This is a genomic window from Glutamicibacter sp. JC586, from assembly GCF_009805585.1.
Lineage (GTDB): Bacteria > Actinomycetota > Actinomycetes > Actinomycetales > Micrococcaceae > Glutamicibacter.
This window is the reverse complement of sequence record NZ_VHIN01000010.1, coordinates 228,928-286,598: the sequence shown is the minus strand read 5'-3', so window position 1 is coordinate 286,598 and position 57,671 is coordinate 228,928. Positions and strand designations below refer to the sequence as shown.

General features: G+C 55.8%; 51 protein-coding genes and 1 riboswitch (2 of these 52 only partly in view). Of the genes, 30 read left to right on the top strand and 21 right to left on the bottom strand.

The window, feature by feature from the left end:
* Both FJV47_RS09280 and FJV47_RS09275 read right to left on the bottom strand, forming a co-directional pair.
* On the bottom strand, positions 1-431 hold the start of the coding sequence (locus tag FJV47_RS09280; RefSeq protein ID WP_159612255.1) for a DHA2 family efflux MFS transporter permease subunit. The gene continues 1,015 nt to the left of window position 1, outside the view; 431 of the gene's 1,446 nt are visible here — the first part of the coding sequence; its start codon is at positions 429-431; the stop codon falls past the left edge of the window.
* 61 nt (positions 432-492) lie between these two features.
* Positions 493-1,491, bottom strand: a complete 999-nt coding sequence (locus FJV47_RS09275; RefSeq protein WP_235026401.1) for a PhzF family phenazine biosynthesis protein — start codon at positions 1,489-1,491, stop codon at positions 493-495.
* A gap of 227 nt (positions 1,492-1,718) precedes the next feature.
* Between FJV47_RS09275 and FJV47_RS09270 the strand changes: the two genes are divergently transcribed.
* On the top strand, positions 1,719-2,813 hold the full coding sequence (locus FJV47_RS09270; RefSeq protein ID WP_159612251.1) for a mechanosensitive ion channel family protein: 1,095 nt from the start codon (positions 1,719-1,721) through the stop codon (positions 2,811-2,813).
* 76 nt (positions 2,814-2,889) lie between these two features.
* Here the strand turns inward: FJV47_RS09270 and FJV47_RS09265 are convergent, their stop codons facing one another.
* Both FJV47_RS09265 and FJV47_RS09260 read right to left on the bottom strand, forming a co-directional pair.
* Positions 2,890-3,525: a YqaJ viral recombinase family protein gene (locus FJV47_RS09265; RefSeq protein ID WP_159612249.1), complete on the bottom strand. Its 636-nt coding sequence runs from the start codon at positions 3,523-3,525 to the stop codon at positions 2,890-2,892.
* Positions 3,526-3,598: 73 nt separating this feature from the next.
* Positions 3,599-3,799, bottom strand: a complete 201-nt coding sequence (locus FJV47_RS09260; protein WP_159612247.1) for a thioredoxin — start codon at positions 3,797-3,799, stop codon at positions 3,599-3,601.
* Between the two features lie 189 nt (positions 3,800-3,988).
* Here FJV47_RS09260 and FJV47_RS09255 point away from each other — a divergent pair, with 189 nt between their 5' ends.
* From FJV47_RS09255 to FJV47_RS09245, 3 genes are all read left to right on the top strand, one after another.
* A complete protein-coding gene (locus FJV47_RS09255) occupies positions 3,989-4,726 on the top strand; it encodes an ABC transporter ATP-binding protein (protein WP_159612245.1) in 738 nt (245 codons plus the stop codon).
* Positions 4,723-6,048, top strand: coding sequence for an FtsX-like permease family protein (locus FJV47_RS09250; RefSeq protein ID WP_159612243.1), 1,326 nt, complete (start codon positions 4,723-4,725; stop codon positions 6,046-6,048). Before FJV47_RS09255 ends, FJV47_RS09250 begins: the two co-directional genes overlap by 4 nt.
* 192 nt (positions 6,049-6,240) lie before the next feature.
* Positions 6,241-7,299, top strand: a complete 1,059-nt coding sequence (locus FJV47_RS09245; protein ID WP_159612241.1) for an ABC transporter substrate-binding protein — start codon at positions 6,241-6,243, stop codon at positions 7,297-7,299.
* Between the two features lie 3 nt (positions 7,300-7,302).
* Here FJV47_RS09245 and FJV47_RS09240 read toward each other — a convergent pair whose 3' ends face one another.
* Positions 7,303-8,103, bottom strand: coding sequence for an MBL fold metallo-hydrolase (locus FJV47_RS09240; protein WP_159612239.1), 801 nt, complete (start codon positions 8,101-8,103; stop codon positions 7,303-7,305).
* A 20-nt stretch (positions 8,104-8,123) separates the two neighbouring features.
* Between FJV47_RS09240 and FJV47_RS09235 the strand changes: the two genes are divergently transcribed.
* Genes FJV47_RS09235 through FJV47_RS09225 form a run of 3 tightly spaced genes read left to right on the top strand, consistent with a single transcriptional unit; the run spans position 8,124 to position 12,100 of the window.
* Positions 8,124-9,173: an iron ABC transporter permease gene (locus FJV47_RS09235; protein WP_159612237.1), complete on the top strand. Its 1,050-nt coding sequence runs from the start codon at positions 8,124-8,126 to the stop codon at positions 9,171-9,173.
* A complete protein-coding gene (locus FJV47_RS09230) occupies positions 9,170-10,189 on the top strand; it encodes an iron chelate uptake ABC transporter family permease subunit (RefSeq protein ID WP_159612235.1) in 1,020 nt (339 codons plus the stop codon). The genes FJV47_RS09235 and FJV47_RS09230 overlap by 4 nt, the downstream gene beginning before the upstream one ends.
* 3 nt (positions 10,190-10,192) lie before the next feature.
* Complete coding sequence (locus tag FJV47_RS09225; RefSeq protein WP_159612233.1) at positions 10,193-12,100, top strand: SIP domain-containing protein; 1,908 nt, start codon at positions 10,193-10,195, stop codon at positions 12,098-12,100.
* An 82-nt stretch (positions 12,101-12,182) separates the two neighbouring features.
* Here FJV47_RS09225 and FJV47_RS09220 read toward each other — a convergent pair whose 3' ends face one another.
* On the bottom strand, positions 12,183-12,659 hold the full coding sequence (locus FJV47_RS09220; protein ID WP_159612231.1) for a MarR family winged helix-turn-helix transcriptional regulator: 477 nt from the start codon (positions 12,657-12,659) through the stop codon (positions 12,183-12,185).
* Positions 12,660-12,762: 103 nt separating this feature from the next.
* On the opposite strand from FJV47_RS09220, the gene FJV47_RS09215 reads away from it, so the two are divergent.
* Positions 12,763-14,607, top strand: coding sequence for an ABC transporter ATP-binding protein (locus FJV47_RS09215; RefSeq protein WP_235026400.1), 1,845 nt, complete (start codon positions 12,763-12,765; stop codon positions 14,605-14,607).
* A 9-nt stretch (positions 14,608-14,616) separates the two neighbouring features.
* Here the strand turns inward: FJV47_RS09215 and FJV47_RS09210 are convergent, their stop codons facing one another.
* The gene (locus tag FJV47_RS09210) at positions 14,617-15,105 is read right to left on the bottom strand and encodes a MarR family winged helix-turn-helix transcriptional regulator (RefSeq protein WP_159612229.1); all 489 of its coding nucleotides are present in this window, start codon (positions 15,103-15,105) and stop codon (positions 14,617-14,619) included.
* 229 nt (positions 15,106-15,334) lie between these two features.
* On the opposite strand from FJV47_RS09210, the gene FJV47_RS09205 reads away from it, so the two are divergent.
* Together FJV47_RS09205 and FJV47_RS09200 are read left to right on the top strand one after the other, a co-directional pair.
* Positions 15,335-16,444 carry a glutathione S-transferase C-terminal domain-containing protein gene (locus FJV47_RS09205; RefSeq protein ID WP_159612228.1) on the top strand — a complete coding sequence of 370 codons (1,110 nt, stop codon included), beginning with the start codon at positions 15,335-15,337 and terminating at the stop codon, positions 16,442-16,444.
* Between the two features lie 183 nt (positions 16,445-16,627).
* Positions 16,628-17,560 carry an RNase H family protein gene (locus FJV47_RS09200; protein ID WP_159612226.1) on the top strand — a complete coding sequence of 311 codons (933 nt, stop codon included), beginning with the start codon at positions 16,628-16,630 and terminating at the stop codon, positions 17,558-17,560.
* Positions 17,561-17,638: 78 nt separating this feature from the next.
* On the opposite strand, the gene FJV47_RS09195 is transcribed toward FJV47_RS09200, so the two are convergent.
* Positions 17,639-19,090: an APC family permease gene (locus FJV47_RS09195; RefSeq protein ID WP_159612224.1), complete on the bottom strand. Its 1,452-nt coding sequence runs from the start codon at positions 19,088-19,090 to the stop codon at positions 17,639-17,641.
* A gap of 262 nt (positions 19,091-19,352) precedes the next feature.
* Here FJV47_RS09195 and FJV47_RS09190 point away from each other — a divergent pair, with 262 nt between their 5' ends.
* Together FJV47_RS09190 and FJV47_RS09185 are read left to right on the top strand one after the other, a co-directional pair.
* Entirely contained in the window at positions 19,353-20,513 is a 1,161-nt protein-coding gene (locus tag FJV47_RS09190; RefSeq protein WP_159612222.1) for a serine hydrolase domain-containing protein, read from the top strand.
* 48 nt (positions 20,514-20,561) lie between these two features.
* A complete protein-coding gene (locus FJV47_RS09185; protein ID WP_370515023.1) occupies positions 20,562-21,350 on the top strand; it encodes an SGNH/GDSL hydrolase family protein in 789 nt (262 codons plus the stop codon).
* 101 nt (positions 21,351-21,451) lie between these two features.
* Positions 21,452-21,549: riboswitch (glycine riboswitch) on the top strand.
* Here FJV47_RS09185 and FJV47_RS16460 read toward each other — a convergent pair.
* Positions 21,524-21,796: a hypothetical protein gene (locus FJV47_RS16460; protein ID WP_200832007.1), complete on the bottom strand. Its 273-nt coding sequence runs from the start codon at positions 21,794-21,796 to the stop codon at positions 21,524-21,526. Its footprint overlaps the riboswitch before it by 26 nt.
* On the opposite strand from FJV47_RS16460, the gene gcvP reads away from it, so the two are divergent.
* From gcvP to FJV47_RS09140, 8 genes are all read left to right on the top strand, one after another.
* Entirely contained in the window at positions 21,714-24,560 is a 2,847-nt protein-coding gene (gene gcvP, locus FJV47_RS09175) for an aminomethyl-transferring glycine dehydrogenase (protein WP_200831982.1), read from the top strand. The two genes, FJV47_RS16460 and gcvP, sit on opposite strands and share 83 nt — an antisense overlap.
* Positions 24,561-24,572: 12 nt before the next feature.
* Complete coding sequence (gene gcvT, locus FJV47_RS09170; protein WP_159612218.1) at positions 24,573-25,700, top strand: glycine cleavage system aminomethyltransferase GcvT; 1,128 nt, start codon at positions 24,573-24,575, stop codon at positions 25,698-25,700.
* Between the two features lie 60 nt (positions 25,701-25,760).
* Positions 25,761-26,141, top strand: coding sequence for a glycine cleavage system protein GcvH (gene gcvH, locus FJV47_RS09165; RefSeq protein ID WP_159612216.1), 381 nt, complete (start codon positions 25,761-25,763; stop codon positions 26,139-26,141).
* Positions 26,141-27,463: a serine hydroxymethyltransferase gene (glyA, locus tag FJV47_RS09160; protein WP_159612214.1), complete on the top strand. Its 1,323-nt coding sequence runs from the start codon at positions 26,141-26,143 to the stop codon at positions 27,461-27,463. Before gcvH ends, glyA begins: the two co-directional genes overlap by 1 nt.
* Positions 27,464-27,634: 171 nt before the next feature.
* Positions 27,635-29,044, top strand: a complete 1,410-nt coding sequence (locus tag FJV47_RS09155; RefSeq protein WP_159612212.1) for an L-serine ammonia-lyase — start codon at positions 27,635-27,637, stop codon at positions 29,042-29,044.
* Positions 29,045-29,460: 416 nt separating this feature from the next.
* Positions 29,461-30,819 (top strand): magnesium transporter, encoded by a 1,359-nt coding sequence (mgtE, locus tag FJV47_RS09150; protein WP_159612210.1) that lies wholly within the window; start codon positions 29,461-29,463, stop codon positions 30,817-30,819.
* A gap of 56 nt (positions 30,820-30,875) precedes the next feature.
* Positions 30,876-31,985 (top strand): NADH:flavin oxidoreductase/NADH oxidase, encoded by a 1,110-nt coding sequence (locus FJV47_RS09145; protein ID WP_159612208.1) that lies wholly within the window; start codon positions 30,876-30,878, stop codon positions 31,983-31,985.
* Positions 31,986-32,125: 140 nt separating this feature from the next.
* Entirely contained in the window at positions 32,126-33,253 is a 1,128-nt protein-coding gene (locus tag FJV47_RS09140; RefSeq protein WP_235026399.1) for a hypothetical protein, read from the top strand.
* A gap of 76 nt (positions 33,254-33,329) precedes the next feature.
* On the opposite strand, the gene FJV47_RS09135 is transcribed toward FJV47_RS09140, so the two are convergent.
* A complete protein-coding gene (locus FJV47_RS09135; protein ID WP_159612206.1) occupies positions 33,330-34,580 on the bottom strand; it encodes a CPBP family intramembrane glutamic endopeptidase in 1,251 nt (416 codons plus the stop codon).
* A 135-nt stretch (positions 34,581-34,715) separates the two neighbouring features.
* Between FJV47_RS09135 and FJV47_RS09130 the strand changes: the two genes are divergently transcribed.
* The 3 genes from FJV47_RS09130 to FJV47_RS09120 all read left to right on the top strand — a co-directional run bounded on the left by FJV47_RS09130 (position 34,716) and on the right by FJV47_RS09120 (position 38,161).
* On the top strand, positions 34,716-35,966 hold the full coding sequence (locus FJV47_RS09130; RefSeq protein WP_159612204.1) for a YibE/F family protein: 1,251 nt from the start codon (positions 34,716-34,718) through the stop codon (positions 35,964-35,966).
* Between the two features lie 69 nt (positions 35,967-36,035).
* Positions 36,036-37,022: a metal ABC transporter solute-binding protein, Zn/Mn family gene (locus FJV47_RS09125; RefSeq protein ID WP_159612202.1), complete on the top strand. Its 987-nt coding sequence runs from the start codon at positions 36,036-36,038 to the stop codon at positions 37,020-37,022.
* Between the two features lie 20 nt (positions 37,023-37,042).
* The gene (locus tag FJV47_RS09120; protein WP_159612200.1) at positions 37,043-38,161 is read left to right on the top strand and encodes a CDP-glycerol glycerophosphotransferase family protein; all 1,119 of its coding nucleotides are present in this window, start codon (positions 37,043-37,045) and stop codon (positions 38,159-38,161) included.
* Between the two features lie 7 nt (positions 38,162-38,168).
* Here FJV47_RS09120 and FJV47_RS09115 read toward each other — a convergent pair whose 3' ends face one another.
* The 4 genes from FJV47_RS09115 to FJV47_RS09100 all read right to left on the bottom strand — a co-directional run bounded on the left by FJV47_RS09115 (position 38,169) and on the right by FJV47_RS09100 (position 43,708).
* Complete coding sequence (locus FJV47_RS09115; protein ID WP_159612198.1) at positions 38,169-39,659, bottom strand: gamma-aminobutyraldehyde dehydrogenase; 1,491 nt, start codon at positions 39,657-39,659, stop codon at positions 38,169-38,171.
* A 67-nt stretch (positions 39,660-39,726) separates the two neighbouring features.
* Positions 39,727-41,172 (bottom strand): FAD-binding oxidoreductase, encoded by a 1,446-nt coding sequence (locus FJV47_RS09110; protein WP_159612196.1) that lies wholly within the window; start codon positions 41,170-41,172, stop codon positions 39,727-39,729.
* Positions 41,173-41,385: 213 nt separating this feature from the next.
* On the bottom strand, positions 41,386-41,811 hold the full coding sequence (locus tag FJV47_RS09105; protein WP_159612194.1) for a hypothetical protein: 426 nt from the start codon (positions 41,809-41,811) through the stop codon (positions 41,386-41,388).
* On the bottom strand, positions 41,786-43,708 hold the full coding sequence (locus tag FJV47_RS09100) for a primary-amine oxidase (protein WP_159612192.1): 1,923 nt from the start codon (positions 43,706-43,708) through the stop codon (positions 41,786-41,788). The genes FJV47_RS09105 and FJV47_RS09100 overlap by 26 nt, the downstream gene beginning before the upstream one ends.
* 127 nt (positions 43,709-43,835) lie before the next feature.
* On the opposite strand from FJV47_RS09100, the gene FJV47_RS09095 reads away from it, so the two are divergent.
* From FJV47_RS09095 to FJV47_RS09080, 4 genes are all read left to right on the top strand, one after another.
* The gene (locus tag FJV47_RS09095) at positions 43,836-44,420 is read left to right on the top strand and encodes a TetR/AcrR family transcriptional regulator (RefSeq protein ID WP_159612190.1); all 585 of its coding nucleotides are present in this window, start codon (positions 43,836-43,838) and stop codon (positions 44,418-44,420) included.
* A 111-nt stretch (positions 44,421-44,531) separates the two neighbouring features.
* Positions 44,532-45,452, top strand: coding sequence for a helix-turn-helix domain-containing protein (locus FJV47_RS09090; RefSeq protein ID WP_159612188.1), 921 nt, complete (start codon positions 44,532-44,534; stop codon positions 45,450-45,452).
* 114 nt (positions 45,453-45,566) lie between these two features.
* The gene (locus FJV47_RS09085; protein WP_159612186.1) at positions 45,567-46,997 is read left to right on the top strand and encodes an APC family permease; all 1,431 of its coding nucleotides are present in this window, start codon (positions 45,567-45,569) and stop codon (positions 46,995-46,997) included.
* A 38-nt stretch (positions 46,998-47,035) separates the two neighbouring features.
* The gene (locus FJV47_RS09080) at positions 47,036-48,448 is read left to right on the top strand and encodes an aldehyde dehydrogenase family protein (protein WP_159612184.1); all 1,413 of its coding nucleotides are present in this window, start codon (positions 47,036-47,038) and stop codon (positions 48,446-48,448) included.
* An 81-nt stretch (positions 48,449-48,529) separates the two neighbouring features.
* On the opposite strand, the gene arr is transcribed toward FJV47_RS09080, so the two are convergent.
* A complete protein-coding gene (gene arr / locus FJV47_RS09075; protein ID WP_159612182.1) occupies positions 48,530-48,940 on the bottom strand; it encodes an NAD(+)--rifampin ADP-ribosyltransferase in 411 nt (136 codons plus the stop codon).
* Between the two features lie 140 nt (positions 48,941-49,080).
* Here arr and FJV47_RS09070 point away from each other — a divergent pair, with 140 nt between their 5' ends.
* Positions 49,081-49,893, top strand: a complete 813-nt coding sequence (locus tag FJV47_RS09070; RefSeq protein WP_159612180.1) for a shikimate 5-dehydrogenase — start codon at positions 49,081-49,083, stop codon at positions 49,891-49,893.
* Between the two features lie 99 nt (positions 49,894-49,992).
* Here FJV47_RS09070 and FJV47_RS09065 read toward each other — a convergent pair whose 3' ends face one another.
* The 6 genes from FJV47_RS09065 to FJV47_RS09040 all read right to left on the bottom strand — a co-directional run bounded on the left by FJV47_RS09065 (position 49,993) and on the right by FJV47_RS09040 (position 55,566).
* Complete coding sequence (locus FJV47_RS09065) at positions 49,993-50,157, bottom strand: hypothetical protein (protein ID WP_159612178.1); 165 nt, start codon at positions 50,155-50,157, stop codon at positions 49,993-49,995.
* A gap of 65 nt (positions 50,158-50,222) precedes the next feature.
* Positions 50,223-50,699 (bottom strand): HtaA domain-containing protein, encoded by a 477-nt coding sequence (locus FJV47_RS09060; protein ID WP_159612176.1) that lies wholly within the window; start codon positions 50,697-50,699, stop codon positions 50,223-50,225.
* Positions 50,700-50,799: 100 nt separating this feature from the next.
* Positions 50,800-51,228 (bottom strand): hypothetical protein, encoded by a 429-nt coding sequence (locus tag FJV47_RS09055; RefSeq protein ID WP_159612174.1) that lies wholly within the window; start codon positions 51,226-51,228, stop codon positions 50,800-50,802.
* Positions 51,229-51,265: 37 nt separating this feature from the next.
* Positions 51,266-52,627: an FAD-binding oxidoreductase gene (locus FJV47_RS09050; protein ID WP_235026398.1), complete on the bottom strand. Its 1,362-nt coding sequence runs from the start codon at positions 52,625-52,627 to the stop codon at positions 51,266-51,268.
* Positions 52,628-52,687: 60 nt separating this feature from the next.
* A complete protein-coding gene (locus FJV47_RS09045; protein WP_159612172.1) occupies positions 52,688-54,055 on the bottom strand; it encodes an aspartate aminotransferase family protein in 1,368 nt (455 codons plus the stop codon).
* A gap of 8 nt (positions 54,056-54,063) precedes the next feature.
* Entirely contained in the window at positions 54,064-55,566 is a 1,503-nt protein-coding gene (locus tag FJV47_RS09040) for a CoA-acylating methylmalonate-semialdehyde dehydrogenase (RefSeq protein WP_159612170.1), read from the bottom strand.
* 112 nt (positions 55,567-55,678) lie between these two features.
* On the opposite strand from FJV47_RS09040, the gene FJV47_RS09035 reads away from it, so the two are divergent.
* The gene (locus FJV47_RS09035) at positions 55,679-57,205 is read left to right on the top strand and encodes a PucR family transcriptional regulator (RefSeq protein ID WP_159612168.1); all 1,527 of its coding nucleotides are present in this window, start codon (positions 55,679-55,681) and stop codon (positions 57,203-57,205) included.
* Positions 57,206-57,279: 74 nt separating this feature from the next.
* On the top strand, positions 57,280-57,671 hold the 5' portion of the coding sequence (locus tag FJV47_RS09030) for an HNH endonuclease signature motif containing protein (protein WP_159612166.1). It continues 1,342 nt past the right edge of the window; only the first 392 of its 1,734 coding nucleotides appear in the window; it begins with the start codon at positions 57,280-57,282; its stop codon lies beyond the right edge, outside the window.

The window sequence follows — 57,671 nt, the reverse complement described above, 5'->3', positions numbered from 1 at the left end:
ATAGCAGCACCGCGGTGCTGGTAAGGGAAGAGTCGGGTAATCATGGTCATTGCTTGAGGCGAAATCATTGAAGCGCCCAGGCCCTGTACGGCACGGGCCGCAACCAGTGATGCCAGAGAATCCGAGAGTCCGCACCAGAGGGACGCCAACGAGAAGATGACCATTCCGATGAGGTAAATATTGCGGGGACCAAAGCGGTCGCCAAGGCGTCCGGTGACAAGGAGCGGGACTGCGAAGGTGAGTAGGTAAGCGCTATTGACCCACAAGATACTGGAAATACTCGCATCCAGTGAATGCATAATGGAGGGCATCGCAGTGGACACAATGGTGGTGTCCAGCAGGATCATGAAGAAGCCAATGACCAGCGCCCACAGGGCACGCCAGGCGGCTTTCTTATCAAAGTCTGTTTGAGGATTCGCAGTTTCAGGCACTGACCAAGGTTAATACCTGAAAGCTGACAAAGGAATGCATAGTTTGCCTATGCGGGGTAAATCAGTCGAAACTCACATTGCCTGAAATACGAGTTTCCACGTCACCACTAACCCACACGTCTTGCTCGGTGGCTTCGATATGCAAGATGGCGCCGCGGCCAATGCGCGTGCCTTGACGCACCGTGTAACGTGGCGGGGCGTAACCAGATTGGGTCAGCCAAATACCAAATGCCGCGTTCAACGAGCCAGTGGCAGGATCCTCTGGCACTGCTTCGCCAGAGACAAAGGCACGGACTTCAAAATCTGCCGGAGGCTGCAGGACAACAGAACCGAAGCGCTCTTCGGAGCGTTCAAGATCCGAGGAATCTAATGGACGCAATTCTTCACGCGTACCAGAGACTCGGGGTAGAACGGTCCCACGTGGTTGCCATACCCCGTGGGCCACACTGGAAGCCGTGTAAGGTCCGATGACCCCAACTTCCAAACCTTGCAGGGCTTCGTAATCTGGTTCAATGCCCAGGACAATATCCGCATCTCTTAGGACCAGTCCGGCAGGATGCGGTCCATTGACCAGCCATTGGTGATCAACCACGTCGTCCTCGTGAATCCCCAAGCCGCTGATGGCCCACTGGAGTACGTCTGGTTCAAGGGGACCGGAACGTGTTAGGGGCGGGGCAAGAAAAGCTAATCGCCGAGAATGACTGTCGGTGCTGTCTCGCTCAACTCGTACCGGGATTAGCCCACCTTCACATTGCTGAATGAGGTGTCCGCCGGGGCCTGGAACACCGCCAGCTTCCAACCATGCATGTGCGGCTCCCAAAGTGGGGTGCCCCGCAAAAGGAAGTTCGGTGCTTGGCGTGAAAATACGGATCGCGTAGTCAGCCTCGTCGGTGGTTGGCTCTACGAAGAATACGGTTTCGGCCAGATTCAACCACTGGGCGAAGTGTTGCATCTGTTCATCAGTCAGGCTGTCAGCGTCAAAAACGACTCCTAGCCCATTGCCGTTGAAAGCAGTGGGTGCAAAGACATCGACCTGCTGATAAGCAAATGTTCGGCTCATACTTAGCATGGTGGCACATTTACCCTTGGGTTGATCGGGTGTTACGTTCAAGGACTCACAAAGCGTCAACCTTGGTGGCTATCAAAAGCACGCACTGAATCGTAGATTATTTAGTGTCAGCGCTCAGTGGGTATATGTGATCAAGACCTCCCGTGATCCACGGCGAGACAAGGTTTCGGCAAGATTTTGCACAGCAATTATTTAGTGCCGTGTGACATCCTATAAACATGTCTCCTACTCCCGTTGATCCCATCGACGAAACTGTCGAGGAAGTTGTTAACGTTTCAACCTTTCTCCCTGAATCGATGCAATTCTGGGCTGTTGTACTGGCCGGCGCAGTATTTGCTGCCATCTTGGCCTTTGTCTTCAGCACGATTGCCCGTCGAATTCTTCGGCGAATCGGCGTTGAGGAAGCTGACGTACGTGCAACTCGACTTCCATTCTTTGGCCTGATCACTTCCATCATTGCCAAGTCCGCCTTTGCGCTGTTCTACCGGAACCGCGACTGGTACAACCCTTGGCAATTTGTCATTCTGATCATCCTGGTCTTCTTCTTGACGTGGTTCATCATCAAACTGGTGCGCGTGGTTGAAGCTGGAATGATGGCCCGCTTCGAATCGAAGTTTGGTCCAGGACGGCGACTGGCCAAGGTGCAAACCCAAGTGGGCCTGATGCGCCGAGTGCTCATCGCAGTATTGTGCATTTTGGCAGTCGCCGCCGTGCTGTTGACGATCGAACAAGTCAGAGCCTTAGGTGCAGGACTTTTGGCCTCGGCCGGCCTAGCATCGGTCGTAGTTGGTTTGGCAGTGCAGTCCACACTCGCGAATGTCTTTGCCGGGCTGCAGGTTGCTTTCACCGATTCAATTCGAGTCGATGACACCATCGTGGTTGAAGGCGAACGCGGATCAGTTGAAGAAATCACCTTGTCCTATGTAGTGGTCTTATTGCTGGATGGACGGCGAATGATCCTTCCATCCACGTATTTCACCACCACTCCCTTTGAAAATTGGTCGCGTCGCAGCACCGAAATTTCGGGCAATGTCGCGCTACAGCTCAAGCTGAATGCACCGATAGGCTACCTGCGTCAACGGACCACCGAGCTACTCGAGGCCTCTGATCTATGGGACGGTCGCGAAAATGATTTGTTGGTGACCGATGTGCAGAACGGTTTGCAGACAGTGACCGTCTATGTTTCGGCACGCAATGCAGGGGACTTGTGGGGCTTGCGCAACATGATCCGGGAAAAGCTTCTTTCAGAGCTTTTGGAGAGCTACCCGGAAAGTCTGCCAGACCCTCGGATGGTCCCTGGAAACTCCGTCTAGTGAGCTCGTCAACGAGCTGAATATAAATGATCCTTCACGCCCTGATAGCGTGAAGGATCATTTTTATTGCCCACAGTTAGAGGCGAAGCGCCGCGGGGCCGTAGTCGTTGTAACGCTCCTGGCGTGCTGTGGCCTCACGAAGCGCGGCGATCAAGGACTCAGCTTTGTCGATCAAGTCCTGAATCAGATCATCGTCTCGTTCTACCCAGAGGTACTCGGGCACGTCACGCAACGGTATGAAATCCTGGTGCTCTTCCCACACAAATAATGTGCGTTCGGCACCAATTACGTGTTGTTGCCACAAGATTTGGCGCAGGTAGTTCTTTGGGATTTTCTTAAAAGGTTTATTGGTGGTCTTGATTTCTGCCAAGACCGGAGCGCCCGAAGCATCAAAGCCCAAACCGTCGGGAGTAGCTAGGTGCAGGCGGGAGGCCTGTGAATGGAAGAGCTGGGAGGAGGGGAAAATATTAAAGTTCTCTTGAACCCAGGCGGCGATCACTGGCTCGCGTTTACGACCATGATCTGTGTAGGGATTGCCAGAAAATCCGTTGCCGTAGAGCTTGTCCCAGGCAGCATTCTTAATGGATTTCTCGGTGGAAAGTTTGGCAACATCTGTTGCGGTAATACCTTGCGCTCGTGCCCGTAGCCATTCAATACGATTGGAAGAATCAGCTAAGACGCGTTGGAAGCATTCATGTTCAACGCCGGGCACAGTTATCACCTGATCTATTGTTCCCCATCCCGGCCGGAGATCAGTGCATCTTGGGCTTATGGCCTACGTGAGACTAGTCGCTGGCCCGGGCAATCGCGGTAAGTAGTTGGGGCAACGTGGGAGTGCTGCTGGCTCTAAACTTTTCCGTGTCGTCTTGCATTAGTCGGATCATCGGGGTGCTGGTCACGCCGAGGTCTTCGCCTCGCTTCACCTGTTCGACAACATTAATTTCTTCCACGACAAGGTCCGGAAGTAGCTCCTGAGCCCTAGCCACGGTTTGTCGTGTCCGCACGCAGGGGGCACAGAAAGGTTGGGTATACAGTTCCAATTTCATTGCCTGTCAAAGAACTCCTGTAGTACTGCTCCAGGTGGAAATCGTTCCTACTTCGGGATGACACCACCGAGGAACTACTTCGTCTTGTGCGCTGATGTGCGCCAAGCTCAATATTGAAAACATTGAGTCATGCTTGAAAATTCCTTTGATCATCCACCCGTACTGACTGCTCAAAATCTGCGTCGAAGCTTCGGAACTACTATCGCTCTCAATGGCGTAAATCTTCACATTTACCTTGGAGAGTCACTGGCCATCATGGGTCCTTCCGGATCCGGAAAATCAACATTGCTTCATGCCTTGGCCGGTATTGAGCTTCCTGATTCTGGAAGCATTCGGCTGAATCTTCCCGGACAAACTTCGCTAGAGCTACTCGAACTCAGGGACAAAGCCCGAACCAAACTTCGCAGAGAAGCCTTTGGATTTGTCTTCCAATCCGGCTTGCTGATTCCGGAATTGACCGCCGAAGAGAATGTGGCCATGGCCTTGATGATCAACGGCGTATCTCGTGTGGCGGCCATCGAACAAGCTAGGCAAGCTCTAGTCGCTTTGGGTCTTGCCGGCATGGAGCAACGTCGCATCGGCCAGCTTTCTGGCGGGCAGGTCCAACGTGTAGCCATCGCTAGAGCGCAAGTCACCGGAGCCATGGTGGTGTTTGCTGATGAACCAACAGGCGCGTTGGATTCAAGCACAGGAACCGAAGTGCTCGACGTATTGCTGGGCTGCACCGTCGGCCAGGGTAAATCTCTGGTGATGGTCACCCATGATGCGGCGGTGGCTGCCCGTTGTGACCGGGTGGTGAAGTTGCAAGATGGCAATCTGATCAGCGACAGCCGCGCGGCGAACAACATGGACGGTGGCGTGCGATGAATATGCTTCATCTTTCATGGTTGCTGGCACGACCGGTCAAGAATCGATTGGCTCCCCAGATACTTACTGTCAGCGCCTATGCAATCCTCAGCGCCATCCTGCTCATCGTTCTGGGTGGAGCGCATTCCTTCACCACCTTTGAGGCTGAAGCTCAGGGAACGTATGTTCCGCTAGCGGCGCTCGCCGTGGTGCTACTGGTCATTCCGTTATTGGTCCTCGGCGCATCAGCTGCCAGGCTCTCCGCACGAGCCAACGATCGTGCCTTGTCCTCGCTGCGGCTACTCGGAGCCACCGGCGGACAGGTGAGCATCCTGGCCGTATTGCAAGCTGTGGGCACAGCACTAGTTGGCACCTTGGCAGGGGTGATGCTGTATTTCGCCTGCGCACCCTTAGCTTCCTTGATTCGGTTCCAGGGTGCTCCAATCGGTGCGGCGATTTACCTGCCTGTATGGATCGTGGCCATCGCAGTATTCGCGGTGGTCATCATTGCGGCTATTAGTGCCGTGGCAGGTCTTCGAAAACTAGTGATCACCCCGCTAGCGGTGGCCACCCGTCGCACGGTTCCGGTTCCAAGTTGGAAGCGGGCGCTGATTACCGTGGGCAGCATCGGGGTGCTGTATCTGGTGTTTTCTAACTTGGGGTCGGTCGCTCAAGAGATGGCGGTCTTGATCGTCGTGATTGTCGCTGGTTTGGGATTCGGTCTACTGGTACTGAATCTGGTTGGACCCTATCTGGTCTCCAAGGTGGGGGCGAGCAAACTCAAAAAGGCAAGTAGCCCCCAACAGCTTTTGGCGGCCCGCATGATTCTGGAGAGCCCTACCGAATCATGGCGCCAGGTCTCAGGTGTCGCAATGGCCTCGTTTGTTGCCGTAGTTGGTGGCAGTGGAGCTGCAATGATGAAACTGACGGAATCAGAAGTGGTAGAGAGCTCTTGGTATGACTATTTGCCCGGCGACATTCTCACCGGTGTATTGGTGACCTTGGCTATTACGTTCATCTGCGTCGCAGCTTCCTCGGCCAATAGCCAGAGTGCTGCCACGCTGGATCGTGCCGATTTGTACACGGGATTGAATCGTTTGGGCATGGAATGGTCCACGGTGAACGCCGCGAGAACAAAGTCTTTGATGATTCCTGCCCTGAGCGCCGCGATTGGTTTTGCCGTCGCTTCAACGATCCTGGTCCTACCACTAGCCGGTATGGCAGTGATCACCAGTCCGTTGACGGTGCTGACGATTATTGGGGCTGTGGGTCTTGGGTTGGTGATGATTCGGGTCTCAATTTTGGTGGCTGATCCTGCGAAGCTAGTTTCAGCTGGAGAGTAAAAGCAGTAATCAGACGGGGGAAGTCATGACGGTCAATGGTTATCATCACTTCAGGTGTGATGATTAGGTACGTTTCATGTTGCGTATTGATCAGCAAACCGCGTAATGTGGCATACGGCTCAGATAGGTAACCCTTACCTATCTTGGCAGTTATGTTTCACAGAACCTCGCATAGTCTGGAACCACCGACCCATGAAAATTTCACGTCGCGCCGGGATCTTCGCCGCGTCCACCGCAATCCTCGCACTGAGCCTGACCGCCTGTGGCTCCTCGGAGAACGCAGCATCGTCTTCGGCTGATCCCTCGGCCAAGTCCGCAGATTCCTTCACCCCGGTCACCATCAAGAACATTTATGGTGAAACCACAATTGATAAGGCGCCAGAACGCGTAGCGACCATCTCGTGGGTCAACGCTGACACCTTGCTTGCACTTGATACCGTCCCAGTGGGCATGGATGCTGACGCGTACGGTCAGAACGAAAACAAGTCGACGTCCTGGAAGGATGAGGCTCTAGCTAAGCTGGATGCTTCGATCGGTTCTGAGAACGCTCCGGCGCAGTTTGCTACCGGCGACGATCCGGACTACACGGCTATTGCTAAGACTAAGCCGGACGTCATCTTCGCTCCTTACTCGGGTTTGAAGAAGGAACAGTACGAAAAGCTGGAAAAGATCGCCCCAGTAGTTGGCCCGATCAAGGCAAACTACACCACCAGCTGGGAGGAAGTGACCGAAGCCGCCGGTCAGATGCTGGGTAAGCAAGACCAGGCCGAGACCCTGATCAAAAAGGTTGAAGGCGACTTGGCCAAGGTCGGCGAAGACAACCCAGTCTTGAAGGACACCACCTTCATCGCTTCTGATCTCTCCGCACCTGATACTGCCTACGTGTACTCCGAAGGCGATACCCGTCCACGCTTCTTGACCTCATTGGGGATGAAGCAGGCGGACTACGTTCAGAAGAACGCAGCCAAGGACACCTTCTTCTTCACCGTTTCTCCGGAAAAGGTCAACGAGTGGAAGTCAGATATTCTCTTCTCCTCGGCAATCGCCGGTAACACCACCGAAGACATCGTGAAGGCGCAGCCGCTGTACGGTCAGATTCCTGCAGTGAAGAATGACGCCGTGGCTCTGCCAGGTTCCGATGAGGCAACTCTTGCGATCTCGGCAGCTTCACCTCTGTCCTTGGAATGGTCGTTGGACAAGGTTGTTCCAAAGATCGTGAAGGCTGCCGAAAACGCAGCCAAAGCAAAGTAGCCGTTAGCGATTCGACGCTAGATAGTGCAACTGCGCTTCCAAGGATCGGCTAGCCGCGCCTACCAGACGCGGATCCAGGTCGGGGTAGACAGCATCCAGCAACTGTGTTGGATCCACGTCCGCCCCGGCCTTGCCGAGTTTGAGCAGGGCATCACGAACTTGATCCAAACGAGACTCGCGATGAGCAAGGTAAGCACGCAGCAACTGATGCGAGGTGCTGTGTTGCTCACCATGGGCAGGATGCAGGGGCATATCTGCCAGATTCAACAACCTGTTCAGCGAGGCGAGATAGTCGCCCAGCGTTCCGTCGGGATGATCCAAAATGGTGGTTCCTCGGCCCAACACGGTATCGCCGGTAAACAACTGCGGGGTATCTCCCAGCGTTGTGAAACAGACCGAATCCGAGGTGTGGCCGGGAGTGAAATGCACCTTAACATTCACACCCGCGCAATTGATGGTCTCCTGGTCTTCGAGCGGTGCGGCCTCGCGGCAGAATTCAGGGGATTGGGCCCGTACCGGCGTGGGGCTAATCCGGTGCAGAAAATCAATTCCACCGGTGTGGTCCGCATGACGATGGGTGATCAGCACCAGTCGAATACTAAACTGGGCCAAAGATTGAAGATGAGGCTCAAGCTCAGGGCCGGGATCGATCAGCACGACCTCGGTGCCAGGGCTCAAGGTAGAAATCTTCGGATCAAAGAGCAGATAAGAATTTGTCCCATCCAGCGTCATTTCCGAAGGGTTATCAGCCTGCAACACGGCGATCCCCGGAGCAATCAGGGTGGGAATGGAAAGATGAGCCATAGCAATGAGTGTAGGAAGCAATGACCTCGACTGAAAGTGTGACGCGCCCGGAGCCTAACGCTTCAACGGTACGTATGCCACGCAAACTCGGGGCATTTGTCATCCTCGCGGTGCTTTTAGCGGCGGCAATTTGTGCGTCTTTACTCTTTGGGGCGCGCGCTGTTTCACTGTCCACGCTCGGTGATGCTCTCTGGCATTTTGACGCGAACAACGGCGACCAAGGAGTTGTCGCCTCACGGTTCGCACGTACTGTGGGAGCCATCGTGGTTGGAGCGGCCCTAGGGATGGCCGGGGCAGGTTTGCAGGGTCTGACCCGAAACCCATTGGCTGACACCGGCATCCTCGGACTGAACGCAGGAGCATCCATGAGCGTCGTGGTAGCCATGGCGTTCCTAGGCGTCAGCTCGCTAACCGGCATCATGATAGCCGCTTTCATTGGTGCCGCCGTGGTAATGACCCTGGTGTACCTGGTGGCCAACGTGGGCCGCGAAGGTGCGACTCCGATCAAGCTAGCTCTTGGCGGTGCTGCCTTGGCTGTGGGTGTCGGTGCTATCACCAACGCCATCTTGATGATCTCGGATTCCACCTTGGATCGCTTCCGCATGTGGCAAATTGGAACGCTCTCCAGCACCTCTGTGGACACGTTCCTCGGGGCAGCACCGGTGGTGGCAGCCGGCGCATTGATCGTCCTGTCCACCGCACGCGTTTCCAACGCCGTGTCCATGGGAGATGACACCGCCACCGCCTTGGGGTTCAACCTCGGCCGGGCTCGCTTGCTCGGCTCCATCGGGGTGATTCTGCTCGCCGGTACCGCGACAGCAGTGGCTGGGCCTATCGCCTTTGTTGGTCTGATGATTCCTCACGCGGTGCGCTTGTTAGTCGGATCAGACTATCGTTGGCTAATGCCAGGGTCCTTGTTGGCCGGGCCGATCCTCTTATTAGTGGCTGATACCGTTGGGCGCGTGATTGCCCCACCGAGTGAAATCCAGGTCGGCGTCATGTGTGCACTGATCGGTGGACCGCTCTTTATCCTCATGATGCGCAGCGGTATGAAGTCGGTGAGTCTATGAGCACCAACGAGATGATGCGGACCCCGACCAACCGGGTGCTGCGAACAACGCTTTGGATGTCGGCGGCCATAGTGCTTGCCATCGTGGCCTATCTATTCTGGGGCCGAGACCGCCTGCCAGCAGCGGAAGTTCTGCAGGTACTCACCGGTCAAAATGTTCCTGGAACCAGCTTTATTATCATGGACGATAGGCTACCGCGTGTGGCCGTCGGGGCCTTGGCTGGCGCTGGACTTGGTATTTCTGGTGCGCTCTTCCAACGTTGGCTGGGCAACCCGCTGGCCAGCCCCGATGTAATCGGTGTGGGCTACGGGGCTTCGGCAGCCGCGGTTTTTGCCATGATCACCCTGGGGTATACCGACTGGAAGCTCAACGCGTTTGCGCTCGCCGGGGGATTGATTGTCGCCGCGGTGATCTACTGGTTATCGGCCTCGGGCAAACGCACCGGGCCTCGGCTGATTCTGGCCGGGCTGGCCGTCGGGTCCATGCTGCAGGCACTGATCCAGTATCTTTTGACCCAGGCTGAAGTGAATACCGCTAGTGACGTGATGCATTGGCTGACTGGTTCCTTGTCTTCGAGTAATTGGCACAGCGCCTTGGTGCTTCTCATTAGCCTTGGCGTTCTTGGAGGAGTGCTGCTTCCCTTCGTGGTTCGTCAGCTGAAAATGTTGGAACTAGGCGACGACTCGGCTGCAGCCTTGGGCGTGAACGTAAACCAGGCTCGTACCCTACTTGTTTTTGTTGCGGTGGCCATGGGTGCGTTGCCCATCGCTGTGACTGGACCGCTGGCCTTCGTAGCCTTCCTGGCGGGCCCGATCAGCGCAGCGTTGTCCCGTGGGCCGATCAACATAGCACTGGCCGGGCTAACTGGCTCGAGCCTGGTGGTTATCGCAAACTTTTTTGCAGCGAACTTGTTCGCAGATCTTGTACTGCCGGTGGGCGTTATTACCGGCGCATTCGGCGCACCCTTCCTGATCTGGATTCTGGTGCGCGCCAACTCAACCGGAAACGGGGGCTAACCCATGGCCACTTTGCAGGCTAGCGATCTGACCTTGGCCTATGACAAGGTCACCATCGTTGATGAACTGTCTTTGGACATTCCCACCGGGCAGGTGAGCATCGTGGTGGGGGCCAATGGCTGTGGTAAATCCACACTTTTGCGTGCGCTGTCTCGACTGCTCAAACCCACTGGCGGTCAGGTGCTATTAGACGGTGCGGATATTCATAGTAAGCCGGCCAAGGAAGTTGCTAAGACCTTGGGGCTGCTGCCACAGTCGCCGACCGCACCGGATGGCATTACCGCACGTGAGCTGATCAGTCGTGGTCGCTACCCACACCAGGGCCTATTCAAGCGCTTCTCCGCCGAAGACGAAGCGGCGGTGAACCATGCCATGGAGATGACCGGGACTACCGAGTTGGCCGACCGTGCGGTGGATGAGCTTTCCGGTGGACAACGTCAGCGCGTCTGGATCGCCATGGCCCTGGCACAGGAAACTGACCTGCTTCTGCTCGATGAGCCCACCACCTTCTTGGACGTGGCGCATCAGCTTGAGGTGCTGGACGTGGTCAGCGAATTGAATCGAAGCCGCGGCATCACCGTGGTGATCGTGCTGCATGATTTGAACTTGGCTGCGCGCTACGCGGACTATTTGGTGGCTCTGCGCCATGGCAAGATCTACGCTGCCGGTCACCCCAACGAGGTGGTCACCGAAAAGACCGTCAAGGACGTCTTTGGTATGCCTAGCCGTGTGATTCCAGATCCGGTGGGCGGCACACCCTTGGTCCTGCCTATTGGTCGTCACCGAGTTTTGCGTACCGAAGAGGTGTTGGCCTCCAAGGGCATTTTCCGCAGCGAACCACAAGCGTTAGAGCCATCGGCTGGAGAAGCTAAGAGCGTTGTTGACGTTGAAGCTGAGCAGGGTAGCGCCGAGGAAGATCGGGCTCGCCCAGCCTACGAACACGTGCCAACTTTGGCCTTTGAGGCGACGGTGATTAGCCGTCAGGAACTTTCGCCGTCCTTCCGCCGACTGACCCTCAGCGGTAGCGACCTAGATTACTTCGGGACTAACTCACACCCGCTGGATATGCGTATCAAGCTGCTGTTGCCACCGGCTGGCGGGAGCGCACTGACCGAGGAAATCGCCTCCATGCGCCCGCAGGCGATGACCAGCCCGGCCGAACAGGTTGGGTGGTATAAGCGGTGGCTGTCCATTGATCCTGATACCCGCGGCTATATGCGCACCTATACCGTCCGGGCCTTCCGTGAAGCTGGGCACCGCGATAACGTTGGGCTCACCGCTGAGCTGGACATTGATTTTGTGATGCACGGGCATATGGTCGATGGAAAATTGCACGGCGGTCCGGCCACCGAATTTGGTGATCAGGCGGAAGTGGGGGACCAGCTGCTCTTGTTGGGGCCAAACAAGTTCCTGAATGATTCGACGTATGGTGGCATCGAGTTCCGTCCTGGTGATGCCAGCCGTATTCTCTTGGCAGGGGATGAGACGGCGGCCCCAGCCATCTGCGCAATCCTGGAGTCTTTGCCTTCGCATGTCACCGGACATGCGTTGATTGAGGTTCCGGAAACCACGGATATTCTTGGAGCGTCGACCCGTTCCGGTGTGTCGGTGCAGTGGCTGACTCGTGGAACCAGTGAGCATGGCCAGTTGTTGCGCTCGACCTTAAAGCAGGTAGTGGCCATTCCGGCGGCCGGCGTGGTGGACACCAACGCTGAGCCCGAGGATATTGATATTGATTCGCAGATCCTCTGGGAGACCGGCCAGGCTAACAAGGCGCCGTTTTATGCGTGGGTTGCCGGGGAAGCTGCCACGGTCAAGGAAATGCGTCGGTACCTGGTGCGAGAAGCAGGGCTTGACCGTAAGCAGGTGGCCTTCATGGGGTACTGGCGTCGAGGTAAGACCGAAAACTAGGCTCTATCGCAAGAAAAATTGGCATGAAGTGGCGGTGCTGGGAACTGTGAGACGTTCTCAGCACCGCCACTTTTCACTAAACTTATTTGTCCCGGCCGATCGGTTTACAATCGCCACGTGGCGGGCGCGGATTCTCTCGGTCTAGTACTTCCAAGAGTCGAGTTAGTTCCTTGCGATCTTTGGGGGAGAGCTTGTCGAAGTAGCTATCCATGCCTTCCCTGCGCAGTCGGGACAGCTCGCCAATCTGTGCCTTTCCACTGGCACTGAGCGTAATGAGGGTGGCGCGACGGTCCGCTGGGTCCGGGGTGCGGATGATCAGCTGCTTTTCCTCCAACTGGTCCACCACCTCAGTGGTAGAGCGAGCGGCGATATGTAGTTTGTCGGCCAGCTGTGAGTTGCGAAGGCCTTCGGGTTCTGCATGGCTGAGCAAGCTCAATACCCGCGATTGGTGCGGGGTAATTCCTAACGGGATCAAATTTTCTCGCCAGCGTCCACGAATGACGCGTGAGGCCCGGAGGAAAAGATCTGCCAAGTCATCCTTGGACTCTTCGTTGTGCATAGCTTCAAGGATAGTGTGTTCTTCAGAACAAATTCAAGATGGAACCACATAGTGAGGTAACCTCTGCTATTCTTTGAGTGAAAAGAAAGATGAAGGAGGGTCCATGAGCGCAAAATCAATGCCCGGGCATCCAGGGGGCGCAGCCGGGGGTGGGCGAATGAAAAACGCCGTCCAGGACAAGCAATGGCTGGCCGAACACCCGGTGTCCCTCAAGCGCGTCGCCGAGCTCTTCCGGCCCCATCTCGGCTCAGTCATTGCTGTCGTTGTGCTGATTGTCGCTTCCTCCATCATTGGGCTGGCCCAGCCATTCATCGTCCGCGAACTCATCGATGATGCCATTCCTAATAGCAACGTTCACCTGTTGGTCTTTGGCGCCGGGGGACTGGTGCTGATTGCGCTAGCCACTGCAGTGCTGGAAGTGGTGCAAACCTGGCGGGCCACCTTGATGGGACAACGAGTGATGCACCGACTGCGCACGGGATTGTTCACTCACCTACAAAAGCAATCGCTGGGCTTCTTCACTAATTCACGTTCCGGGGACGTGCAGTCCCGACTGATTAATGATGTGGGGCAAATGCAGTCGGTCATCACCAACTCGGCAACAAGCATCGCCTCAAACCTGACTACAGTCGTCGCGACCGCAGTAGCGATGGTCGCGATCTCGTGGAAACTGAGCCTGATTTCGTTGATCGTTTTCCCGCCAGCAATCTTATTGGCCAAGCAAACGGCAAAGCTGCGTCGAGCCGTCACCGGGCGCCGCCAGCGAGAGATGTCTAACCTGACCTCGCTGATCGAAGAACGCCTGAGCATTTCCGGCGTTCGCCTCTCCAAGATCATGGGTACGGGTTCCGCTGATGCAGCTGCCTTTGCTGATTCAAGTCATAAGCTCATTGACCTTGAAATGAAAAGTGCTTTGGCCGGACGTTGGCGTATGGCCACCATGAGCATTATCTTCGCTGCGATTCCAGCAGCCCTCTACCTCGCAGCCGGCTTGCCGGTGACCGGGGACGGAATGAGCATCGGTACCCTCGTTGCCTTCACCGGGTTGCAGGCGGGTATCTTCCGCCCCGTCTTGGGACTGATGCAACTATCCGTCCAGTGGGTCTCGGCCATGGCGCTGTTTAGTCGAGTCTTTGAATACCTGGACACTGACCAAGAGCTACCGGTTGCCAAGGATCCCAAGCCGGTTCAGGTAGAGAAGATTCGCGGTGAGGTTGAACTGCGCAATGTCACCTTCAGTTACCCGCAATCGGATCGCACCACCTTGGAGAAGGTGGACCTAATTCTTGAGGCGGGAACCATGACCGCGGTGGTCGGGTCTACCGGCTCGGGAAAGTCCACTCTAGGATCCATGCTGCCCCGCTTGCTGGATCCGACCGGTGGTCAGGTACTGCTCGACGGGGTGGACCTGAAGGACTATGCGCCACAAGAGCTTTCCAAGGTGGTCTCGGTGGTGGCGCAGGAGAGCTACCTATTGCACGACACGGTCCGAGCCAACCTACTCTGGGCTGCACCCGAGGCCAGCGAAGAGCAGTTGTGGCAAGTGCTCGAAGCTGCTCAAATCGCTGAACTGATCCGCAGCTTGCCGCAGGGGATCGACACTGAAGTTGGGCAGCGCGGACACCGGTTCTCCGGTGGGGAACAACAACGCTTGGCTATCGCGCGAACCATGTTGCGTCAGCCCAAGGTGCTGGTGCTCGATGAAGCAACCAGTGCCCTGGACACCGTGACTGAAGCTTTGGTTCAGCGTGCTCTGGACGAGCTGGCCGTTGGACGCACGACCCTACTGATTGCCCACCGGTTGAGCACCGTGATGCGCGCGGATCGAATTGTTGTTCTGGAGCATGGACGGATTATCGAGTCCGGAACCTTTGACGAGTTGGTTGAGTGTGGTGGCCGGTTCGCGGATCTGGTGCGCAACAGCGAGTTGGCAGCGCAGAGCCGCTAGAAGTTGCCGCTATGAGCAGCTCGAGTCTTTCAGGCCTTGGCGTTCCAGGGAGTCCAAGATTTTGGGTAACGCAGATTCCAATGCTTTGAGTTCATCGGCGTCGAGCGAGTCAAAAAGGGTTTCACGCACAAAGGTGACATGGTGAGGGGCTGCGCTCTTGACGGTTTCTAGTCCCTGTTCGGTGAGCCCAATTTGGTGGCCGCGTCGATCGGTCTCATCCGAGCAGCGACTGATCAGCCCTTTGGCTTCCATGCGACGCAAGAGGTGAGATAGGCGTGAGCGGTCCCAGCGTAGTGCCTCTGCCATATCTGCCGGACGTAGACTAGGGGTGGGTGCTTCGGATAGCACGGCCAAGACAGAATATTCTCCGGACTGCATCTGTGAATCGCGGAGCAACTGGCGGTCCATGGCGCTAGGGAATTGCCAAAGGAATTCGCGGATGGTGCGCCAGAGGTCCTGCTCGCCGTCGGTTAGCCAGCGGGTCTGATCGCTTGTCATTTTCTTTCTCACCCTTAGTCTGTGTTCATCGATAGAATTTTGTTGACGCATCAATTATCTCGTGTAAAGTTGCTTTTGGCAATAACTGATGACGCGTCAAGCAAATGGCAGTAGTCACCGGGCCACAGTAGATATTCACCTCACGATGTTCAACGCAAGGCAGTTGTTCTAGGCTCGAAGTGGATACCGAGAAATCGCGCACGGCATGTGAGGACTTTGGAGGCAAAGAATGAGCGAAGAATATTCAACCAAGGGCGCCTACGTTACCGGTGGAGAATTCACCCGGGACGCCAACTACATCCAAGACCGAATCGTCGCTGACGCCAACCCCAAGAACTACAGTAGCGAAAACACTGACTCCAAGATCGGTCACCCCTTCGCCGGAGTTTCCGAAGGTGCCCAATTGTGGCCGGTCGAAGCAGGACGCTATCGCCTAGTCGCTGCTCGCGCCTGCCCGTGGGCCAACCGCACACTGATTGTTCGCCGCCTGCTTGGCCTGGAAGAAGCCATCTCCGTGGGACTTCCTGGACCAACCCACGATGCGCGCAGCTGGACCTTCGACTTGGACCCAGAGGGAAAAGACCCGGTCCTGGGTACCGAGCGCATCCAAGAAAACTACTTCAAGCGCTTTGCCGACTACCCTCGTGGCATTACCGTTCCAGCCATTGTGGACGTCCCTAGTGGAGCTGTCGTGACCAATGACTATCCGCAAATCACTTGGGATCTGTCCACGCAGTGGAAAGAGTTTCACCGTGACGGCGCACCGAATCTGATCCCCGAAGACCAGCTCGACGAGATGCTCCCACTAATCAAGAGAATTTTCACAGAGGTCAACAACGGGGTTTACCGTGCGGGCTTTGCCGGGGATCAAAAGTCCTACGAGGACGCCTATGACCGGCTGTTCACTACCCTCGACTTCCTCGAGGAACGACTAGCTACTCGACGCTTCCTCATGGGGGATTACATCACCGAGGCAGACGTGCGACTATTTACCACTTTGGTCCGTTTTGACCCGGTCTATCACGGTCACTTCAAGACCAACCGCAACAAGCTCATCGAGATGCCTAACCTTTGGGGCTACGCCCGTGACCTGTTCCAGACCCCTGGCTTTGGTGACACCATCGACTTTGAACAGATCAAGGCGCACTATTACGTGGTGCACGAGGACATCAACCCAACCCAGATCATCCCGAAGGGTCCGGAATTACAGAACTGGCTTGAACTTCCCGGACGCGATCAGCTGGCCGATAATGGTCCATTCCTTGATGGCACGGCCCCATGTGAAGTCCGTCCTGAGGAGCAAGTCGAGGCCGGTCACAACCCGCTCTACCCGGCCTAGGTCGCGCGGCTACTACGCGTCGAAGCTGACCCCGAGATCTACTGAGCCCGTACTCACGGCCGCAGTAGGCCTCGGGGTTTCTTGCCCATGTCCGTCGCATCAACAACTAGAGACGCCGAACCGTGCACGACATGGGGTAACGGGTAAGTCGGCGACTCATGCAGGACGTGGCAGGATTAAAGTATGACGATCATTGCAGCTGCAGACGGATCCGCCCTCGGTAATCCTGGACCGGCCGGCTGGGCCTGGTACGTGGATGAGAACAATTGGGCCGCCGGTGGTTGGGACCACGGGACCAATAACATGGGGGAGCTCCAAGCCGTTCTCGAATTGTTTAGGGCCACGGAACACCTACCGGATGAAGAACTCAAGATTCTCTGCGACTCGCAGTACGCTATCAACTGCATCAGCAAATGGATGCCAGGCTGGAAAAAGCGCGGTTGGAAAAAAGCCGACGGCAAACAAGTACTGAACCAAGACATTCTCAAGGAACTAGACGCCGCCATCGCTGGGCGAAAGTACACCTTCGAATGGGTCAAGGGGCACGCCGGTCACGACCTGAACGAGGCCGCAGATGATCGCGCTCGGGCAGCTGCCACAGCCCACCAGCAGGGCACCGCACCGGATGCAGGCCCCGGCTATGTGGCCGACCGCTCGCAAACCTCGGCAGTCAAGGGCGCTGACGTGGATCCGGAGTCTGTCCAGCAAAATACCGGCAGCGCATCAATCAATGAGGTTACCGACCCAGCACCGGCTACCGCAGATTTTGCGGCCACCGTCTACGAGCTGGAATTGGGTTTCTTAGACTCACAAATTCGCACTAGGTTCAACGAGCTCAAGGATTTCCTGCACCCCAGCTATCAAGAGATCACCCGCCTTGGTGGACTGCTGGACGTGGCCACCGTTGGTGCCCTGCTTGAGTCCGGTGCTTCACTACCAGAGACTGGACCAATTCAAGTTTTGGCCACCCGTCAGGTCAGTGACGATATGGTGCTCTTGGCTTACCGAATGAAGCCGTCGCAATCAGAAGTGCTCGTTGTTTCTTCATGGTGGCAGCTAGGTGTCAGCGGCTGGAAGCTTCGATTTAGGCAAGAGACTTTTCAGCAGTCAGCCTAGAAGCACGCGCTGTTAAGGGAAGAAAAGCTGTAGGCCACCGAAAATATTCGGTGGCCTACAGCTTTGAAGGGAAACTCTTTACTCGAAGTGACCCGGACGGGTGGCAATGACACCCTTCTTGTAATTGATGCGGTTAGCAACCCAAGTGATAGCCCACAGCACCACACCGATCACCATCAGCAATCCGGCAATCTCGTACTGAATCCAGTCCGCACGCGAACGGGCCCACGGGCCGGCGAGGAATAGACAGAAGATCACGCCGAGAATCGGAATGACGGTCGGTGCGCGGAAGGCATCCTTCGGCGCCTTTTCGCGACGCAAAACCAGCAGTGACACATTCACCACTGCAAAGACGCACAACAGCAACAGCGCGGTGGTTCCACCGAGGGAACCAACGATGCCGTTCTCGCTGTCGAGGTTTACGTAGGCCACCAAAGCGATAGCCAGCGCGGTGCTGAACAGAATCGCTACCCATGGGGACTTGCGGGTGGAATGCACCTTGCCCATGAACTGTGGCAACACGCCCTGGCGCGCCATGCCGTACAACAAACGGCTAGCCATCAGCATGTTCAACAAGGCGGTGTTGACCACTGCAAAAACAGTGAAGAACGGGAAGATTGCGTCAACTGGGATATTCGGAGCACCAATACGCACCACATCCAAGAGGACGCCAGCATCAGGGTTCTTCGGGTTCAACAGGTCACCGGTAGGAATCACCATGATCACGGTGACTGCGACCAGTATGTAAATCACCGCACACAGACCCAAACCGATCAGCATGATCTTAGGGAAGATCTTGTTTGGGTTCTTGGTCTCTTCTACCAAGTTCACGGAGTCTTCAAAACCAACCATCGCGAAGAAGGCGATCGCGGTACCCATAGTGACTGCAGCAAACAGGCTGCGATCCGACGGGGTTTCAAATGCCACTAGGCGGGAGACATCGCCCTGACCGCTAGCAATGACCGAGAAGCCGATGCCAATGATCAAGGCCATGATGGTCAAGGTAACGATGGTCAACACCAGGTTGAACTTCACGCTCTCGCCCACGCCACGTAAGTTGATCAGCGCAAGGATGACGATGATGGCGATCGCGGCCCACATGCCCGCTTGGGGGGTCGTGGGAACGCCGTCGATGAACTGGCCGAAACCAATCAGCAGGTTCTGACCCACCAAGGTTGCCGAGGTCGCAGCACTGGTGATGCCAGAACAAGCCACGGTGAACGCGACAATAAAGGTGACAAAGTGAATGCCGAAGGCTTTATGCACATAGAGTGCAGCGCCAGCGGCGTGAGGGTATTTGGTGACCAGCTCCAGGTAGCTGAAAGCGGTCAGGGTGGCAATGGCGAAGGCGACCAAGAATGGCACCCATGCGGCGCCACCAACCTGTCCTGCCACCTTGCCGGTGATGGCAAAAATGCCTGCGCCGATGATATCGCCCATGATGAGGAATAGCAGCAGCTTGGGACCGATCACCCGCTTGAGTTCATCATCTTGGCTCTGGGGTACTGGCGTGTCGCTATCTACAGTCATGCGATCGAGATCATCTCCTTCTAATTAGGTGGCAAGCATGACAAATTTAGTTGTTGCACCCAAAGTCGGCAAACCGTCTTCAGGGTTGGCTCACAGTATCACGAGTCAAGCGGCAGGAAAATGGCGATAAGTGGTAAAAGGCTACCTCTGCTGTGACCTGACGTACGGTCAATGAGTGCTTAACTGACGGGTGAGCTAAGTGAGAATTCTTAGAGATCCGGCTAGGGTTAGTTGAAAAGCGACAAGTTGTTTAAGGACGTACATGGACTCGGTGATCAGCGAAGATTTCGCGCCGTTGGCTCAAGCACTCGAAGCCCGAGCTGCTGAAGAAGAAAACTACTCGGCGCAGCTTGCCGTTTATCACCGAGGCGAACTCGTGCTCAGCCAAAGCGTTGGGGAACATCTTGGCAGTGACGCCTTAACCTGTGTCTTCTCGTGCACCAAGGGAATGAGTGCCTTGGTCGTTGCCCTGCTGGTGCAGGATGGATTGATTGACCCGCAAGCACCGATCACCACTTACTGGCCGGAATTTGGTGCTAGCGGAAAAAGCAAACTCAGCGTTGCTCAAGTGCTTAGCCACCAAGCCGGTGTCCTTGGCGTCCCCGGTGGAGTCCCGAGCCAGGTCCTCTTGAACTCCTCCGAATACGCCAAGGTCTTAGCTTCGATGCCAAGCATCTGGCCACTGGGGCAGAATATTGTTGGCTACCACGCCATCACCATGGGCGTGCTGATGGAAGAGCTGGTTCGCCGAGTTACCGGAAAAGAACTCAAGGACGTCTTTGAAGAACGTATCCGTCAGCCGTTAAACGCGGATGTCTATATTGGTCAAAGCCCCGAACTGGAACCTCGCTACCGAGACGTCCTACCCGGCGTTGACGCCCCGACTGAATTCTTTGATCCGTTCTCCCCAGCTGGCCTCGCCGTCAACTCGGCCTCAGGATTCGCCCTAGAAGACGGTCCTGTGTACAACTGGCATGAACTGGCCAACTCGGCTCAGGTGCGCGAAATCGGACCGGCTTCGATGGGTGCAGTTGCCAATGCGCAGGGCCTTGCTGGAATCTACGCGGCATCCTTTGGCGCGGTTCCATCCCTCGGAGCAACCCAAGGATTCCTCAGCGCCGACACTTGGTCACAAGTTTCCACTGAGCTGGTTTATGGCCATGACCGGACTAACGGCCTACTACAAGCCTTTGCCCTAGGTTTCATGAAAGCTACAGCACGCAATAATTACGGATCGATCTTTGCCTACGGCCATGACGGTGCGAACTCGTCCTTGGCCTTTGCCGATCCGGCCTACCAACTTGGATTCGGGTTCATTCCATCGAGGAATGAAGGCCCTAAGGACGTATCTACCGGGGTGAAGCTCAGCCAACTGGCCCGTCAGCTGATCTTGGCCAAAAACGCTAAGTCAAAATCTAACTGAGCGCCGCAATAAATAGCAGAATCCAGAACCAACAAAAGTGAGATTGAAGTGAAGAAGTTTTTGGCATTGGGTGATTCATTCACCGAAGGCGTTGGTGATGTTGATTCAACTCGGCCGAACCAGGTGCGTGGTTGGGCAGACCGAGTGGCTGAAGTGCTCTGCACGCAGGGCGAGTGGGAATACGCAAACCTTTCGGTGCGCGGCAAGAAGATAGGCCAGGTGATTAATCAACAACTTGACCAGGCACTGTCCATGACCCCAGACGTGGTCAGTCTCTACGCCGGAGGCAATGACATTCTGCGCCCCCAAGCCGATCTTGACGCGTTGATGCGCGGATACGAAGGAATGGTCCGTCGCTTCACCGAGGCGGGGAGCACGGTAGTGCTATTCACCGGTTTTGATACCGTCGAATCTCCGTTGTTCTCCAAGACGCGTCCGCGAACAGCGATCTATAACGAGAAGGTTCGCGAGATCGCCGATACGCACGGGGGCATCATTGCCGACTACTGGCGCTGGCGTGAATTCTCAGACTTAAGGTACTGGGCGGTGGATCGCCTGCACATGAACGAGCTGGGTCATTCACTGATGGCCGCCAAGGTCCTAGACGTTTTAGGGCAGCATCGGATCACCGAGGAAAACTGGGCCAGTACCCTTGACGCTCCGGTGCTTCCAGATCTGAAAGTGAACTCCCGTGGAGAAAAACTGAAAGAAGAATTGGGTTGGGCTACCGAGCATTTGGTGCCCTGGGTCAAGCGCCGTTTGACCGGCGCGTCCTCCGGAGATTCCTTGTCAGCAAAGTATCCGCACTACATTCAACTCACTGCTTCAAAGAACTAAAAGTTTTATGACAGTTCAACTACCTTCCACTCTTTGACCTAGAGCGTCAGGCAGGTAACATAGTTGTGTGTTCTCGGTCCTAGACCAATAACACGTGCCATAGACGGATGGCGGGAGAGTCCCGTTCACACCATGGACGGGCGCCGTAGGAGCAATTCCTCCCCAGGAAACTCTCAGGCCCCCGTACCGCCATCACGAGGCAACTCTGGAAAGTAGCCGGCCAGTACCGGTTCACCGAAGGTGCAAGCGCCCGGCTTAGTTGGCCGGACGTGTAAAACTCTCAGGTAGTGCAACAGGGATGGGGAGGCAAAGCGTCCTTCCTTTGGCATGCGCCAAGACAGATCCCGTGGAGACTCCAGCACAATGACCATCACGCAGACTTCGGCTTCTACGAACAGTGAATTCGTTACTCGCCACATCGGCCCGCGTCCATCAGACGTCGCCACTATGCTTCAGACTCTGGGTTACGACAGCCTTGAATCCCTGATCGATACCGCTGTTCCAGCTGACATCCGCCAGGACACCGAACTGGATATTCCAGCAGCCCTGAGCGAAACCGAAGCGCTCGCACACCTGCGTACGGTAGCCTCCAAAAACGTTATGAAGACCCAGATGATCGGTCAGGGTTTCTACGACACCATCACCCCAGCAGTGATTCGCCGCAACATTGTTGAGAACCCAGCCTGGTACACCGCCTACACCCCGTACCAGCCAGAAATCTCTCAGGGCCGTCTCGAAGCCCTGCTGAACTTCCAGACCATGGTCATGGATCTCACCGGCCTACCAATCGCCAACGCCTCGCTGCTTGATGAATCTTCCGCGGCCGCCGAAGCCGTATTGATGATGCGCCGTGCCAATAAGAAGAAGGCCAAGGGCAAGACCGTTCTTGACTCCAACATCTTCCCGCAGACCATCAAAGTCGTGCAGGGCCGTGCCGACGCACTGGGCTTTGAAGTAGAAATTGCTGACCTCTCCGCAGGGCTGCCAGAAGGCGATATCTCCGGCATCGTGCTGCAGCAGCCAGGGAACAACGGCTCCATTGCCGAGCACGAGGGCATCATCGCCGCCGCTAAGGAAGCCGGCGCCATGGTCACCGTCATCGCCGACCTGCTGGCCCTGACCATGATCACCCCTCCAGGTGAGCAGGGCGCTGACATTGCGGTGGGTAACACCCAGCGTTTTGGTGTTCCACTGTTCTTCGGCGGTCCACACGCAGCCTACATGGCTGTGGCTGACGGCCTGACTCGCTCCATGCCAGGACGTCTGGTCGGTGTTTCGGTAGATGACGCCGGTGTTCCTGCATACCGTCTGGCACTGCAGACCCGCGAACAGCACATCCGTCGCGAGAAGGCGACCTCCAACATTTGTACCGCACAGGCCTTGCTGGCCATCTGCGCTTCGATGTATGCGGTGTACCACGGCCCAGCTGGCCTGAAGCAGATTGCCACCCGCGCCAACAACCACGCCCGCGTGATCGCTACCTCGCTGGTGGCCGCAGGCTTCACCCTGGCATCGGAGACCTTCTTCGACACCGTTGTGGTGAACGTGAAGAACACCGAAGAAATCATTTCTAAGGCAATCACCGCAGGCATCAACCTGCGCAAGGTCAGCGATTCCCAGGTGGGTATCTCCACCGACGAGACCACCACCTCCGGAACCGTTAAGTCCCTGCTTGAGGTCTTCGGCGCACAGCTTTCAGCCCCTGAAGGCTACGAGATTCCAGCATCCCAGGTTCGTACCAGCGACTACCTGACCCACCCAATCTTCAACACCATTTCCTCCGAGACCCAGATGATGCGCTACCTGCGTCGCCTCTCGGATCGTGACCTGGCGCTGGATCGCACCATGATCCCACTGGGCTCATGTACCATGAAGCTGAACTCGGCTGCCGAGATGGAATCCATCACCTGGCCAGAATTCGCCTCCATCCACCCATACGCTCCGGCAGAGCAGACCGAGGGCTGGCGCGAACTGATCACCGATCTTGAGTCTCGTTTGACCGCAATCACCGGCTACGCTGGTGTCTCGATTCAGCCAAACGCTGGTTCCCAGGGCGAGTATGCGGGCCTGCTAGCCATTTCGGATTACCACGCATCGCGTGGGGAGTCCCAGCGTAACGTCTGCCTGATCCCAGCCTCGGCCCACGGCACCAACGCTGCCTCTGCGGTATTGGCCGGTATGAAGGTTGTCGTCGTGAAGACCGCTGCCGATGGCACCATCGACGCCAACGACTTGGACGCCAAGATCGAAGCCAACAAGGACGTGTTGGCAGCGATCATGATCACCTACCCATCCACCCACGGTGTTTACGACGCTGACGTGCGCGAGGTCTGCGATAAGATCCATGCCGCTGGCGGCCAGGTATACATCGACGGCGCCAACATGAACGCCTTGGTGGGTCTGGCTCAGCCAGGTTCCTTCGGTGGCGATGTATCGCACCTGAACCTGCACAAAACCTTCTGCATCCCTCACGGTGGTGGTGGCCCGGGCGTTGGCCCAATCGGCGTTGGCGAGCACTTGGTTCCATTCTTGCCAGGCGATGCGTCGGGCACCTACTCCGAGCGTGATGGCGTACCGGTGGTTGCTACCGCTTTCGGTTCGGCCGGTGTGCTGCCCATCTCTTGGGCCTACATTGCGATGATGGGTGGCGAAGGTCTGACCGAAGCTACCAAGCACGCCATCTTGAACGCCAACTACATTGCCAAGCGCCTGAACGAACACTTCCCAGTATTGTTCACCGGCAATAAGGGCCTAGTTGCTCACGAGTGCATCTTGGACTTGCGTGAACTGACCGCCAAGACCGGTGTCACCGCAGAAGACGTGGCCAAGCGCCTGATCGACTTCGGCTTCCACGCACCAACCCTGTCCTTCCCGGTAGCCGGCACCCTGATGGTAGAGCCAACCGAGTCCGAGGACCTGGGCGAAATCGAGCGCTTCATCGAAGCAATGATCACCATCCGCGGGGAAATGGAAGAAGTACTTTCCGGGGTTTACGGCATCGAAGAATCACCACTGCGCAATGCTCCGCACACCGCTACCTCGGTGATCACCAGCAATTGGGACCGCAAGTACTCGGTAGAACAGGCTGCCTTCCCAGTATCGAGCCTGAAGTTCGACAAGTACTTCCCAGCCGTGGGACGTATTGACGGTGCCTCCGGCGACCGTAACCTGATCTGCTCCTGCCCAGCTCCTGAAGCCTTCGAAGACTAGGAAGACACCCAGATGACTGAGACTACCCAAGAACTCAAGCGCACTGCCCTGTATGAACAGCACCAGACACTCGGCGCAAACTTCACCGACTTCGGCGGCTGGGATATGCCACTGAAGTATGGTTCGGAATTGGCTGAACACAAGGCCGTTCGTTCAACCGCTGGCCTGTTTGACCTGTCCCACATGGGCGAGGTGTACCTTTCTGGTCCAGAGGCTGTCACCGCACTGAATACTGCGCTGGCCGGCAACTTTGGCATCATGAAGGTTGGCAAGGCGAAGTACTCGTTGATCTTGAACGAGCAGGGAAAGATCATTGATGACTTGATCGTTTACCGCCTTGAAGAGGAAAAGTTCCTTGTAGTGCCTAACGCCGGCAACGCTGTTGTGGTCGCGGCTGCTATTGAAGAACGAGCAGCAAAGTTTGATGTTCAGGTGGATAACGCCTCGGAACGTCAGTCGCTGATTGCCGTCCAAGGTCCCAACGCCCAAGACATCGTCAGCAAGCTGGCTGCCGATCAGGCAACCGTCGATTCCGTCACAGAGCTGAAATATTATGCAGCGGTAAATCTGGTTCTGGGTGGACTGGACGTGCTGGTAGCGCGCACAGGATACACCGGCGAAGACGGCTTCGAATTGATCATAGATAATGATCAGGCGGTTGCTCTGTGGGAAAAGATTGTCACAATTGGTGCGGATCACGAACTGGTTCCTTGCGGTCTGGCCGCTCGTGATTCGCTCCGTTTGGAAGCTGGTATGCCGTTGTACGGCAACGAGCTCAGCCTTGAACGCACCCCATTTGATGCGGGATTTGGCCCTGTTGTCTCCTTCAAGAAGGAAGAAGACTTCGTAGGTCGAAAGGCCTTGGAAGCCCTGAAAGATCAGACCCCAACACAAAAGCTAGTGGGCCTGAAAGGACTGGGGAAACGTGCCGGACGCGGTGGCTATGCCATCGTGAAGGACGGGGCCACTGTTGGTGAAATCACCTCAGGACAGCCATCTCCGACCCTGGGTTACCCCGTAGCACTAGGGTATGTGGATGCAAAATACAGTGAAGTTGGTACCGAGCTAGAGGTTGATCTGCGCGGTAAGACTTTGCCATTTGTCGTCGTCGAACTGCCGTTCTACACGCGAGCCAAGTAACGTTAAACATCAGTAGGGCCAAGCCATACGCCCGCTTATTCCCTTGGGAGAGGAAATACCGTGAGTAAAGTTCTTTCGTCATTACGCTACTCGGCAGAACATGAGTGGATCGACGCATCGTCCCCGGCTAAGGTCGGTATCACCCAGATCGCTGCAGACGCCCTGGGCGACGTGGTCTATGTTGACCTGCCAGAGGTTGGCGATTCGGTCAGCGCAGGTGAAACCTGTGGTGAAGTTGAGTCCACAAAGTCGGTTTCTGACCTGTTCTCGCCTGTTACTGGCACCGTTGTTGCGATCAACGACGAGGCAGTAGATAACCCGGCAATCCTGAACGAAGACCCATACGGTGCAGGTTGGCTGTTCACCGTTGAGGTTACCGAAGAAGGTCCGCTGCTTTCGGCAGCAGACTACGCAAGCGCGAACGGTGGAGACGTACAGTAATGACTAACCAGACTTTTGAATCCCTGGCACCAGCATCCCTGACCCAGTCTCTAGCAAGCCTGGACCCAGAGGTAGCGCAGCGTATTGACGCTGAGCTGGCTCGCCAGCAGCGCGGTCTGGAAATGATCGCGTCGGAGAACCACACCGCTCAGGCTGTTATGCAGGCACAGGGTTCGGTACTGACCAACAAGTACGCTGAAGGCTACCCAGGCCGTCGCTACTACGGCGGTTGCGAAGAAGTTGACGTCATTGAGACCTTGGCCATCGACCGCATCAAGGCACTGTTCGGTGCGCAGTTCGCTAACGTTCAGCCACACTCCGGTGCTCAGGCTAACGCTTCGGTATACCACGCACTGGTTCGCCCAGGGGACACCGTACTTGGTCTGAACCTGAACCACGGTGGTCACCTGACCCACGGTATGAAGATCAACTTCTCCGGTCGCCTCTTTAACATCGTTCCTTACGGTGTGAACGAAGAGACCAACGTGGTGGACATGGACGAGGTTGAGCGCCTTGCCGTGGAAAACCAGCCAAAGATGATCGTTGCTGGTTGGTCCGCCTACCCACGTCAGCTGGACTTCAAGCGTTTCCGCGAAATCGCTGACAAGGTCGGCGCTTACCTATTCGTGGACATGGCTCACTTCGCTGGTTTGGTAGCAGCTGGTCTGCATCCATCACCAGTGCCTCACGCACACGTGGTCACCTCAACCACCCACAAGACCCTTGCTGGTCCTCGTGGTGGCATCATCCTTTCCAATGATGCTGAGATCGCTAAGAAGATTAACTCTGCAGTCTTCCCAGGCCAGCAGGGTGGTCCACTGGAGCACGTAATCGCTGGTAAGGCTGTAGCCTTCAAGATTGCTGCTTCGGAAGAGTTCAAGGAACGCCAGCAGCGTACCTTGGCAGGGGCGAAGATCCTTGCCGAGCGTCTGACCCAGGAAGACGTTGTTGCCAAGGGCATCAGCGTTTTGACCGGCGGCACCGACGTTCATCTGGTTCTGGTTGACCTGCGTAACTCTGAGCTTGATGGCCAGCAGGCTGAAGATCTGTTGGCACAGGTGGAGATCACCGTGAACCGTAACTCGGTTCCATTTGACCCACGTCCGCCAATGACCACTTCGGGCTTGCGCATCGGTACCCCAGCGCTGGCAACTCGTGGCTTCTCGGAAGCCGCGTTTGCGGAAGTTGCTGAGATCATCGCACAGACCTTGATCGCTGGTGCTGATGGTAATACCGCAGCATTGCCAGAGCTGAAGGACCGTGTTCTGAAGCTGGCCGAGGCTCACCCGCTGTACCCGCAGCTGGCTAAGGTTTCCGAGTAAGTTCTTCTCGTAAAGAACAGGGCCCGGGAAGGCGGAATAACGCATTTCCGGGCCCGCAGTTTTTCTTCCACATAAATGTACCCACAGCCATGTGGATCTTCCCCTGCACACCACATCAACTTTCCGGAGTGAGCACCCCGGATTGCCCACGTTCTAAGGATGTGACCCGCCATGGCGGTAAGCGTATTCGATCTTTTCTCGGTTGGCATTGGGCCGTCTTCCAGCCACACCGTGGGGCCAATGCGTGCGGCTCACGCATTCATTGCCCAAGTAATCCGTGAAGAGAAAATAGCAGCCCTAGATACTATCCGGGTTGATGTTTACGGGTCACTGGCCGCTACCGGCCGTGGACACGGAACCTTCACCGCCATCATGTTAGGGCTCGAAGGCTTTGAACCAGAAAAGGTCTTGCCTTCACAGGTGGACGAGCGACTAGTTCAGATGGAATCCACCGGCATTTTGCAGCTGGCAGCGCAACTAGATCAGCGCAAAGACCTGAAGTACACCGTCGGGGATATTATCCAGCATCCGCTAACGGTTCTTCCTCGCCATACCAATGGCGTGAAGTTTATAGCGTTCGATGCGCAAGGCAACGAACTGGTCAACGAAACGTTCTTCTCGGTGGGCGGTGGCTTCATCGTTCGCGAAGGCGCAGAAGAACGTATCGAAAAGAATTTGGAAGAGAAGCTGCAACAGCAGCCCTACCCCTTTACGACTGCCGCCCAACTTTTGGGTCATGTCAAAGAGACCGGCAAGTCTATTGCTGAGATCATGATGGCTAATGAGTTGACTTACCGTAGCCGTGAAGAGATTCGTTCGGGCTTGATCCACATTTACGAAGTGATGGAGGAGTGCAAGGATTCTGCACTCGAGCGCACCGGGGTGCTCCCTGGTGGGTTGAAGGTTCGTCGCCGTGCGCCGGAATGGCATGATCGTTTGCGCAAGGAAGACAAAGACCGTGATCCTGTGTATTGGCAGGAGTGGATCAACTTGGTCGCCTTGGCCGTGAACGAGGAAAACGCTTCGGGTGGTCGAGTGGTGACTGCTCCGACTAATGGTGCGGCCGGCATCATTCCTGCGGTTTTGTTCTACGCTACGCACTATGCGCCGGGTGCGAAGTACTGGAATGAGGAAGAGAAGCATGATGCGGTGGTGAACTTCCTGCTGACTTCTGGTGCTGTGGGTGTTCTGTATAAGGAGCAGGCGTCGATTTCTGGTGCTGAAGTTGGTTGTCAGGGTGAGGTGGGTTCGGCTTCGTCCATGGCGGCGGCTGGTTTGGCTGAGGTCTTGGGTGGCACTCCGATGCAGGTGGAAAATGCTGCAGAGATTGCTATGGAACACAACCTTGGACTGACTTGTGATCCTATTGGCGGTCTGGTGCAGATCCCTTGTATTGAACGCAATGCTATTGCTGCTTCTAAGGCAGTGAACGCTGCGAAAATGGCACTGATGGGTGACGGTGAACATCACGTCACTCTTGATGAAGTGATCATCACGATGCGTGAAACAGGCAAGGATATGAGTGATAAATACAAGGAGACTGCGATGGGTGGCCTGGCCGTCAACGTCGTCGAATGCTAGTCGGCATTTTCTTTTCTACGCTTCGGGAGCTCTGAATGACCAGGGCTCCCGAAGCCTTTTAATGTGAGTTGTACCCTCAACGTTGGCCTAAAGACGTACTTCTCTGATAGAAATAGCAACGTATGAAACATTGAATCGTGTTTCTTGGAATCTAGGAGGTGAGCTTCATGGACGGCAGTTCTAGTCGATCTATGTACCTACGAGCTCACCGCTCCTTGTCTTCACGCGCCAGCTAGTTTCGTTTCTGTTTAGTTGCCCTGCGCCCGGCGAGTTCGTAGCCTAACCACCATTAGTGTGCGCAATTTCGAGCACGCAAATACTGACTGATTTATCACCCGATTATTTGGGTGGGAAGCGGTGAGTAGTTGCTTGTGAGCCCGGAAATATGCGCCAAACGAACCGTTTGGACTACAGCTATGTTTACCTTCGAATACGTAGACTTTTCAACTACTTCTCAGGCAGTTCGCAGCTACCTTGCGAACAAAGACTTTCACAATCTGGCCATACTGCTCAGAGAACTTGATGTCATCCAAGTCATTGAACAATGTGCAGCGTTGAACAGCGCCGACGCCGCGGTTCTCTACCGTCTGTTGGACAAAGAACGTTCCCTGGAAGTTTTTGAAAAAATGGATGCACCAGTGCAGGCAGAACTCCTTTCAGCACTGCAGGATGAATCAGTAGCCGAGAGATTCGCGGCATTGGACACCGCTGACCGGGTGGCCCTGCTTGATGAACTTCCCGCCAAAGTTGCCGCAGAGCTCCTGAGTGGACTGGACGGACCTGCGCGTGCAGCGACTAGCTTGTTGCTCGGATACCAGCCCAAGAGCACTGGACGATTGATGTCCTCGCAGTTCATGAGCGTCCATGACGAACTCACTGTGAAGCAAGGCCTTGAACTGCTGACACCACGGCTAAGCAACACCAAGCATAATCACGTAGTCATGGTGCTAGGTCAAGGTCGTAATTTCCTTGGCGCGCTCGGTTTGAGTGACCTGTTGAGCCATGAACATCACATGCTCATCCGCGAAATCTATAGTGAGATTCCAAGTGCAGTAGCATCGGATCTGGATACTGACACAGCACGGCTGGCGGTGGAACACCACCTTGAACTGTTGCCAGTGCTCGATGATGAAGCGCGTCTGATCGGGGTTTTGCCATTGGCGGATGCCATCAAGGTGCTGGATCGCCAAGAGGAAACACGTACCGCGCACGGCGCAGGAACAGAGCCCCTGCATCGCCCCTACTTGGGAACTCCACTTCGCACCTTGGTCAGAGCCCGCGTTGTTTGGCTCTTGGTCTTGGCTGTCGGAGCCACGCTGACGGTGCAGGTGCTCTCTACCTTTGAACAAACCCTTGAATCAATGGTGGTCCTGAGCCTGTTCATCCCGCTGATTGTCGGTATCGGTGGAAACACCGGAAATCAGGCTGCCACCACGGTCACTAGAGCACTAGCCATGGGCGAAGTGAAAGTCAGGGACCTGGGGCGAGTGGTTCTTCGCGAGGTACGCATTGGAGCCATGTTGGGCTTAAGTCTGGGAACTATCGCCTTTTTGATCGCCAGCTTCGTTTTCGAGCTGAAGGTCGGACTGATTATTGGTCTGACTCTCGTTGTTTTGTGCAGCGTAGCGGCTGCTGTGGGTGGAGCGATGCCGATCATTGGAAAATTCTTCAAGGCTGATCCTGCTGTGTTCTCTAATCCCTTCATCTCTACTTTTGTTGATGCGGCCGGTCTGGTGGTCTACCTTTCGGTCGCAGTATTAGTTCTGGGTCATTAACTGGACATCTTGTCACTGCAAGGAATAAATGCTGGCTCGGGCTTGTCACACTGTGTATGGCTCAAAGCAAACTATTTACCCCAGTGACCATTCCAACCAAGAGCGGCGCGGGTCTGCAACTACGCAACCGCGTCGTTCTGCCACCTATGTGCCAATACGTTATTGACAAGCGTGACGGGGTTCCCACCACCTGGCAGCTAACCCATTTGGGTTCGATGGCCCATGGTGGATTTTCTTTGGTGATCACTGAAGCCACCGCAGTGGCTGCAGAAGGTCGCATTTCTGATCGAGATGCAGGCCTCTGGAACGAGGAACAAGTCCAGGCATGGAAGCCTATTACCGACTATGTTCGTTCACACGGCTCTGCCGTCGGTGTGCAGTTGGCTCACGCGGGAGCCAAGGCCTCGACCTATGGATGGCTCGAAGAGCTTGAAGCTGAAGGAAAGGTCGGTAGCATCCCTGACGTGGATGGAGGCTGGGAAACCTTTAGTTCCTCGTCGACCGATATCTTTGGTCTCAAACCCGCCACCGAGATGAGTACCGAGCAGATTGCAGCTTCTGTTCAGGACTGGGCCAACGCGGCACAGCGAGCGGATGCCGCCGGTTTTGACCTGATCCAGATCCATGCAGCTCATGGTTACCTGATTCACCAGTTCCTGTCACCACTGTCTAACAAGCGCACCGATGAATACGGCGGAAGCTTTGAAAACCGCACTCGCTACCTGCGTGAAGTGGTCCATGCGGTCGCTGAAGTGTGGCCGGCCGAAAAGGCGCTCGGTATTCGACTCTCAGGTGAGGACTGGGTCCAAGATGGTTGGGGCATTGACGATACGGTCAGGCTTGCTAAAGAAATGTATCACCTTGGCGTGCGTGCTTTTGACCTTTCAAGCGCAGGAATCGGGAGCTATGCCGGCCCAACTGGCCCAGGTTATCAGGTGCCCCTAGCTCAGGCAGTGAAACAAGCACTGCCGGAGGATGCGTTCGTGACCGCCGTCGGTGTCATTACCGATGCTACTCAGGCAGAACATATCGTGGTGACCGGACAAGCAGATGGTGTGAGTATCGGCCGTGCAGCACTGGGCAACCCACAATGGCCAAATCATGCCGCACAGCAACTTGGAGCCGAGAAATCCTACCCTGCGCAGTACTGGCGCGCCCGCTGGTAAAAAGTGAACGCCATGCTGATTTCTGCCAAATCACGAGTAAGTTTCTGGTTACCTCTTCCAGCCACTGAATAGTGATGTTAGGTTAGTCCCACGGATCTAGTCGCCACGCGGCCAAGGGTCGCGTGCGGAAGGGAGTCAGCATGGCACTACGCGCAGATTCTAATGGAATCGACGCTTCGCTCTACCGGAAGAATGGCTCGTGGAGCACAGCTCTCGTGGATGCTTCTCTGGGGACCACTGGAGCCCAGGAAGCAGCTGATCGGCTTCCCGACGAGGTTGCAAAACTACTCAAGTCCCAACAGGCACAGTCAGCGGATATCCAAGCCCTTACCGAAGTCCTGGAACCAGCGCAGGGGCTACGGGCACCAGTGGCACGGTTTGTTGCAGTGCATGACGGAGAAGTGGTTCTCAACGAAATCATTCCGGGCCTGAAAGTTCAGTCTCCATCAATAGACGTTGGACCATTCCCAAATTTCACGGCGCTCGCCCGCGCCCGCGGCGGATCATTCTCTTACCTCGTTGCCGAGGTAGGAAAAGATGGCGGCGAAGTACACCTTTACAACACGGTTTCCCCGGAGCGCATTGCCAGTCACGGTATTGTCGGTCTGCCCGAAGAAATCCACCACGCACGCAAGGTACCCGGCGAGTACGACCAGCCCAAGGCGCAGTCCGCAGCCGATGAAATGGTTCGGCGCAATGCTGATGAAGTGGCTGAACTAATCGGCACCATGTTTGCGGAGAACTACGTTCGATTGATTGTGCTTTCTGGGGACATCAAGGCTCGCGAAGCGGTGCTTGCTCAGCTACCTGTAGCGCTTCGCGACTACGTTGAGGTCATTGATTCACACACCAGAACTGGCGGTGCTGATAGCAAACAAGTTGATGCTCAGATTTCGAAACTCATCGATGACGTGAAGTCTAAGGCGCTAGCCGATCTTGAGGCGAGGGTCTCAGCTCAATCAGGTAATGGGCGCTCATTGTTATCGGTGGGTCTTGATGAAGTGGTCACCGCATTGCAGTCGGCTCAAGCGGAAATCGTGCTAGTGGGTCAGTACCAAGACGAACACACATTGCGCGCACTGACCGCAGAGCCGTGGATTGCTCATCAAACCGGTGATGATCATGCTGAGCTGGTGGCCGGCGAATGGCCAGCACCGGAAGTCCTGTTACGAGCAACAGCACTTACTGATGCAACTATTCGCTACGTTCCGGACTCGGTAATCCCCGACGGAGCAGGAATTGCCGCACTACTACGTTGGGCTAAGTAATAAGATAGCGCCACAACAATAAATGGGTTCTTTCCACGAAGATCAGTTTCGTGGAAAGAACCCATTGTCATGTTCGCTAATCGCGATGATGCTGCTGCGGATCCTGAGGTGCCGTTGGATCCATAGGCGACTGTACCGGCGGGGGAGCGTACTGCCCCGGTGTCGCGTGCCCGGGATGGTTCGGGTCTTGGAACGCCGGTGGTGACTGCTGCGGGAAGTTACCTTGAAGATGGTTACCCTGCGGATAGTTCTGCTGGGGATTGTGTTGCCACGGATCAACCGGAGGCGCCCAATAAGCCTGATTCTGGTACGGCATTGGCTGTGGGGCAGACCATGGCTGAATCATTGGCGGTTGTGGTGCTGGGGGAAGAGCTCCTGCGGTGCGTTCAACTTTTTTCTTGTCCGCAAGTTTGACCAGAACCACGGTCAAAAGAGTCATAAAGACGACAGAGAATATCAACGATGTACCGTCGGAGTCTGTCGCGTTCAAATCAATCTGGCCCAGCGCGCCGAGCATAAACAGGAAAGTGTTGTTGATGATGTGCATCGCCATTGCGGCTTCTAACCCACCAGTTCGCCAGGTGAGGTAACCGGCCGCCACAGCAAAGAATGCGACATCCAGAAGTCCATAGACATCGTAGAGGTGTCCAAAGGTAAACAATGGTACGGGCAAAAGAATCGCAAAGAGCGGATGTTTAAGCCAGCCACCAATCATTTGCATCAAGGCTCCGCGGAATACTAATTCTTCTGCGGCGCACTGCAGCGGGGTGAGCATGATGACCAAGATAGCAAAGAACAGCGGATCGGCAGGTACATCCTGTGGCGCCAGCGGGGCGGAACCCTGTGCATCAAATGCTGATAAACCGAAGGACAGGGCGAAATAGAGCGCAAACAATATGGCGCTAGTTCCAAGTGCTAGTCCGAACCAGCGCCAGCGAATTTTGCCGACGACCGAGAATAGCTGGCCCACCGGTTTTGACCCCAGTAAGAGATACGCAAGATACACCGCTGGAATCATGACGATGAGCGAAAGCATCGTCATGGAGAAATCTAACGGTGAAGTCATGTCTAGTTCTTCGGAGAACACCATGTCTTCGCCGGTACCGGTATCCGTCGCCCATGAAGCTGGATTGGCTAACATGGCCACAAAGACCACCAACATCACCATGATGAGTAGGGCTAGATAGAAACCAGCTCCGGTCCCGGCAAAGGCCAATGGCCTCCACCAACGGAAATTGTGATCCCTGCGCAGCAAACGGTGAAAAGGATAGCTTTGCTCCCCACTAGCGGAAGGCATAGTGGCAGGCGAAGGTAAAGGCGAACTCATAGCTCAATTCTCTCCCCGAACCGTGTTCTGGACATGAACCTTACGGAGGATTTATTTGTCATCCTCAGGTGTTCGGAGCAAAACCCATACACTTGTAGCGAACGATTCGCATTAACTGACTGGGAGCAACGCCACGTGGGCCACCATCACGACGAACCAATATTGCAAGATCCCCAACGACGACGTCGTGCCTCGATCATTTTGTGGGCTTTGTTAGCACCTATAGGTGCGCTGGCATTGGTGATGGTCATCGTATTGTGGCCGCAAGGAAACTACGACAAGTTCGCCTTGGACTCAACGATGGACACAGCTGGTGGCGCGAGCATGGCCACCGGGACTGTCATGCGTAGTGGTACCGAGGTATGTCCCTCCTCCAAAGGCCTTGAAGACGTTGGCGGTAAAACCCTTGATTGCAATGTCACCTACGTGATGCCTGAATCCGGGGGAGCGGAAATACAACTGGAGATTCCACCCGAGATGTTGCAATCACGTGACGCGCGCCCCGGGGACAGCGTGCGATACCTCGATCTGTCCAAGGTCGACACCACCAGCGGCAGCCCATACGTCTTTGTCGACTTTGTCCGCACTTTGCCCATGACCCTACTGGCGATCGTTTACGGTGCAGTGGTGGTGTTGGTTGCCGGCTGGCGCGGAACCAGAGCAATGATCGGTTTGGTCGGTGGCATCGCTTTCATGATCGTCTTTATGGTGCCAGCGCTAATCGAAGGCGGAAATCCGGTACTCGTTGGCATGACCGGGGCGACGGCCATCATGTTTGTTGCGCTGTATTTTGCCCATGGTCTTAACGCCAAAACATCAACAGCTCTGTTGGGAACGCTTTTCGGCCTGGCAGTCACCGCTGGAATGGCCATGTTGATGACCGATGCCGCAGCACTGACCGGAGCTAACGGCGAGTCATCGGTGACCTTAGCTACCGTGGCTCCACAGATTTCCCTGCCCGGCCTGTTGATCTGTGGTGTGTTGGTTGGTGGTATGGGTGTGCTCAATGATGTCACTATCACCCAATCAGCCACCGTCTGGGAGCTCGCCGAAACTTCTCCCAAAGCCAGCGCCAAGGAATTGTTCTTCCGCGGAATGCGCATTGGTCGTGACCATATTGCCTCCACCGTCTACACGATCGCCTTTGCCTATGCCGGCGCGGCCCTACCGATTTTGGCTATTGCAGCCATGAGCAATCAAGGATTTGGTGTGACTCTGAGCTCGGGGGAGATGGCTGAGGAAGTAATTCGAATCCTGATTGGTTCTATTGGATTAGTACTGGCAATTCCGGTCACCACCGCGATTGCAGTGCTGGTGGTGAAGGCCACCGGAACCGGTGGCGCCCACGGAAAACGAGCCCAGTTTTCCGAAACCATCGATGCCTAGGTGCGAACGGTTCTCAAAAGTAATGTAGAATTGTTCTCAATAGTAATCATGGATGTATGGAGAATTTGAATGAAGAAGTATCGCTCTCTGCTCGCAGTGGCTGTCGCAGTGCCAGTCGCCTCACTGATTCTCACGAGCTGTGGCAACGACAATTCTGAGGTCTCGACCGCGGGTTCTTCTTCGCTCAACGTTGTGGCGACGACCAACGTTTACGGACAAATTGCCCGCGCTATTGGTGGCGACAGTGTTAACGTCAGCGAAATCATCACTTCCGCAGCGCAGGATCCTCATTCCTACGAGCCGACTACACGAGACAAGCTCACTGTCTCTGAAGCAGCAATCGTTGTGGCCAACGGTGGGGGGTATGACCCGTTCATGGACTCTTTGGTCCAGTCCTTGCCGAGCGAACAAGCTGGCGGTGTTGAGCTGATTCATGCCGTGGACACCTCACCAGTGGCTGAAGAGCATGAAGGTGAAAGTGCAGAAGAACATGAAGAGCATGCAGATCACGAAGATGAAGACTCGCATGATCACGCAGCCTACAACGAGCACATCTGGTACGACCTGGACTCGATGAGCGCGCTGGCTGACGAACTATCCAAGGACTTTGGTGACGCCGATTCTGCCAATAAAGACCAGTATGCAAAGAATGCCGAGGACTTCAAAGAAGGAATCAAAAACCTGCAGACCCAATTGGCTGACGCCAAGCTAGAGGGTAAGACTTTCGTAGGAACCGAACCGGTGCCGTTCCACCTGTTGGAAGACGCTGGAATGAAGAATTCCACCCCTGCTGGTCTGAGTGAAGCAATTGAAGAGGGTGAAGGCATCGCGCCGATGACCCTGAAGAAGGCACAAGACCAATTGCAAGGCGCTAAGGTCGATGCCTTGGCCTACAACGTGCAGACCGAGGGTAATGAAACAAAGCTACTCAAGAAGGATGCAGAAGAAGGTAAGGTGCCGGTGGTCGACTTCGCAGAAACCATTCAGGATGATTCCAGCTACCTTGATTGGATGAAATCCAACATTTCGAACTTGGCTTCTGCTATCAACGGCTAGGTCGTACGTAGACTACATGTATGGCATTGATTTCTTCTCAAATTTCTCAGGCGACAGGCAAAGCCAAGGCCCTACTCGCAGAGCGATCTGTACGTGCTGAAATAGCCCAAGGAAAACGGGAAATTCAACAAGCCGATCATGTCTTGTTCTTTGCTGAAGGTCCCGGTCAGTTCTACCAGCTAGGTGTATGGCTTGGGACCTTTGAGCGACTCGCCACTCAGGGACTGAACATTGGGGTAGTGCTCATGGATTCCCTGAGCGCTAAGCAAGCTTTGAGCGAAACAACTTTGCCTGTGTTTTTCACGCGATCAATGGAAGAGATTGAATCCAAGCTTCGTAGTTGGGGCACAACGTCGATCAATTACGTGAATAATGCGCAACGGAACTTCACCATGCTGCGCTTCAATGGACCGGCACATATCCATCTGAATCATGGTGAAAGCGAAAAGACCTCAATGGTCTCCAACCAGCTCAAAGCCTACGATTTCGCCTGCGTTGCCGGCCCAGCAGCAGTAGAGCGCATCACCGAGAGCATCGCACGATTTGACCCAAAGCACTTGGTTCAAATCGGACGTCCCCAGCTAGACGAATTGGAATTGGAGCGCCCGGCAGAAAAGATACGCGTGCTCTACGCCCCGACCTGGGAAGGCGACTCGCAAGCGATGGCGTACTCGTCGCTGACCAAACTAGGCGAACGAATTCTTGCTCAGCTAGTGGGGGACGATAGGTTCCAAGTTCGTTTCCGGCCACACCCTAAAACTGGAGACAAATCAGCCGAGACAAGAAAAGCCGTCGCTACACTCAAGGCTAATTTCACGTCGAACCTAGACCCGATCAGCGATCCATCACAGTCGTTGGTATGGGCTGACGTTGCCATCTGCGACACCTCGGCGATGGCCTATGACGCAGTGGCTTTGAACAAACCATTGCTGCTTGCCTCCGAACGGCCCAGCAAACTCGGTGACGGCTTGCCACCGGAACAGCGTCTGGGCAATGCCAATGGTCTGGCTGATCGAGTGGCCCGACTGGCGGCGACCGGTGTTGCCGGACAGCAAAAACAGCTGGCCCAGTACTTCTTCGCCACCACTGAACCGGGGATGGCAACACAGAAACTGAACCAGCTGCTAGTTAGCCTTTAGACGGACTCTACCTTTGTTTGAAGACGGTATCCTGCCAATCGCGGTGGGCTGCTGGATCATGCGAGAGCATCACGTGCTTAACGTTCGTGTACTCGTCAAAGGAATACTGGCTCATGTCCTTGCCCATACCGGAGGCTTTGTACCCACCATGGGGCATGTCGGAAACGATCAAGATGTGCTCATTGATCCAGACGCATCCGGCCTGAATCTGTGCACTGGCCCGCATCGCCCGATCCACATTTTTAGTCCATGCGCTGGCCGCCAAACCATACGGGGTGTCATTGGCTAGTTCGATAGCCTCATCATCGGAATCAAAGGGTAAAGCAACGAGTACTGGTCCGAAGACCTCTTGTTGCACTATCTCCGAATCCTGTTTCGCTCCAACGAGCAAGGTGGGACGGTAATAGAATCCGGGACGCTCTTCCCGGCGTCCACCAGCAAGAACTTTCGCACCTGAATCCTCAGCCCGCTGAACCATGGCCGCAACCTTGTCCAAATGTGCTTCGCTGATCAAGGACCCCATATCGGTGTCCGGGTCAGTCGGATCGGAGACCACCATCGCATCCATCAGTTCTGCCACCCTTGAGGTGAACTTTTTAAATACTGACGAGTGAACGTAGGCGCGGGTGGCGGCCGTGCAATCTTGGCCTGAATTGATTGTTGAGCCAGCGACCGCGCCGTGGGCGGCCGCCTCGATGTCCGCGTCATCGAAGACCACAAAAGGAGCCTTGCCGCCCAGTTCAAGGTGCACACGATTTCCACGTTCGGCAGCCATAGACATGATCTTCAGTCCCACCGCGGTGGACCCGGTGAAGGAGGTCATTTTCACCAGGGGGTGACGAACCAAGGCCGACCCAACACGGGGGCCATCACCAAGAACCACATTGATGACACCTGCAGGAAGCCCAGCATCGATTGCGGCCTTGGCGAACAACACCGAGGTTCCGGGAGTGAGTTCACTGGGCTTGAGCACGATCGTATTACCTGCTGCGATGGCTGGAAGAATCTTCCACGCCGCCATCTGTAGCGGGTAATTCCAAGGGCTGATCGATCCGATGACGCCGATAGCTTCACGACGAATCATTGAGGTGGTGTTTCCCGCATAGTCTCCGGCCGCTAACCCTTGAAGGTTTCTTGCTGCCCCGGCAAAGAAGTTCACGTTGTCGATGGATCCGGGTACATCAAACTCGGTGGACATGCGAATGCTCTTACCGGTTTGGGAGGTCTCTACCGCGGCGAGTTCATCAGCGTGTAGTTGTAGTTCACGAGCGAAGGCCAGCAAATGATCTGAGCGTTCTCCCGGTGTCAGGGTGGACCACGACGGGAAGGCAGTCGCCGCAGCTTTGACAGCCTGATCGACTTGTTCATCCGTGGCAGTATCTACCTCAAGTAACTCTTCGCCCGTGGCTGGTGAGATCCGGGGGAGTGTAGGGCCCTGACCTTGTACTTGGTATCCGTTGATGAACTGGTGGCCCAAAGACGGCTGGTAGAAATCCATGTGGGTTCTCCTGTCGATGTTCAGAATGTGCGGTGGTGTTGGTTGAAGTGAAGGAAAATTTCCGTCATTAGGAATCAAAGCCCATGCCGATCTTGTCCATGAGGCGCAAAAAGACAGATCGGTTTCCTTGCTGGTGGTCTGCCTTGATCAGGTGATCCGTCATGACTTTGACACCTACCCAGGCTGCGGGCTCCGGAGGAAACGGGATCGGTTTAGTACGGACCAACTCCAGCTCGGTGAGCTGGGTCTTCTTGCCGGAAAGCAGGTCCAGCATGACCTTGGCCCCGAAACGCGTGGCCCCGACACCCAAACCGGTGAAACCAGCGCAGTACGCCACCTTGCCCGAATGGGTGAGGTCAAAGAATGAGAAGAAGCGCGAACAGGTATCGATAGCTCCGCCCCAAGCGTGTGAAAACTTCACATCGGCTAGCTGTGGGAAACTGCCGAAAAAGTGAGCAGCTAACTTTTCGAAGGTCTGTTGATTCTCGTCGTAGCTTGAACGAACCTTTCCACCAAAGTGATACACCGCGTCGTAGCCACCGTAGAGAATACGGAAGTTTCCGTGTTGATCAATGGTGGGCCGCGAGTAGTGGAAGCGGTTGTTCATGTCCGCCAGTCCAACTAGGCGGTCCCATCCGATGGCTTCACGCTGCGCGGCGGTCAGCGGTTCGGTCATCAGCGCGTAGTCGTAGACGGGCACGATGCGTGCCCGATGACGTTTGAGCAAGGAGGGGAAGACGTTGGTTGCTAGGGCGACTCGGTCCGCTACTATCTGGCCGTTGGGGGTGAGGACGGTGATCTTGTCGCCCACTTCGCTCAGTTCAACGGCTTGGGTGTGTTCATAAAATTCAACGCCCAGCTCTTGGCAGACACGGGCCAGCTCCCACACTAGTTTGGCCGGATGTACCAATGCGGTGGAGCGATGGTCCAAGGCGCCGGCAAGGAAATCCGGTGAGTTGATCACCGTCTTGACCTGATGTTCATCGAAGTATTCAACATTGGGTGCTTCTGCTTCTTCGGCAGCCCAAGCCACTTGATGCTCCTCGGTAGCCACGCTCAGCGCCCCTTGCCGAATGAAATCGACGTCCATCGAATAGCGCTGAACTGTAGCCTCAAACTCATCGAGATTCTGATTGCCCAATTTAGTAAGCAACGCGTTTTCTTTGGGCAAATGGTTCTCGCCGTTTGCTTCACCGTGAACTAGCGAGGCTTCGCAGAATCCGCCATTGCGACCCGAAGCCGCCCATCCGAGGCGCTGACCTTCGATGAGTACCACCCGGCGTTCGGGGCTTTGCTCTTTGGCTTGCAACGCGGTCCATAAACCGGTGTATCCGCCGCCGACAATGAGCAAGTCGGTGGAGATGGATCCGTTCAAGGCCGGGTTGGGTTCAGGGCGTTGCGCGTTATCCAGCCAGTAGCTGGTACGCTTGGCGCCGGTTAGGGCCGTGGTGATCTGTTCGCTGGAAGCGGCTTGTTCATAACGGTCGAAGGTAATGGGATTGGATGTTCGCACGGGACTATTCCTTGGTTAGTAGCAGTATTTTTATTAGCTACTAGCTCAGGGGAACAACCATGGGGCCTTGCGGCTTTGCAGTTTGTTGGGCACTAAGGATGCCGGTTGAGAGCCATGGGGCGAACAAGGCGTATCCCTCTTCTCGGCAAGAAAACCACAAATTGAATGTAATTCATTACTTATCTAATCTTGCAGTCCTGACCAAGTCAATAGTCAGGGCTCAATCAGCAGGCGTTGCCGTTGAATATGACAATAAGTAGCCGCACCGTACATCACGATGAATTCGGCAAGGGCCAGGAACAACATCAGGGCGCTATGAACCGGAGTGTGAGTGTGTAAGGAATGCTGGTGATGCTCGGAAAACCACGGCATGCCCAGCGCCATGACTACGTGAATGATTCCCATGGCTGCACTCATGAGCAGCAAGCGCTGCGCCGATCCTCCGTGCAGAACACACCATGCGCACTTGATGCACCAGGCGGTCATAACCAGAAGAATTATCGAGCACACCGGTGAATGAGCAAGAAACGGTGCGCTGGCCAGATGTGCTGCGGCGAGCACCAAGGCACTAATCCCGAGGATCACGTGCCACGGTGCCCGCCGCTGCTCCGTGCTAGTTTCCGCTACCGCAGCAACCATCGGATTCCTTGGTGGAACAGCAACCGTGCTGCATCGGTGCTGGAACATCTAAGACGGGGGAACGGTCGAAGAACCCCTCTGGGCGAATGGTGAACCCTACCGTGTCCACGGGCATCATCGGCCAGTCTTCCGTGCGTGGGAAATGGGTGAGGGCGAAGGTGTGCCAGAGGCTAACTTCTTCTGAATCAATATTTTTGTCATCTTCAATCCATGAACCGATGCCGTTGCCACCAGGGTTTTGATTAACGAAGTCACCGGTGGGATAACGGTGCGCGGTATCGCGCTGGGTGACCCACAGGGCCTTGGAAGCGAACTGCGCGCGCTGATGAATTGAGGATCCCTCGGCAGCCAATAAGGTTGGCAGTCCTTGGGACATGAGCTTGTAACCTACCGGTTTGCCCAGGTAATTTTTTGATTCTGGATTGGTGATGATCCACGTACGACCGGCGGTGGGGTTGTTTTCTCGCACGGCCTGCTTTTCGGTGGCCAGCACCGTGTGGCTGCGGGTGAAAGCATTGCCGCGAGGGTTCTCCTTGCTGATCGGCAGTCGAACAGCCTCTTCTTCGATGACCCGGCTTGGACCGTCATCCAGGGCAAAATCTAGTCGGGCGCCGAAGATGTGTTGATGGAACGGAGCGCCAAGGCCCGGGGCCATCTCAGAGGCAAAGCGTTCGTCGAGCATGGCAGAGGTGAAGACGATGCCGGTGGCCTTGGCTTCGAATTCGATGGTGCCATCTAGATAGAGGTACCAGTAGAAGCCGTAGTCGTAGTTGCCCACTGTAGTGAAGAAGCTGATTACCAAGCGGCGATTGCGCCGCGTGTACTTTACGCCGGACCAATCATCGGCGTGCTTGGAGAGGATGGAAGCATCTTCTTCGTGCATGCAGATGCCGTTGGTAATTTTTTGAGCGTGGCCATCGGCGTCGGTGACCACAGGGGAGATGTAATGGATTTCGCCGAGGCAGTCGCAACCCAATTCCAAAGAATTGGCCAGGCGCCCGATGAGGTATTCACCGGTGTCGAAGTAGTTCTGCCAGCTACGTACAGGAGACGGGTCTCCGTAGGGGACGACCATTTCAGCGATGGACGCACGATCCAGAATTCGACGCTGGGTTCCTTTGTCATCGAAGGCGATGTTGTAGAGAACCAATCCTTCACGCATATCAAATCCGATATCCAGTGACCACTTCTCCCATTCGACGTGGTTGTCGTCGGTGACCTCAAAGCTGACACCATCGGGCTGGGTGATTTCAATTGGCTTCTGCGTGGTGCGTGTCGGGCCGGTGAGTTCCGGGTCGGTGTAGTTGCCATGAGTTTCAGGAATCGGCACTATCTGCAGATCAAGGAGCTGATCAACTTTTTGCGCAATGGTGTCGATGTAGACCACCAGCCCATCCACCGGGTGCGCCCATGCGGAGTCTTCGGCAAAATCTTGGCGGAAGGCAAGGCCACGTAAGATGCGACGACCGGATTCCTCTGGGTACTCGTCGTGATACACGCCAGCAGATAGTGGTGCCACGCGAACCTGAGCGGGTGTGAGGTTTCGTTTGGCTAGAGCCGCTGCCCACTGTGCATCGTTAGACAAGATCGATTCGACCATTTCAAATTCTTCGAGCAAGACGGGCATTTGGCCGACTTGTGCCGGGTCGAGATCGATGACCGAGACAACTGATTTTTCGGTCAAGTTCACCACGATGTCCTGCGGCGTGTTCTCCAGTTTGTCCAGTGTCATGATGCGGACGTGCCGACCTGGCTGGTGGTCCTGAGGATCTTCCAGGCCGAGGTAGGCGACGCGAGTTGTTGCGCCGAAGAGTTCGTTTTCGACCAGTATTTCCTTGGCGAGAGCGACCTCGGCTTCGCTGAGCAAAGTGAAATCGGTACAGGTGGTAGTGCTCATGCGTGGCGCTCCTTGGTGAAAATGTGACCTACATCAATTGTTATTCTATGAATGTAGAGAATACGGAGAGTGGTTCGACGGCGCAACCCTTTCGGGTGAAATTACTAAAAATCGTTAGGCTTGGTTCATGCCCAAAATCGTTGATCACGACCAGCGTCGCCAAGAGATCGTAGAAGTCACTTGGCGCTTTATTGCCCGTGAGGGAATTGACAAACTCAACCTTAGAGATCTTGCCGCTGCTGCTGGCTATTCAAATGGTGCGCTGAAGCCATACTTCCCTACGCGTGATGCCTTACTGGAGGCGACGTTTAATTTCGTCGCGGACGCCACCAACAAACGGGTGGAAGCTAATGCCATGCGTCTTCGTGGCGCTCTGGCCATCGAAGCATTCGCGTGCGAGGTGCTTCCACTTGATGAGTTGCGAATCAACGAAGCTCGAATTGCGGTACATTTCTGGAATCTGGCGTTGGCGGAGCCAGAGCTAGCCGCGGCCAACGCAGCAACGATGGACCAATGGAGAACCTGGCTGGATCGGTGGCTGGGTCAAGAGCTTGGAGAGCGACATGCGCAAGCAACTTTCGTGAGAGATTCACTGATCAATTTCTTGATGGGGGCTCAAGTTTCCAGCGTCCTAGACATGGCTGCTAACTCAGGCCAATCCCTGGTTGATCAGTTGAAGTACCACCTGCAGATGCTGAATCGGATCAAGTAACAGACCAACCGGTTTTTCTCGGCTTGCAGAAAATAGTGACTTTTCTGTCGGTTGAGCGTACCCTCAACTGTGAGCCCGAGCACACTTTGGGCGTCCTTTGGGGAGGAATTCGTGTATCAAGTCCAGCACGTCGATTCGTTTACCGCGTGGTCCAGAATCATCTCAGATGCCTTCGTGCAGCTTCGCAGCGAACAGATTTCGACAGGTCATTTTGCTGCCTCGCTTGCAGTGAACATGCTCGGCGACATCGGATTGATGCGCATCCACGCTAGGCCCCACGCTGTACAACGCACCGTGGATCTCACCAACACTGGCGACGGTGAATTCTACAAAGTCTCCTATCAGCTTGAAGGCCATGGTCTGCTGATCCAAGACGGACGTGAAACCGTATTGGCCCCTGGCGACCTCGCCATTTACGATACACAAAGGCCATATACCCTGGAGTTCGAAAAGCCGGCCACAGTGGTTGTCGCGCTGATCCCTCACCACGAATTCAGGCTGTCCAACCATCAAGTTGGGCAAGTCACCGCGCTGTCATTAGAGGCTAGTCATCCGCTCTCGGGAACGGTTGCACCATTGCTACGTCATCTTGGAAGCAACTTATCTCAATGGGATGAGTTCGGCGGTTACCCGCTGGCTCGTAACACCATCGATCTTTTGGCCACTGCCCTGGGCGGAGTGCTCGGAAACGGTAACGCAACGGATAGTAGAGATTTTCTACGCGAAAAAATTGCCCACTACATTGCTGATCATCTCGACGAGGCCACACTAGGCCCTGCCCAAATTGCTGACGCGCACTTCATCTCGGTTCGAAGTCTTCACGCATTATTCGAAAACCAACTGCACAGCGTGGCCGCCTTGATCAGAAACCAACGCATGAGCGAGGCATCGCGCCTTCTACGCGATCCCATGATGGCCGAATGCTCGGTTCAAGCGATCGGCGCGCGAGTAGGAGTCTGCGATGCGGCCGGCTTTAGTCGTATGTTTTCTAAGCACTTTGGCTCCAGTCCTGGCAAGTACCGTCTGGCCTAGAGCATCTTTGACTACTTGTGCACGCGAAAGCAATGAGCCTGCACCCAATGACAAGAAGAAACTGACAAAGGCGTAGATCCTAATTGAAAGCAAACTACACTTTCGGGGGATCACATGGCACTTGAACAACGAACACTAAGTGTTCCCGCCTTGGTGGTCATGATCATCGCAGCAAGTGCGCCGCTGACTGCGGTGGCCGGTGGTGTCACGACAAACTATGCAGTGACCGGAATGAGCTCGGTGCCACTGTCGTTTTTGATCATCGGGGCCATCTTGTTGGTTTTCAGCATTGGCTACACCGCCATGAGTCGCCACATTCCCAACGCTGGAGCTTTTTACGCCTATGTAGCTGAGGGACTGGGCCGAATCATCGGGGTTGGGGCCGCGATGGTGGCCTTGGTCAGCTACAACTTGATGCAAATCGGCATTTATGGAATGTTCGGATTCGCCGCTTCATCCTTCGTCAACACCATTTTCCATACCGCTCTTCCTTGGTGGGTGACGGCTCTAATTGCGTGGGTGCTGGTCGGCTTCTTGGGCATGAACCGGGTGGATTTCTCCGTAAAGGTTCTGGGAATCATCGTTGCCGCCGAGTTCCTCGTGGTGGTTGTCTATAACATCATGGCTTTTGTCTTGGCGCCGCAGGCTCCGCAGCCAGAAACCGCCTTTAATCTTTCTGACGCGCTGGCTCCAGGTATGGGAGCGGTCGTAGCGTTCACCATTGCCGCTTTCATGGGCTTCGAATCGGGCACCATCTATAACGAAGAAGTGAAAGATCCTCAGCGTACCGCCCGACGCGCAACCATGATTGCCATCGTGATTATCGCCTGTTTCTACGCGTTTTCGGCCTTCGCTGTTGCCGTGGGGGAAGGTGCCGGCAATGTTATTGGGGCTTCCGCTGAACACGGCCCTGATCTGTTGTTCGTCTTTTTCGCGGCCCACGCCCCAGCCTGGTTTGTGGATCTAGCTAATCTCCTGTTTATCACCAGCCTCTTTGCGGCGTTGCTAGCATTCCACAACGTGGTGGCACGCTACTTCTACTCCATGGGCCGAGGTGGTGCATTGCCCGGATTCTTGGCGAAAACCTCGCGGACTACGCACGCACCCGTAGCTGGCTCGCTGGCTCAGTCCCTACTCGCGATCGTCGTCATCGTAGTTTTTGCCGCCGTTTCGCGCGGTCAAGAGCCCATGTATATCGTCTTCACGATGTTCACATGGATGACAAATTCAGCTGCCTTTGGGTTAGTGCTACTGATGGCCCTGACATCATTCGCGGTGATCGGCTACTTCGCCCGAAACAGAACTAGCGATTCGGTGATCACCAGGGTCATTGCTCCACTGATTTCTGGCATCGCGTTGACCTATGTCTTCGTCCAGATCATCATCAATTTCGATATTTTGCTCGGCGTCGAACAGACCGGCTTATTGGGGTACACATTACAAGGAATCGTGATCATTCCAGGGCTGGTTGCCTCGCTGGTGACGCTGGTAGTTCGGCGTACCAAGCCCGAGTCACTACCCGTGACCCAAGTATCTGTCTCATAAACAATCTGTACAAGTAATCTGCACAAAGGAGTTGCATCATGTCTTACGCCAACGCCCAGGAACTATTAGAGGCGATCCAACCCGCTTCTGGCGGAACAGAAATTTTCGATCCAGCCACCGGGGACCTCGTGGGCCGGGTGGCTGAAGGCACCGCGGAAGATCTTGACGCGGCCGTCGCCTCAGCCAAAGCCGCGCAACCAGGCTGGGACAAACTGGGCCATGAAGAGCGAAAGAGACTGCTCAACGCCGCGGCCGACAACATCGAAGCCAACGCCGAGGCCTTGGCCCAGCTGCTTTCCCGCGAACAAGGCAAACCCCTGAACGGGCCCAATGCACGCTTTGAGGTGGGGGGAGCCGCAGCCTGGCTTCGCGCCGCCACCGCCTACGACGTGGAACCAGAAGTCATTGTTGACGACGGGGAAACCTACGCGGCCAAACACTACCGGGCATTAGGTGTCGTTGGTGCCATTGGGCCATGGAACTGGCCAATGATGATTTCTATCTGGCAGCTGGCTCCGTCACTACGTATGGGTAATACCGTGGTGATGAAACCTAGCGAATACACTCCACTCTCCGTCCTAGCCCTTGTCCATATCCTGAACGAGGTACTGCCTGCCGAAGTTTTGCATGTTGTCGCCGGCGGACGTGATGTCGGGGAGAAGCTATCGAGCCACCCGGACATCGCCAAGATTATGTTCACCGGCTCCACCAGAACCGGCAAGGCCATTATTCGATCTTCTGCTGACACGGTGAAGCGCCTGACCATGGAGTTGGGTGGCAATGACGCAGGGATTGTGCTGGAAGACGCAGATCCGAAAGCCATCGCTCAAGACCTGTTCTGGGGTGCCTTCATTAACACCGGTCAGACATGTGCTGCACTCAAACGTCTCTACGTGCCTGAAAGCATCTACGAGAAGGTATGCACCGAGCTCACCGCGGTGGCCAAGGTTATGCCCATGGGTGTGGGTCTGGACGAAAACAACGTCCTTGGGCCGCTACAAAACAAAGCACAACACGACATTGTCGCCGAACTCGTTGCTGACGCCGTCGAATCCGGAGCGAGGGTATTACTTGGAGCCAATCCTGATGCGCAGGCCAAGGGATACTTCTACCCAACGACGTTGATTGCCGACATCGAACCCGATAATCGTTTGGTGACTGAAGAGCAATTTGGCCCCGCGCTGCCTATCATCAAGGTGAAAGACACCGCCGAAGCCATAGCTCATGCCAATGCGTTGGAAGTTGGCCTAGGCGCTTCGGTGTGGAGCAGTGACCGAACCAAGGCGCTAGAAGTTGCTGCCCAGATTGAGTCCGGAACCGTCTGGATCAACTCCCACGGCACCATCGATCCGCGCATTCCTTTCGGAGGGGCAAAGCAATCAGGATATGGACTGGAATTTGGTGTTGATGGCCTGAAATCTTTGGCTCAACCACAGATCATCAAAGGCTAGAGAAGCCCTATCCTGATGACAACCGCGGTGATCAAGACTTCGCGTGCGAAATCTTGATCACCGCGGTTGTTATCCATAGCTTCAGTTGATGATTTCTCCGCCGGAACTAGAAGAAATGGCATTAATGCGATCCCTCCAGCCTTGCAGCTCAGCTTCGGAGATCCGTTTCCAGTCGTGAACTTCACGCACCACCTTCAACGGGCTGGCACTGCGATATGAACGTGTTGGATTACCTGGGAACTTCTTGTCGGTGACATTCGGGTCATCTTCAAATTCACCGGTCGGTTCCACCTCGTAAACATGCGCGGTGCCATCGATGGCCGCGATTTGTGCCGCGAGCCCCGCACCGTCTGGCAGCGCGGTGAAGTAGATGTGGTTCATGATCACTTCAGGACGGTAGTTCGACGGGTATCCCGCAGAAAGAAAATCACCGGGTACCAGTTCTGCCTTGGTTCCATGAAAAAAGGGGCCAGCTTCAAGTTCCTTACTCATGAGAATTGAGCTTAGCCAAAGGGTTCCCGCAGGGAAAGAGGTAATCCCTGACACGTATCAGATGATCGCTGGAGCGGAATACGAATCCCAAAGACGTATATTTGATCTTGAACCACGATCGATTTTTTGGAGATTCTAACGTGCCGATTTTGAACAAAGACATGTCCCTGTGCATTTCGCTTTCGGGCCGACCATCAAACATTGGGACTCGATTCCACAACTTCCTCTATGAAGAACTTGAGTTGAACTTCATTTACAAAGCGTTCTCCACCGAGGATCTCGCTGGCGCTATCGCCGGTGTTCGTGCTCTTGGAATCCGTGGATGCTCGGTCTCCATGCCTTTCAAAGAAGACGTCATGGCCATGGTCGATGAGATTGAACCTTCGGCGGCAGCCATTGAATCGGTCAACACTATCGTTAACACCAACGGTCGACTCGTCGCATCCAACACGGACTTTGAAGCGATCGCAACTTTGATCGCTCGCCACGAACTGGACAAGAACCACAGCGTTCTAGTTCGTGGTTCCGGTGGTATGGCCAAGGCAGTTGTCGCAGCTTTCCGTGATGCTGGATTTGAAGATCTCACCGTACTGGCCCGCAACGAAAGTGCCGGAGCTGAGCTGGCGCAGAAATACAACTACAAACACGTAGTTTCCGATCCTGCCCCGGGACACCAGATCATCGTTAACGTCACTCCGCTAGGCATGAACGGTGCACAGTCCGAAGTTCAGTCGTTCTCTGATGAGCACATCGCATCTGCTGAAGCCGTCTTTGATGTCGTTGCTTTCCCAAGCGAAACTCCGTTGATCCGCGCCGCTGCGAAGGCAGGCAAACCGGTGATCACCGGCGCGGAAGTGATCGCTTTGCAAGCGGCCGCCCAGTTTGAAAAGTACACGGGCCAGTCGGTGACCGATGACCAGGTGGCTCGTGCCTCCGAGTTCTCCCGTCAATAACCACTTGTTGATCCCTTCGGGACAACGTATTGCCATGCCACATAGCTGATGCCAGCAACAAGAAATTGTTGCTGGCATCAGCTATGTCAGTCGTTGTGGCTAGTTAGCGCTTTCGTCCATCCGGTCCTCAGCAATGAAGTCCACAGTGTTCAACCTGCGGCCCCGGGCCACGAGGGTGATGACAAATGCTAGGGCGGTGACAATGAGCACCGGAACGACATAGAACATGATCAGTTCGAAGGCGTTAGGTAACAGCGGGTTCATACGCGAACTATTTCTCCCAGATACGTGTAATTTTCTGGTCTGACAGCTTCAAGCGCAGGCGCCGCCTAGCCGCGAAGTACGATCTCTAAGTCTTCGAGTCCCTGACCTGCTGGATATTGACCGTTGAAAAGCTTTGATCCCTCGTCGGTCAGTACTGCCGAGAATCGAGTCTTCACCATGCCAAAGGCACGAGAGACAGCCGTCTCGGTGAGCTCGGCAATGGCGATCCGTTCGGTAGCGGTCCCGATGGTCAGCTTGATGGCTTCATCTTGGTTTTCTACACGCGGTTCGATCAGGTCCAGCTTCATCATGCCGCCATGTCCGGAGAACGAAACCTGGCCATTAAACCAGACCTCGTTATCTGGAACGTCGGTGGCCGGGGAAGCCGGGAAGACCAGCGAATTGCCTACTTGCCAAACACCATTGCTCGCCTCGATACGACCATCGGGCAGGGAAGAAATATAACCCACGAACGAGGCCTTCAGACCCCATTCCAGATGCGGCTGGAACGGATCGCCAACTGGCGCACCATTTCCCATCATTTTTGTTGTCCTCCCACAAGCTAACGGCCTAAATGCTCTGTTGATCAGTATTTCATAACTGAGTCAACTATCGGTGATCGGGTTCACTGGTAGCTGATCATTACGGGGCTTCATTGATTACGGGACGATATCCCTCTTCTACAGAGATGGTTGCCGGATCATAGCTGGTGCCATCGGGCAAAGAAATATTGGCAATAGCCGATGACCCCGTCCAGAAATGAATCTCTAACTCGGTGGGGGAGAACTCGCGCTCAATATTAGCCTGCAAGTTATTCATGGCACGGCCGTAGCCGGTAAAACCGATCACCAGGCAAGCGATCACAAGGACTGCAGCAAGCGCTGACATGATCAACTCGGTACGGATGGATGAGCGCAGAGAATAGATCTGTTCGCCGTCACGCAATCTAGAGAAATTTCGTCGGCGAATCAAACCGTGGATCAGCATCGGAATACAAAGCAGGAAAAAGATCACTGCTACGCACAACAGAATGAGGGGCGTAGCAAAATCCACTTTTAGAAAGTCATCCATGAATTTACCCTACGCATCCAGGGACCTAAAAGATAGGCTAAATGGCCTTGCCAGGATTCAAAATCCCTTGCGGATCAAAAACCTTTCGCAGGCGGCGTTGTAACTGCAGCGAGGTTTCGCCCAATTCCTCTGGCAGCCAATCTTGCTTCAACAAACCGATGCCGTGTTCCCCAGTGAGCGTACCGCCTAATTCTTGGGCCAAATAGAACATGTCGGCCAAAGCCAGTTTGGGAGCACCACTGATGATGGACTGCCCCGCGGGAACCACAATGATTGGGTGCAGGTTTCCATCGGCCGCATGAGCAATGATGAAGATCGAGACCCCACGCTCAGCCTCAATGCGTTGTAACCCGGCTATGGCCTCGGCCAACCGATTGCGTGGAACACCGATATCGCAGATGGAAACGGTCCCGAGCTTCTCCATACTCGGAATCGCCTGGCGCCGTGCTTCGATCAGCGCTTGAGCGTGTTGTTCGGTTGTCGCCAACTCGCAATGTTCGGCGAACGGTTTGATCGCAAGTTCTAGAGCCTGCATTTCTAGATCGGCACCATAACCGTCGGTTTGTGCCAGCAATAAGGCACCGCCGGAATTATGGTGCTCGGTGCCCATCGCGCTATCCACGGCAAGCAGAGTTTTACCGTCCATCAGCTCCAACACCGACGGGGTGAGCCCCGCAGCGCTAACCGCGCTGGCCGCTGCCGCCGCAGCAACTTCATCTGGGAAGTAGGCGACAAGCGTTGCGGTGTGTTTAGGTTTGGGCCGCAACCTTAGTACTGCCTCTACGACGATGCCCAAGGTTCCTTCGGATCCGATCATCAGCGCATTCATGTCGTAACCGGCAACACCCTTGATGGTCCGTCGCCCGGTGCGCAACAGCTGACCGTCGGGTAAGACCACGAGCAAGCTGAGCACTGATTCGCGGGTGACCCCGTACTTGGCGCACCACATGCCGCCTGCGTTGGTGGCGATATTACCGCCGATCGAACAGATCGCCGTGCTGGCCGGATCCGGTGCATAAAACAGGTTGTATTCTTCGGCCGCTTGATTCACCGCAGCATTGATGACTCCGGGCTGAACGGTGGCGATACCTTGAACCGGATCAATGGAAAGGATCTGGTTCATCGCCGAGAGATCCAGCACCACTTCGCCTTCTTGCGCGCAGGAACCTGCGGCCAGCCCGGTGCCCGCGCCGCGAGGAACAATCCGCACCCCATACTTACTGGCCAACTTCATGGTGAGTACTACATCTTCGATGTCCTGGGCGAAAATCACCCCATCGGCAAAAGTCGGCGGAACGAATCCAGAGCGCTCTACGCTGGCCCGGGCGCGCAATGCTCGATCCACTGAAGCCCGCGGATGATCCTCGAGCAGAAGCTGGCTGGTTGGTGAAGTCATCATAGTCCTCCCGCAAAAAGAAAAACTGGCAGGATGGTTTGTGCCATCCTGCCAGTATGGTGGTTATTCTACGAAGTTATCGGCCACGATGAGCGCTTGCTCCAGCCGATCTAGTGCTTCGATGAGTACCTCGTCCTCGATATTCATCGCCGGAACCACGTGCAGTCGGTTGAAGTTAGCGAAGGGCAACAAGCCTGCCTTCTTCGCCGCACCGATGACCTGGTTCATTTCTGGGCTGCTACCACCGTAGGCGGCCAACGGCTCACGAGTTTCCCGGTTCTTCACCAGTTCGATCGCCCAGAACACCCCGGTGCCACGTATTTCACCCACCGAGGGATGGTCCTTGGCAAACTGTTCCAAACGCGGCCCGATGATCTGATCGCCCAAACGCTTAGCGTTTTCGACCATGGACTCTTCTTCCATGGCAGTGATGGTAGCCACCGCCGCGGCACAAGCCAGAGGGTGACCCGAGTAGGTCAGCCCGCCAGGGTAGACCTTCTCACGGAAAGTCTCAAAGATCTCCGGGCTGATCGCCACACCTCCCAAGGGAACGTAACCGGAGTTCACACCCTTGGCGAAGGTAAGCAAATCTGGCACCACATCGAAGTGGTTCACCGCAAACCATTGCCCACTGCGACCAAAGCCTGCCATCACTTCGTCGGCGATGTATACGATGCCATGCTTCTTGGTCAGCTCCCGCACCCCCTGAAGATATCCCGGAGGTGGCAGGTAAATACCTGCGGTGCCCGGAATGGATTCGAGGATGATCGCCGCGATGGTCCCCGGACCTTCAAGCAGGATCGTGTCTTCCAAATGCTTGAGCGCCCGAGTGGTTTCCTCTTCAAGGCTCGTGGAGTTGAAGTAGGAACGGTAGGGGTAGGCAGGGAAGAAATGTACGATGCCGTCGCTGGCGTGATCCGAGGCAAAGCGCCGCGGATCCCCGGTGATGTTCACCGCCAGGTGGGTGCCACCATGATAGGAGCGGTAGGCCGAGAGGACCTTGTGCTTGCCGGTATGTAACCGGGCCATGCGCACCGCATGCTCCACCGCGTCGGCCCCACCATTGGTGAAGAAGATCTTGTTCAGTTCACCCGGGGTGTGCTTGGCCACCAGTCGGGCCGCCTCGCTGCGTGCCTCATTCACATGCTGCGGCGCGATGGTGGCGATCTTTGCCGCTTGGTCCTGAATCGCCGCGATCACCTTGGGATGTTGGTGCCCGATATTGGTGTTGACCAGCTGGCTGGAGAGATCGATGAGCTTATTGCCCTGTCCATCCCACACATACGAGCCCTCGGTTTTCACAATGGTCATCGGGTCAAAAGGACCCTGGGCCTGCCAGGAATGGAACACATGTTCACGATCCAGCTCATAGGCGCGCTGGCCGGCGGCGATCTGCTCGCTAGTAATTTCTTCGGTGAGTTGCTCGCTCATGATCGCTCCTAGTCGTTCTGTGGGAAGCCGAGGTTGATTCCGCCGTGGCTAGGATCCAGCCAACGCTTGGTGACTACTTTATTACGGGTAAAGAACTTGAACCCTTCTGGGCCGTAGGCATGCTGGTCGCCAAAGAGCGAGGCCTTCCAACCGCCAAAGGAGTGGTAACCCACCGGAACGGGAATCGGTACGTTGACCCCGACCATGCCAACCTGGATCTCATCTTCAAAGCGGCGTGCTGCTCCGCCATCGTTGGTGAAGATCGCGGTGCCATTGCCGTACGGTGAGGCGTTGATTAGTTCGATGCCCTCGTTGAAGGACTCAACGCGCACCACCGAGAGGACCGGGCCAAAAATCTCGTCCGTGTAAATGGACATGTCGGTGCCGACCTTATCGAACAGCGTCGGGTGCAGGAAGAAGCCTTCGCCCTGGGCATCCACGGTGCCGGTGCGACCATCAACCACCAATTCGGCGCCCGCGGTGATGCCAGCATCGATATAACCTGCGACCTTCGCTTTATGCTCACCGGTGATCAGCGGGCCCATATCGCAACCACGCGTACCATCACCCACACGCAGCCCCTTGGCTCGCTGCGCGATCTTGTCCACCAGCTCATCGGCGATCGAATCCAAAGCCACCACCACGGAGATGGCCATGCAGCGCTCGCCGGCGGCACCGAAGCCCGCGTTCACCGCCATGTCGGCGGCCAGTTCTAGATCCGCATCGGGCAGGACCAACATGTGGTTTTTTGCCCCGCCAAAGGCCTGGACGCGCTTACCGTGGGCGGTGCCCGTGGAGTACACATATTGGGCGATCGGGGTGGAACCCACAAAGGAAATCGAATTCACCCGCGGATCGGTTAATAGGGTATCTACCGATTCCTTATCGCCGTGCACGACGTTCAGCACACCTTCGGGCAGACCCGCTTCAGCAAAGAGCTGCGCCAGCCAGATGGCCGCCGAGGGATCCTTCTCCGATGGCTTGAGCACTACCGTGTTACCTGAGGCGATGGCTACCGGGAAGAACCACAGCGGTACCATCGCCGGGAAATTGAAGGGGGAGATGATGGCCGAGACGCCCACCGGCTGACGCAGTGACTGCACATCCACACCGGTCGACGCGTTCTGCGAGTAATCACCCTTCAGCAGGTAGGGAGCGTTGCAGGCTAGTTCCACGACTTCTAGGCCGCGGGCGACCTCGCCCAATGCGTCGTCCAGAACCTTGCCGTGCTCGGCGGTGATAATCGCGGCCAGTTCGCCCTTGCGTTCGACCAGCAGCTGGCGGAAGTTGAACATGATCGCGGTGCGCCGGGCCAGCGAGGTATCACGCCACTTGGGGAAGGCCGCGGTGGCAGCAGCGATGGCCACCTCGGTGGTCTCCTTGGAGGCCAGTTGCACCGTGCGGGTGACGTTACCGGTGGCCGGGTTGTAGATCTTGCCGGTACGCTCTGGGGCGCTATAGGCGGCGTTATTGATCCAGTGCTGCAGGGTATCGGTCAATGTGGTGCTCATGGTGGGTGGTCCTTTCGCATTATTGGGCTTTCCTTCATCATGGGTCATCACAGTGAACCAGAACACCAGCACTATGTCATGATTTAAGCCAGATCGATGACGGAGTGTAAAAATGCTGACGGTAAATCAGGTGCTGGAACTGCCAGTGGTGCAGGAGGGCGACCCGCAGATCCTCTGCGCCACGGGACTGGATACTGAACTGCGCTGGGTGCACGTGACCGAATCCAGCGAGAATACTGAACTGCTCTTGGGGCGCGAACTGGTGCTCACCACCCTGCGCAACGTGGCCGACGTTCCAGACTTTATCCGTGCACTGCGGCAGGCAGGGGCCGCCGGGGTGATCATCGAAGATCCCGCGGGGACCAACTTTTCATTGGCCGATCAGGGCCTACCAGTGATCGTGCTGCGTCGGCGCACCCGCTTTGTGGCCATCACCGAGGTCATCCATCAACTGCTCGTGGCCCAACAACTAGAAGCCGTGCAATTCTCACGCACCGTACACGAAATCTTTACCGAGCTCTCGCTGAGTGAAGCCGACGAGGCGCACATCGTCGAGCGTACCGCGGCGCTACTGCGCGCTCCGGTGGTGCTCGAAGATGTCCGCCACCGGGTGCTCGCCCACGCCGATGCGCACCTAGAAAATTGGATCAACCGCTCCAAATTTGTCGGCTACCTAGAGCACACCGGCCGTGCCACCGGGGCCGAGAACTGGTTGCAAACCCCGGTAGGTGCCGCCCGCCGCCGCTGGGGTCGGCTGATCGTCCCGGCTGAACTGGAAGATGATGACCGGGCTGCCATGGTGTTAGAACGCGCAGGTCAGGCGCTGACCATCGCCCGACTGTCCGGACGCGATCAACGCGAACTGCTCTACCAAACCCGCACCGCCACCCTTCACGAACTGGCCGCCGGGCACAACTACAGCGACAAGGAACTCGCCATCCGCACCCAAGCCCTCGGCCTGGCCGCGGCCGCCTACTATGTCCCGGTGGTCATCTCAACTTCCGCCGCGGCCAGCGCCACCGAAACCCAATTGGCCGACCGCGCCCTTCTTGAAGAGCTCGATCAGCTCGCCGACTCACTCCACCTGGGCATCCTTGCCGGACTGCTTAAACCCGGCTACCTCTCACTGCTTCTACCGGTGCGCGCCCGCGAACTGGTGGACTCCACCCTGCAAGGTTTCACCCGCCGGCTGGCTGAACAGCTCACCGCCCCGGTAGCCATCGGCGTTGGCCCCGAAGGCAGCTTGGCTACCGCCATTATTGGGTTGGATCAGGCCGCACAGGTCGCGGAAATTGTCCCAAACCTGCCTACCCGCGCCCAGCCCTATTACCGTTTTGCCGATCTGCGACTGCGCGGGGTGCTCTCCGCCATGGGCGCCGATGCCCGAATGCGTTCCTTCGCGCACGCCGAACTGGCCGGCCTACTCAACCCGCTCGATCAACCCGCGCTGGACCTGCTCGAACTCTACCTCGCGCACAGCGGGAACAAGTCCGCCCTGGCCAAGGCCGGGTATTTGTCCCGACCTACGCTCTACGCGCGCCTGTCCAAGCTCGAATCCAAGCTGGGCGTGGTGCTGGACTCGGCCGAATCACGCGCGAGTTTGCAGGTCGCACTGCTCTGGTACCGGTTGCACGGCTAGTTTTCCACGGCGCGTTTTCCACAATTGGTTGGCCCAGCGCGCCTGGCCGTTGATACTGGCACACACTGAATCCCATGAGCACCGCAACCGCCCAAGCACTGCTTGATCTGGCCACCGCCGAGGAACTGATCGCCTCGGCGACCGCTGTGCTTTCAACCCCCGATCTGCCCGCCGGACACGCGCTGCTCTTTGCACAGTTGCTCGAAAACCTCGGCGCCACCCAAACGCGAGCGCAACCACGCGCCGCCCATGCCCTGCGGCGCTCTGGTGCCCACAAACTCGACCAACCCTCCCTGCAGGCAATCGCCGACGTGGCCGATGACCTGAGCATCGAGGCACTGGAAGCGGCTCAAGGGCACACCACCGCCGGCCGCACTCACTACCGCTCCGCCCGCGCCTTAATGCATGACCTGCTAAACATCCCACGCAGTACCGTCAATGACCGGCTTGTTCAAGCCGACTGCCT

Excerpts from the sequence above, each read along its gene's own strand:
- FJV47_RS09225 (WP_159612233.1), top strand. The coding sequence starts at position 10,193 with ATGGCCACTTTGCAGGCTAGCGATCTGACCTTGGCCTATGACAAGGTC.
- FJV47_RS09125 (WP_159612202.1), top strand. The coding sequence starts at position 36,036 with ATGAAGAAGTATCGCTCTCTGCTCGCAGTGGCTGTCGCAGTGCCAGTC.
- FJV47_RS09105 (WP_159612194.1), bottom strand. The coding sequence starts at position 41,811 with ATGGTTGCTGCGGTAGCGGAAACTAGCACGGAGCAGCGGCGGGCACCG.
- FJV47_RS09275 (WP_235026401.1), bottom strand. The coding sequence starts at position 1,491 with ATGAGCCGAACATTTGCTTATCAGCAGGTCGATGTCTTTGCACCCACT.
- FJV47_RS09085 (WP_159612186.1), top strand. The coding sequence starts at position 45,567 with ATGGCACTTGAACAACGAACACTAAGTGTTCCCGCCTTGGTGGTCATG.
- FJV47_RS09095 (WP_159612190.1), top strand. The coding sequence starts at position 43,836 with ATGCCCAAAATCGTTGATCACGACCAGCGTCGCCAAGAGATCGTAGAA.
- FJV47_RS09205 (WP_159612228.1), top strand. The coding sequence starts at position 15,335 with ATGAGCGAAGAATATTCAACCAAGGGCGCCTACGTTACCGGTGGAGAA.
- FJV47_RS09200 (WP_159612226.1), top strand. The coding sequence starts at position 16,628 with ATGACGATCATTGCAGCTGCAGACGGATCCGCCCTCGGTAATCCTGGA.
- FJV47_RS09220 (WP_159612231.1), bottom strand. The coding sequence starts at position 12,659 with ATGCACAACGAAGAGTCCAAGGATGACTTGGCAGATCTTTTCCTCCGG.
- FJV47_RS09240 (WP_159612239.1), bottom strand. The coding sequence starts at position 8,103 with ATGGCTCATCTTTCCATTCCCACCCTGATTGCTCCGGGGATCGCCGTG.
- FJV47_RS09140 (WP_235026399.1), top strand. The coding sequence starts at position 32,126 with ATGGCACTACGCGCAGATTCTAATGGAATCGACGCTTCGCTCTACCGG.
- FJV47_RS09135 (WP_159612206.1), bottom strand. The coding sequence starts at position 34,580 with ATGAGTTCGCCTTTACCTTCGCCTGCCACTATGCCTTCCGCTAGTGGG.
- FJV47_RS09270 (WP_159612251.1), top strand. The coding sequence starts at position 1,719 with ATGTCTCCTACTCCCGTTGATCCCATCGACGAAACTGTCGAGGAAGTT.
- FJV47_RS09145 (WP_159612208.1), top strand. The coding sequence starts at position 30,876 with ATGGCTCAAAGCAAACTATTTACCCCAGTGACCATTCCAACCAAGAGC.
- mgtE (WP_159612210.1), top strand. The coding sequence starts at position 29,461 with ATGTTTACCTTCGAATACGTAGACTTTTCAACTACTTCTCAGGCAGTT.
- FJV47_RS09060 (WP_159612176.1), bottom strand. The coding sequence starts at position 50,699 with ATGATGGGAAATGGTGCGCCAGTTGGCGATCCGTTCCAGCCGCATCTG.
- FJV47_RS09215 (WP_235026400.1), top strand. The coding sequence starts at position 12,763 with ATGAGCGCAAAATCAATGCCCGGGCATCCAGGGGGCGCAGCCGGGGGT.
- FJV47_RS09235 (WP_159612237.1), top strand. The coding sequence starts at position 8,124 with ATGACCTCGACTGAAAGTGTGACGCGCCCGGAGCCTAACGCTTCAACG.
- gcvP (WP_200831982.1), top strand. The coding sequence starts at position 21,714 with ATGACCATCACGCAGACTTCGGCTTCTACGAACAGTGAATTCGTTACT.
- FJV47_RS09245 (WP_159612241.1), top strand. The coding sequence starts at position 6,241 with ATGAAAATTTCACGTCGCGCCGGGATCTTCGCCGCGTCCACCGCAATC.
- FJV47_RS09100 (WP_159612192.1), bottom strand. The coding sequence starts at position 43,708 with ATGAGCACTACCACCTGTACCGATTTCACTTTGCTCAGCGAAGCCGAG.
- FJV47_RS09055 (WP_159612174.1), bottom strand. The coding sequence starts at position 51,228 with ATGGATGACTTTCTAAAAGTGGATTTTGCTACGCCCCTCATTCTGTTG.
- glyA (WP_159612214.1), top strand. The coding sequence starts at position 26,141 with ATGACTAACCAGACTTTTGAATCCCTGGCACCAGCATCCCTGACCCAG.
- FJV47_RS09250 (WP_159612243.1), top strand. The coding sequence starts at position 4,723 with ATGAATATGCTTCATCTTTCATGGTTGCTGGCACGACCGGTCAAGAAT.
- FJV47_RS09255 (WP_159612245.1), top strand. The coding sequence starts at position 3,989 with ATGCTTGAAAATTCCTTTGATCATCCACCCGTACTGACTGCTCAAAAT.
- FJV47_RS09050 (WP_235026398.1), bottom strand. The coding sequence starts at position 52,627 with ATGATGACTTCACCAACCAGCCAGCTTCTGCTCGAGGATCATCCGCGG.
- FJV47_RS09190 (WP_159612222.1), top strand. The coding sequence starts at position 19,353 with ATGGACTCGGTGATCAGCGAAGATTTCGCGCCGTTGGCTCAAGCACTC.
- gcvT (WP_159612218.1), top strand. The coding sequence starts at position 24,573 with ATGACTGAGACTACCCAAGAACTCAAGCGCACTGCCCTGTATGAACAG.
- FJV47_RS09080 (WP_159612184.1), top strand. The coding sequence starts at position 47,036 with ATGTCTTACGCCAACGCCCAGGAACTATTAGAGGCGATCCAACCCGCT.
- FJV47_RS09230 (WP_159612235.1), top strand. The coding sequence starts at position 9,170 with ATGAGCACCAACGAGATGATGCGGACCCCGACCAACCGGGTGCTGCGA.
- FJV47_RS09195 (WP_159612224.1), bottom strand. The coding sequence starts at position 19,090 with ATGACTGTAGATAGCGACACGCCAGTACCCCAGAGCCAAGATGATGAA.
- FJV47_RS09210 (WP_159612229.1), bottom strand. The coding sequence starts at position 15,105 with ATGACAAGCGATCAGACCCGCTGGCTAACCGACGGCGAGCAGGACCTC.
- FJV47_RS09040 (WP_159612170.1), bottom strand. The coding sequence starts at position 55,566 with ATGAGCACCACATTGACCGATACCCTGCAGCACTGGATCAATAACGCC.
- FJV47_RS09120 (WP_159612200.1), top strand. The coding sequence starts at position 37,043 with ATGGCATTGATTTCTTCTCAAATTTCTCAGGCGACAGGCAAAGCCAAG.
- arr (WP_159612182.1), bottom strand. The coding sequence starts at position 48,940 with ATGAGTAAGGAACTTGAAGCTGGCCCCTTTTTTCATGGAACCAAGGCA.
- FJV47_RS09045 (WP_159612172.1), bottom strand. The coding sequence starts at position 54,055 with ATGAGCGAGCAACTCACCGAAGAAATTACTAGCGAGCAGATCGCCGCC.
- FJV47_RS09065 (WP_159612178.1), bottom strand. The coding sequence starts at position 50,157 with ATGAACCCGCTGTTACCTAACGCCTTCGAACTGATCATGTTCTATGTC.
- FJV47_RS09035 (WP_159612168.1), top strand. The coding sequence starts at position 55,679 with ATGCTGACGGTAAATCAGGTGCTGGAACTGCCAGTGGTGCAGGAGGGC.
- FJV47_RS09155 (WP_159612212.1), top strand. The coding sequence starts at position 27,635 with ATGGCGGTAAGCGTATTCGATCTTTTCTCGGTTGGCATTGGGCCGTCT.
- FJV47_RS09115 (WP_159612198.1), bottom strand. The coding sequence starts at position 39,659 with ATGGATTTCTACCAGCCGTCTTTGGGCCACCAGTTCATCAACGGATAC.